This window comes from Collinsella aerofaciens, assembly GCF_015556945.1.
GTDB lineage: Bacteria > Actinomycetota > Coriobacteriia > Coriobacteriales > Coriobacteriaceae > Collinsella > Collinsella aerofaciens_AO.
Genome location: NZ_JADNNH010000003.1, coordinates 1 through 57,671, shown reverse-complemented (window position 1 = coordinate 57,671; position 57,671 = coordinate 1). Strand labels below are relative to the sequence as shown.

48 protein-coding genes are annotated in these 57,671 nt (G+C 60.7%); 27 read left to right on the top strand and 21 right to left on the bottom strand.

All coding sequences use genetic code 11. The features are described 5' to 3' along the window. Positions 1–382: 382 nt before the first annotated feature. Positions 383–2,599 (bottom strand): acyltransferase family protein, encoded by a 2,217-nt coding sequence (locus tag I2F59_RS01640; protein ID WP_195503033.1) that lies wholly within the window; start codon positions 2,597–2,599, stop codon positions 383–385. A 187-nt stretch (positions 2,600–2,786) separates the two neighbouring features. Here I2F59_RS01640 and I2F59_RS01635 point away from each other — a divergent pair, with 187 nt between their 5' ends. The 7 genes from I2F59_RS01635 to I2F59_RS01605 all read left to right on the top strand — a co-directional run bounded on the left by I2F59_RS01635 (position 2,787) and on the right by I2F59_RS01605 (position 10,300). After that, positions 2,787–3,749 carry a ribokinase gene (locus tag I2F59_RS01635; protein ID WP_195503031.1) on the top strand — a complete coding sequence of 321 codons (963 nt, stop codon included), beginning with the start codon at positions 2,787–2,789 and terminating at the stop codon, positions 3,747–3,749. 30 nt (positions 3,750–3,779) lie between these two features. After that, a complete protein-coding gene (locus I2F59_RS01630) occupies positions 3,780–4,754 on the top strand; it encodes a nucleoside hydrolase (RefSeq protein ID WP_138374336.1) in 975 nt (324 codons plus the stop codon). Positions 4,755–4,856: 102 nt separating this feature from the next. Further along, entirely contained in the window at positions 4,857–5,345 is a 489-nt protein-coding gene (locus I2F59_RS01625; RefSeq protein ID WP_195503029.1) for an S-ribosylhomocysteine lyase, read from the top strand. 144 nt (positions 5,346–5,489) lie between these two features. After that, complete coding sequence (locus I2F59_RS01620) at positions 5,490–6,134, top strand: DUF4867 family protein (protein WP_195503027.1); 645 nt, start codon at positions 5,490–5,492, stop codon at positions 6,132–6,134. 253 nt (positions 6,135–6,387) lie between these two features. Further along, positions 6,388–8,187 carry a histidine kinase N-terminal 7TM domain-containing protein gene (locus I2F59_RS01615; RefSeq protein WP_195503025.1) on the top strand — a complete coding sequence of 600 codons (1,800 nt, stop codon included), beginning with the start codon at positions 6,388–6,390 and terminating at the stop codon, positions 8,185–8,187. Further along, complete coding sequence (locus I2F59_RS01610; protein WP_195503023.1) at positions 8,184–9,683, top strand: sensor histidine kinase; 1,500 nt, start codon at positions 8,184–8,186, stop codon at positions 9,681–9,683. The genes I2F59_RS01615 and I2F59_RS01610 overlap by 4 nt, the downstream gene beginning before the upstream one ends. Next, complete coding sequence (locus tag I2F59_RS01605; RefSeq protein WP_006236292.1) at positions 9,680–10,300, top strand: response regulator transcription factor; 621 nt, start codon at positions 9,680–9,682, stop codon at positions 10,298–10,300. Before I2F59_RS01610 ends, I2F59_RS01605 begins: the two co-directional genes overlap by 4 nt. A gap of 110 nt (positions 10,301–10,410) precedes the next feature. On the opposite strand, the gene I2F59_RS01600 is transcribed toward I2F59_RS01605, so the two are convergent. The 4 genes from I2F59_RS01600 to I2F59_RS01585 all read right to left on the bottom strand — a co-directional run bounded on the left by I2F59_RS01600 (position 10,411) and on the right by I2F59_RS01585 (position 14,708). After that, on the bottom strand, positions 10,411–11,253 hold the full coding sequence (locus I2F59_RS01600; RefSeq protein WP_195503022.1) for a hypothetical protein: 843 nt from the start codon (positions 11,251–11,253) through the stop codon (positions 10,411–10,413). A gap of 80 nt (positions 11,254–11,333) precedes the next feature. Next, complete coding sequence (locus I2F59_RS01595) at positions 11,334–12,575, bottom strand: SPFH domain-containing protein (RefSeq protein WP_117763324.1); 1,242 nt, start codon at positions 12,573–12,575, stop codon at positions 11,334–11,336. A 48-nt stretch (positions 12,576–12,623) separates the two neighbouring features. Continuing rightward, positions 12,624–13,946 (bottom strand): hypothetical protein, encoded by a 1,323-nt coding sequence (locus I2F59_RS01590; RefSeq protein ID WP_195503021.1) that lies wholly within the window; start codon positions 13,944–13,946, stop codon positions 12,624–12,626. Between the two features lie 24 nt (positions 13,947–13,970). Beyond that, positions 13,971–14,708 carry a DUF4428 domain-containing protein gene (locus tag I2F59_RS01585; protein WP_055310636.1) on the bottom strand — a complete coding sequence of 246 codons (738 nt, stop codon included), beginning with the start codon at positions 14,706–14,708 and terminating at the stop codon, positions 13,971–13,973. Between the two features lie 398 nt (positions 14,709–15,106). On the opposite strand from I2F59_RS01585, the gene I2F59_RS01580 reads away from it, so the two are divergent. Continuing rightward, on the top strand, positions 15,107–16,099 hold the full coding sequence (locus I2F59_RS01580; RefSeq protein ID WP_195503020.1) for a hypothetical protein: 993 nt from the start codon (positions 15,107–15,109) through the stop codon (positions 16,097–16,099). Between the two features lie 48 nt (positions 16,100–16,147). Then, complete coding sequence (locus tag I2F59_RS01575) at positions 16,148–16,642, top strand: helix-turn-helix transcriptional regulator (protein WP_195503019.1); 495 nt, start codon at positions 16,148–16,150, stop codon at positions 16,640–16,642. Between the two features lie 181 nt (positions 16,643–16,823). On the opposite strand, the gene mgtA is transcribed toward I2F59_RS01575, so the two are convergent. Further along, positions 16,824–19,592, bottom strand: coding sequence for a magnesium-translocating P-type ATPase (gene mgtA, locus I2F59_RS01570; RefSeq protein WP_195503018.1), 2,769 nt, complete (start codon positions 19,590–19,592; stop codon positions 16,824–16,826). Between the two features lie 437 nt (positions 19,593–20,029). Here mgtA and pyrE point away from each other — a divergent pair, with 437 nt between their 5' ends. Further along, positions 20,030–20,713: an orotate phosphoribosyltransferase gene (pyrE, locus tag I2F59_RS01565; RefSeq protein ID WP_195503017.1), complete on the top strand. Its 684-nt coding sequence runs from the start codon at positions 20,030–20,032 to the stop codon at positions 20,711–20,713. Positions 20,714–21,050: 337 nt separating this feature from the next. Here pyrE and I2F59_RS01560 read toward each other — a convergent pair whose 3' ends face one another. After that, a complete protein-coding gene (locus I2F59_RS01560; RefSeq protein ID WP_035136612.1) occupies positions 21,051–22,223 on the bottom strand; it encodes a Fic family protein in 1,173 nt (390 codons plus the stop codon). A 586-nt stretch (positions 22,224–22,809) separates the two neighbouring features. On the opposite strand from I2F59_RS01560, the gene I2F59_RS01555 reads away from it, so the two are divergent. Continuing rightward, a complete protein-coding gene (locus I2F59_RS01555) occupies positions 22,810–23,346 on the top strand; it encodes a PTS sugar transporter subunit IIA (RefSeq protein ID WP_022093778.1) in 537 nt (178 codons plus the stop codon). A gap of 236 nt (positions 23,347–23,582) precedes the next feature. Further along, positions 23,583–24,140: a hypothetical protein gene (locus tag I2F59_RS01550; RefSeq protein WP_035136614.1), complete on the top strand. Its 558-nt coding sequence runs from the start codon at positions 23,583–23,585 to the stop codon at positions 24,138–24,140. Positions 24,141–24,618: 478 nt separating this feature from the next. Here I2F59_RS01550 and I2F59_RS01545 read toward each other — a convergent pair whose 3' ends face one another. The 8 genes from I2F59_RS01545 to trxA form a co-directional block, all read right to left on the bottom strand. Beyond that, positions 24,619–25,287, bottom strand: coding sequence for an HAD family hydrolase (locus tag I2F59_RS01545; RefSeq protein WP_195503016.1), 669 nt, complete (start codon positions 25,285–25,287; stop codon positions 24,619–24,621). A gap of 105 nt (positions 25,288–25,392) precedes the next feature. Continuing rightward, the gene (gene hypE / locus I2F59_RS01540) at positions 25,393–26,427 is read right to left on the bottom strand and encodes a hydrogenase expression/formation protein HypE (RefSeq protein ID WP_195503015.1); all 1,035 of its coding nucleotides are present in this window, start codon (positions 26,425–26,427) and stop codon (positions 25,393–25,395) included. A gap of 84 nt (positions 26,428–26,511) precedes the next feature. Further along, positions 26,512–27,624, bottom strand: coding sequence for a hydrogenase formation protein HypD (gene hypD, locus I2F59_RS01535; RefSeq protein WP_271755731.1), 1,113 nt, complete (start codon positions 27,622–27,624; stop codon positions 26,512–26,514). Further along, the gene (locus I2F59_RS01530) at positions 27,624–27,884 is read right to left on the bottom strand and encodes a HypC/HybG/HupF family hydrogenase formation chaperone (RefSeq protein ID WP_055310039.1); all 261 of its coding nucleotides are present in this window, start codon (positions 27,882–27,884) and stop codon (positions 27,624–27,626) included. The genes hypD and I2F59_RS01530 overlap by 1 nt, the downstream gene beginning before the upstream one ends. Positions 27,885–28,015: 131 nt before the next feature. Further along, the gene (hypF, locus tag I2F59_RS01525; protein ID WP_195503014.1) at positions 28,016–30,700 is read right to left on the bottom strand and encodes a carbamoyltransferase HypF; all 2,685 of its coding nucleotides are present in this window, start codon (positions 30,698–30,700) and stop codon (positions 28,016–28,018) included. Between the two features lie 117 nt (positions 30,701–30,817). Further along, complete coding sequence (nikR, locus tag I2F59_RS01520; RefSeq protein WP_195503013.1) at positions 30,818–31,327, bottom strand: nickel-responsive transcriptional regulator NikR; 510 nt, start codon at positions 31,325–31,327, stop codon at positions 30,818–30,820. Position 31,328: 1 nt separating this feature from the next. Continuing rightward, positions 31,329–31,577 carry a hypothetical protein gene (locus I2F59_RS01515; RefSeq protein ID WP_195503012.1) on the bottom strand — a complete coding sequence of 83 codons (249 nt, stop codon included), beginning with the start codon at positions 31,575–31,577 and terminating at the stop codon, positions 31,329–31,331. A 231-nt stretch (positions 31,578–31,808) separates the two neighbouring features. Beyond that, complete coding sequence (trxA, locus tag I2F59_RS01510; protein ID WP_195503011.1) at positions 31,809–32,129, bottom strand: thioredoxin; 321 nt, start codon at positions 32,127–32,129, stop codon at positions 31,809–31,811. Between the two features lie 136 nt (positions 32,130–32,265). Here trxA and I2F59_RS01505 point away from each other — a divergent pair, with 136 nt between their 5' ends. Continuing rightward, the gene (locus I2F59_RS01505) at positions 32,266–32,841 is read left to right on the top strand and encodes a hypothetical protein (RefSeq protein WP_195503010.1); all 576 of its coding nucleotides are present in this window, start codon (positions 32,266–32,268) and stop codon (positions 32,839–32,841) included. Positions 32,842–32,905: 64 nt separating this feature from the next. Here I2F59_RS01505 and I2F59_RS01500 read toward each other — a convergent pair whose 3' ends face one another. Beyond that, positions 32,906–34,183 (bottom strand): sensor histidine kinase, encoded by a 1,278-nt coding sequence (locus I2F59_RS01500; RefSeq protein WP_195503009.1) that lies wholly within the window; start codon positions 34,181–34,183, stop codon positions 32,906–32,908. After that, positions 34,183–34,905: a LytR/AlgR family response regulator transcription factor gene (locus I2F59_RS01495; protein WP_195503008.1), complete on the bottom strand. Its 723-nt coding sequence runs from the start codon at positions 34,903–34,905 to the stop codon at positions 34,183–34,185. The genes I2F59_RS01500 and I2F59_RS01495 overlap by 1 nt, the downstream gene beginning before the upstream one ends. Before the next feature lie 292 nt (positions 34,906–35,197). Here I2F59_RS01495 and nadA point away from each other — a divergent pair, with 292 nt between their 5' ends. The 4 genes from nadA to I2F59_RS01475 are packed head-to-tail and all read left to right on the top strand — an operon-like array spanning position 35,198 to position 39,065. Then, positions 35,198–36,223: a quinolinate synthase NadA gene (nadA, locus tag I2F59_RS01490; protein ID WP_117583639.1), complete on the top strand. Its 1,026-nt coding sequence runs from the start codon at positions 35,198–35,200 to the stop codon at positions 36,221–36,223. Positions 36,224–36,279: 56 nt separating this feature from the next. Then, positions 36,280–37,656 (top strand): L-aspartate oxidase, encoded by a 1,377-nt coding sequence (locus I2F59_RS01485; protein ID WP_271755728.1) that lies wholly within the window; start codon positions 36,280–36,282, stop codon positions 37,654–37,656. A gap of 3 nt (positions 37,657–37,659) precedes the next feature. After that, positions 37,660–38,520, top strand: coding sequence for a carboxylating nicotinate-nucleotide diphosphorylase (gene nadC / locus I2F59_RS01480; protein ID WP_195503007.1), 861 nt, complete (start codon positions 37,660–37,662; stop codon positions 38,518–38,520). Further along, complete coding sequence (locus tag I2F59_RS01475; protein ID WP_195503005.1) at positions 38,520–39,065, top strand: transcription repressor NadR; 546 nt, start codon at positions 38,520–38,522, stop codon at positions 39,063–39,065. The genes nadC and I2F59_RS01475 overlap by 1 nt, the downstream gene beginning before the upstream one ends. A gap of 175 nt (positions 39,066–39,240) precedes the next feature. Here the strand turns inward: I2F59_RS01475 and I2F59_RS01470 are convergent, their stop codons facing one another. After that, entirely contained in the window at positions 39,241–39,492 is a 252-nt protein-coding gene (locus I2F59_RS01470; RefSeq protein WP_158564522.1) for an indolepyruvate ferredoxin oxidoreductase subunit alpha, read from the bottom strand. Positions 39,493–40,084: 592 nt separating this feature from the next. On the opposite strand from I2F59_RS01470, the gene dnaK reads away from it, so the two are divergent. From dnaK to I2F59_RS01440, 6 genes are all read left to right on the top strand, one after another. After that, positions 40,085–41,977 (top strand): molecular chaperone DnaK, encoded by a 1,893-nt coding sequence (gene dnaK / locus I2F59_RS01465; protein ID WP_195503003.1) that lies wholly within the window; start codon positions 40,085–40,087, stop codon positions 41,975–41,977. Between the two features lie 2 nt (positions 41,978–41,979). Further along, positions 41,980–42,822: a nucleotide exchange factor GrpE gene (locus I2F59_RS01460; RefSeq protein ID WP_152067935.1), complete on the top strand. Its 843-nt coding sequence runs from the start codon at positions 41,980–41,982 to the stop codon at positions 42,820–42,822. Between the two features lie 107 nt (positions 42,823–42,929). Next, the gene (locus I2F59_RS01455) at positions 42,930–43,895 is read left to right on the top strand and encodes a DnaJ C-terminal domain-containing protein (protein WP_195503000.1); all 966 of its coding nucleotides are present in this window, start codon (positions 42,930–42,932) and stop codon (positions 43,893–43,895) included. 72 nt (positions 43,896–43,967) lie between these two features. Next, positions 43,968–44,384 (top strand): heat shock protein transcriptional repressor HspR, encoded by a 417-nt coding sequence (locus I2F59_RS01450; RefSeq protein WP_006235210.1) that lies wholly within the window; start codon positions 43,968–43,970, stop codon positions 44,382–44,384. 430 nt (positions 44,385–44,814) lie between these two features. Beyond that, positions 44,815–47,115, top strand: coding sequence for a hydratase (locus tag I2F59_RS01445; RefSeq protein ID WP_195502998.1), 2,301 nt, complete (start codon positions 44,815–44,817; stop codon positions 47,113–47,115). A gap of 249 nt (positions 47,116–47,364) precedes the next feature. After that, positions 47,365–48,054, top strand: a complete 690-nt coding sequence (locus I2F59_RS01440; protein ID WP_195502996.1) for a hypothetical protein — start codon at positions 47,365–47,367, stop codon at positions 48,052–48,054. 375 nt (positions 48,055–48,429) lie between these two features. Here I2F59_RS01440 and I2F59_RS01435 read toward each other — a convergent pair whose 3' ends face one another. Then, a complete protein-coding gene (locus tag I2F59_RS01435) occupies positions 48,430–49,098 on the bottom strand; it encodes a hypothetical protein (RefSeq protein ID WP_195502995.1) in 669 nt (222 codons plus the stop codon). Positions 49,099–49,317: 219 nt separating this feature from the next. Between I2F59_RS01435 and I2F59_RS01430 the strand changes: the two genes are divergently transcribed. From I2F59_RS01430 to I2F59_RS01415, 4 genes are all read left to right on the top strand, one after another. Further along, positions 49,318–50,004, top strand: a complete 687-nt coding sequence (locus I2F59_RS01430; RefSeq protein WP_195502994.1) for a hypothetical protein — start codon at positions 49,318–49,320, stop codon at positions 50,002–50,004. Between the two features lie 446 nt (positions 50,005–50,450). Continuing rightward, positions 50,451–53,078 carry an ATP-dependent chaperone ClpB gene (gene clpB / locus I2F59_RS01425; protein ID WP_195502993.1) on the top strand — a complete coding sequence of 876 codons (2,628 nt, stop codon included), beginning with the start codon at positions 50,451–50,453 and terminating at the stop codon, positions 53,076–53,078. Positions 53,079–53,213: 135 nt separating this feature from the next. Beyond that, the gene (locus I2F59_RS01420; RefSeq protein WP_229065270.1) at positions 53,214–53,396 is read left to right on the top strand and encodes a hypothetical protein; all 183 of its coding nucleotides are present in this window, start codon (positions 53,214–53,216) and stop codon (positions 53,394–53,396) included. Between the two features lie 199 nt (positions 53,397–53,595). Continuing rightward, positions 53,596–54,948, top strand: coding sequence for an ATP-binding protein (locus tag I2F59_RS01415; protein WP_195502991.1), 1,353 nt, complete (start codon positions 53,596–53,598; stop codon positions 54,946–54,948). A 51-nt stretch (positions 54,949–54,999) separates the two neighbouring features. Here the strand turns inward: I2F59_RS01415 and I2F59_RS01410 are convergent, their stop codons facing one another. After that, the gene (locus tag I2F59_RS01410; RefSeq protein WP_195502990.1) at positions 55,000–56,499 is read right to left on the bottom strand and encodes a hypothetical protein; all 1,500 of its coding nucleotides are present in this window, start codon (positions 56,497–56,499) and stop codon (positions 55,000–55,002) included. A gap of 227 nt (positions 56,500–56,726) precedes the next feature. Next, positions 56,727–57,590 carry a DUF5692 family protein gene (locus tag I2F59_RS01405; RefSeq protein WP_229065269.1) on the bottom strand — a complete coding sequence of 288 codons (864 nt, stop codon included), beginning with the start codon at positions 57,588–57,590 and terminating at the stop codon, positions 56,727–56,729. Between the last annotated feature and the right edge of the window lie 81 nt (positions 57,591–57,671).

Here is a 57,671-nt window from a genome sequence, read left to right as displayed (position 1 = left end):
TCCTAAAAGATAATGAACATAGCCTTTAGTATGTTCATTAAAATTGGCTCCAATACGCCTTAAACCAGTCAGGTTGGCTGCTTTAGGGGGTTGTAGGGGTCGCTCGGACGTCATTTTGGGTGGTTTTGCCTGCTACTAAAATGGTAACAGTACTCATATTTGCCCTTTTTTGCCCACAGACCTTTGAGGGTGCGGCGAAAAGGGCTTGTTTTGATTGTTTGGGGCAGGCACGAGGCGCGGAAACGATGTCTGGAGCGACGGAGCGGCCTGGAATCCATCCGTAGAGGTCTTCATTGGCTGCGCCAGGAGTGTCCCTAACTGCCGGAGGGGGTGTCTGCCGTGGCAGACACCCCCTCCGGATGTGGGAAGTTTGCGCTGCAGGTTACTTGTCGGTGCCCAGCTTGTGCGGCTTGAGAGCGAGCGCATTGACGAGTGCGTCGGTGGCAGACTTGACGGCTGCCGGCTGCGGATCGTTGACGTGATCCTCGGGATGCACGGGCAGGTCCTTCTTGACGGCATCGTGGATCAAGTTGAGGTACTCAGTCACGCCAGTGGTCGATAGATGCGTGCCATCGCCATCGAACAGGTCGTTGCGGTTGGCACTGTATCCGTACCAGTCGATAACGCGCAAGTTCTTGTAGCGCGTAGCGGCGTTGGCGATGGCCTGGTTGGTAGAGCCAACCCACGGCTGCGGGCTGCGCGTGTTCACAAACACCACAATACGCTTATCTCCTGCATCGGCCATGATGGCGTCGATTTGGTCGTCGGTTACCAAGCCGTTGGTGCCCAGCGCAAAGACCACGATCTTGCCGGCAAGGTTCTGCTGGATATAGCCCTCAAATGTCGCGCGCCCCGCATCAAACTGGCGGCCCTTTTCGGCATCGATATGGCTGTGCGGGAACACGCCGTCAAAGGTGTCTACGGCACGCAGCGACACGGAGTCGCCGATCATAAGCAGATCGTAGGAGCCATCGGGGAAGCCGTCGTTGTCCTTGTCGGTGTCGTCGGCCGCCTGCTGGTCGGTGGGCGCGGTGTTCTTGGCTTCCTTGTTCAGAACTTCGGCGCCCTCGCCGCTCAGCGCAGACGTCTCGGGCACAAAGATCAGGCCGCCCAGTGCAACGACCAACACGACAGCGCAGGCTGCGCAGACAGGGACGCGCGCGCGTACCCAGTTAGCGGGCGTGGTGGTGCCGTCGCGGAACTCGGACACGGTGCGCTCAAAGGCGCCCTTCCTAAACGGAGTCTCGATAAAGCGATAGCAGCACTCTGCCACGGCGACCACCAACAACACCTGCAAAATGTACTGCCACCACGGCGTATCGTTGATGTTGGCGACCGGGTTCATGAGCAACAGCAGCGGATAGTGCCACAGGTAGATGCTGTACGAGCGCTTGCCAACCCACACGAGCGGCTCGGCGGACAGCGCGCGGGCAACCATTCCCTGGGGCTGCACGCAGGCCGCGATGACCATGAGCGTGAGGATCGAGCACAGCAGCGTGCCTCCGCGATACTGGAACGCGGTGTAGCCGTTGGTGAGCGCGACCATGGCGGCAAGGCCAACCAGACCCACGAGGCCCAACACATCGATGGATGCGGGCGAGGACCAAAAGCGCACGAGGGCGCTCGGCTGTGCCGGGGCGGTCTCGGCTGCTTCGTCGGCCTTCTCGCCAGGCTTGCCCTCGGCGTTCTTGCCGTGCTTGGCGGCGCCAGCTAGGCGATTGAGCCCCAAACGACGAGCGAGACGCACCGGCGCCAGGTCGCGATCGGGGATAAAGGCCATCCAGGCACCCAGCAGCAGCGAGAACACACGGGTGTCGGTGCCGTAGTACACGCGGCTGGGGTCGGCGGCAGGGTTATAGAGCACCATCATGGCGATGGCGGAGACAGCAGCTAGGCCCAGAACCACGCGGCGCGTGTTGGGCTTGCTCACATGCATGGATACCATGGCAAACAGCAGTGGCGGCCAAATCAGGTAGAACTGTTCCTCGATGGCAAGCGACCAAAAGTGCGTGAGTGGCGAGGGGTCGCCCAGAGCATTGAAGTACGAGACGTTTTGGGCAATCTGCCACCAGTTGTTGAAGAACAGCAGCGACGGCAGGATGTCGGGGCGCATCTTGGTGAGCATCACGTGGTTAAAGATGGTGCACAGCGCGCAGGTCACCACCACGACGGTCACCACGGCGGGGACCAGGCGACGGATGCGGCGAATCCAGAAGCTCTTGAGGTCGATGCGTCCGGTCTTAGCGACTTCGTTGAGCAGCAGGCGCGTGATCAGATAGCCCGAAAGCACAAAGAAAATCGTGACACCGAGCAGACCGCCCTGCGCCCACGTGAGGTTGAGGTGATAGAGCACCACCGCGACGACGGCAAGCGTGCGCAGGCCGTCAAGGGCAGGGATGTAGCGGGACTTGGGGCGAGCAGGCGTCTGCTCCGCGGCGGGAGTGTTGGCGCGGCCCGCGTTGTTGGCAGAAGTGCGATGGGGGCTCGCGGTGCGTCGCGGCTCGTTGGCACGGCGTTCGCTCTTCACGCGTTCGTGCGGCGCCGGCTCGTTGCCCGTGCGGCGTCGACCGCGCGAGCCCGATTGCGAGAATTGTTCCATAAAACATCATCCAATGACGAGAATAATCAGCACGCCTTCATTGTAGCTGCCTGCTCCTGTGAATGCTTGCTGCTGGCGCAAGCTCAAGCGCGCGTCCACATCAAAGTGAACTAAAGTTATAGGGGGTGCGAGAGTGCACGATCGACGACTGGCGGTGGGTATAAGGCCCGCAGATGAGGAGGTTTCCATGGCAGATCGCGGCATCGTTGCGGTGTTCGGCAGCATGAACATGGACCTTTCGGTGGCGTGCGAGCGCATGCCGCGCGCGGGCGAGACCGTCGGCGGTAGCGGCTTTATCACCAACGCCGGCGGTAAGGGTGCCAACCAGGCCGTCGCCGCTGCGCGCATGGGTGCGCGCACGTGCATGATCGGCGCTGTTGGGCGCGATACCTTTGGCGATGCGCTTGTGGCAGGGCTCCAGGATGCTGGCGTGGGCGTTGAGTTCGTGGCGCTTCGCGATGACGTGGAGACCGGTACCGCGACCATCATTCGCTGCGAGGGCGACAACCGCATCATACTGTCACCGGGCGCCAACCATGCGCTTGCGGGCGCGGACGTTGCCTGCGCGCTGAGGCGTCTGGTGGCCCATGAGCTCGACGGCGACGCCAGCGAGATTGCCCCGGCTGCCGGAAGCGTCTTTATCGCCCAGGGTGAATGTGACCTTGCAGCGACGGCCGAGGCGCTTGTTTGCGCTCATGGGCTGGGGTTCTATACGGTCTTTAATCCGGCGCCTGCCTGCGAGCTGCCTGCGGAGGTCTGGCCTGCGGTCGACCTGGTCTGTCCCAACGAGACCGAGTGCCAGGTTCTGACGGGCATTCTGCCCACGGATGATGCGAGTTGCGTCGCCGCGCTCAATGCGCTGCTCGACAAGGGCGCCGGCGCTGCGGTCATCACGTTGGGCGGTGCCGGCTCGGTTACGCTCGGCGATGGCGGTGAGCTGCTGCGCATGCCGGCACTTTCGAGTACGGTAGTCGATACCACGGCCGCCGGCGATACGTTTATCGGCGCGTTGGCGGCGGCTCGCCTAGAGGGCTTGCCGCTCTTTGAGTGCATGGCCGCGGGTGCTCGCGCCTCGGCAGTGACGGTGTCGCGCCTGGGCGCTCAGCAATCGATTCCCACGCGCGCCGAAGTTGAACATTGGTTTGGTTAAACGATAAAGACGGAGAAGCGGAGTAGAACAATGGCAATCAAGAAGCTGATCCTTGATCTGGATATGGGTGTTGACGATGCGATGGCGCTGGCCTATGCCATCGCGAGCCCCGAGGTGGAGCTCGTGGGCATCACCACGTGCTTTGGTAACGTGCGCGTCGAGCAATCGGCGCACAATTGCCTGGCGGTGCTCGATCTGCTGGGTCGCCCCGAGGTTCCGGTGTACCTGGGTGCCGACCGTCCTCTGCAAGCGACTGAGCCCTATACGCCGCCGGCGTCCACCGCGCTCATTCACGGCAAGAACGGCATCGGCGGCGCGAGCGTGCCCGCGTCGCCCTACGAGCCGGTGGGGGCGACCTCGGCCGACGGCAACGCTGCGGTCGATTATCTGATCGATGCCGCGCGCACCTATGGTCCCGATCTGGTCTACGTAGCGACTGGCCCGCTCTCCAACCTGGCGCTCGCCCTGGAGCGCGATGCGGCGGCGATGATGTCCATCGGCCGCGTGGTCGTGATGGGCGGCGCCCTTACCGTGCCCGGCAACGTGAGCGCGGGCGCCGAGGCCAATATGGCGAGCGACCCCGAGGCAGCCGACGCGGTGCTGCGCTCGGGCCGTAAGCTCACCATGGTGGGTCTGGACGTGACGCATCGCGTGGTGCTCACACGCCGCGACATTGCCGGCTGGACGGGCTCGGGCACCATGGCGGGCTGCGCATTTGCGAGCATGGTCGAGCACTACATTGGCTCGTACGAGATGAACGCACCCTACCTGGGTGGTTGCGCGCTGCACGATCCGCTGGCCGTTGCCGTGGCGATCGACCCCACGCTCGTAGGTGCGCTCGGCTGCAACCTGCGTGTTGATCTGCTGGGCGAGTACCGCGGTCGCACCATCTGCGATGAGCGTCGCCTGTCCGATCCGGACAAGAGCGCGCTTGTGGCACTGACCGTGGATGCTCCGCGCTTCCTGTCCGAGTTCAAGACGCGTATGGCCCGTGTCCTTGGCTAAGTTGTCTTTTTGGGACGGGGCTTTTTTACTGGTATGATTGGTGCGACCAATCGAACCAGCTAAAAGAGCCCCGTCCCAATTTGACTATCGAGAGGATCTGCCATGGAGCGCATCGCCAGCTTTTCCGTTGATCATCTGCTGCTTGAGCCCGGCGTGTATGTGAGCCGCATCGACCGCGATCCGGCGACCGGTGCCGCCGTTACCACGTTTGACCTGCGCCTGACCACGCCCAACAAGGAGCCGGTCATGAACACGGCCGAGTGCCACACCATCGAGCACCTGGGCGCGACGTTCCTTCGCAATCATGCCGAGTGGTCGAGCCGCATTGTCTACTTTGGCCCCATGGGCTGCCGCACGGGCTTTTACCTGGTTGTCTTTGGCGAGCTGACGAGCGAGAAGGTCTTGCCGCTCGTCCGCGAGCTGTTTGAGTTTGTCGCCGGCTTCGAGGGCGATGTCCCCGGTGCCGCTCCCGGGGAATGCGGTAACTACCTGGACCAGAACCTCCCCATGGCCAACTGGCTTGCGCGCCGCTACCTCGACCGCGACCTGGCCGATATCGACGAGAAGCATCTGCACTATCAGCAGGCGTAAGAGCTTTATCGCCCAAAACGCGCGCATTGGGCGTCTTCGCTTATGCGGGGGTGCCTTTTTGCTGAGTGGTCGGGACGAGTGTTTAAAATCGCTTATGTTTGTTCTAGAATGTTCATACTGTCACATAAACGAACAGGAGCGAACATGCATATCTACTCTGTCAACGATCCCGAGTTCAAGTCCTATGGCAACGTTTGGGATAACGTTCCGTCCGAGCTTACGTCGCCCGTGCTCGAGGCGCTCTCTGCCACGCCCATTCCCGAGGGCAGCAAGTACGTTGCAAGTGCGCCGGAGCTCGAGGACGTCAAGGATGCCGACAAGCTTGGCTTTCTCATGTTTGGTGGCCGTCCCTTCCAGCTCGGCTGGTGCAACGGCCACAATACGCGTCTCAACTGCCTGGAGTATCACCGCGCGAGCGAATTCAACCTGGGCGCTCGCGACTTTATCCTGCTCGTGGCGCATCGCTGGGAGATCGAGGACGGCAAGCTCGACACCGCGTGCGTCAAGGCGTTTCGCGTGCCGGCGGGTACGGTCGTCGAAGTCTTCAACACCACGCTCCACTACACGCCGTGCATGGTCGACGACGGTGGCTTCCAGGTGATGGTGGCGCTGCCCGCCGGCACCAACGGCCCGCGCCCCGAGGTCGCGGCCGACATGCCTGCGGCCGGCGACAGCTACTGCTACTGGAAGACCGACAAGTGGGTCCTCTGCCATGCCGACAGCCCCAAGGCAGCCGAAGGCGGCTACGTAGGCCTCATCGGCAAAAATCTCGACATCACCGTGGACTAGCGCATCGCCCCAAACCACCACAAAGGTGCCTGTCTCCTTTGCGGTGGTTTGGGGCGGGCGGATATCGGGAAGTGCCAGACGGGGGAGGCTGCCGGGCGCCTTGCCGTCTGCGGATTTTGGGACATGCGGCCCGCTTTTTCGACCCATCTGTCGGTACACTAAAAGCACTATGGGTACCCGCGAGCGACATATCGGCCACGCGGCCGCCCGGACCGCACCGGCTGCGGATCCCAGGGGCGGCAGGCTCTTCGCCATGCCGAGATTCCTTGTTGGCATAACACATCAGGTGTACCGCCACCGCGTCTTTGCTATCGCCGGCGCCATCACCGCGCTGTTCCTCATGCTTTTGGCAGTCTTGCCGGCGCTGTTCGCCTTCGACCCCAAACTTTCTAACGCCGTGCCCGCCTATAGCGAGGTGTCCGAAGAGGTCGTGGATGCGCTCGTCCATTCGAGCTCTCTGCCGTTGCTTGTTGCCGCAATTGCATTTTCGATCTGGGGCGTATCGGTCTATCTGCGCTGTTTGGACTATGTGTTGCGCCGCCGCCTTGTTGCCATCGCCACCATCTGCGCCCTGTGGATGATCGAAGTCATTCTCAAGTACAAGTCGTTCACGCCGTTCTATGCCACCGTGCTGTGGTACCTGTACTACGTGCCCATGACGCTCATTCCGCTGCTCTACCAGTTGTGTGGTCTGCGCCTTGCGGGCCTGGAGCAACACCGCCTGGGTCGCCGCTACTGCGCTGCACTGTGGATTGTGGCCATCCTGCTTATCGGATTTGTGCTCACCAACGATTTTCACCAGCAGGTCTTCCGCTTTGACCGTACAAGCGACACCTGGAGCAACGATTACACGTACGGCTGGGGTTATTTCGCCGTCTTAGTGTGGACGGCCTTTAACTTCGTGGCCTTTTTTATCCTGGTTGGTCGGTCCTCGTCCTTTCGCATCCAGCGTTTCTCGGGTACGGCGGCGCTCGTACTGCTGGGCGGCGCATTCTTTGCCATCTCCTATGCGTTGCGCGTGCCCTGGGCATGGAGGCTCAACTTCTCGCTCATCTATTGCGTCTTGTGCGTGGTGGCGATGGAAATCTGTCTCGATTGCGGTGTCATTCCGTCGTATCACGACATCGCCGGCATCTTCGACACCTTGCCGCTTGACCTCAAAGTTCTAACGCGCGACCTGCAGGAGGTCTATGCCACGCCGGTGTCAAAGCCAGTGCCGGTAGGCGTGCGCGAGGAGTTGCGGACCCAGGAGCACGGCCGCGCCCATGCCTTTGCCGTGGCGTCCGATCCCGATGTGATGTACCGTGCCTTTCCACTGCTGGGCGGATCGGCCCTGCTTGCCCAAGACGTGTCGGAGCTCAACGAGCTTAACCGTGAACTGGCACATCGTCGCATGGAGCTGCAGCGTCAAAACGAGCTGCTCGCCGCCGACCACGACCTTAAGACGCACCTGGCAGATCAAGAGGCCGAGACCTTGCTGGTCCAAGACGTGGACCAGGCGCTTGCCCGCGCGCTCAAAGGGATGTACGACCTGCTGAGCTCGCTGCCGCCGTTGACCGACGAAACGTCTTCACACGAGCGTTACCGTATGTTGCAGCGCGCCAAGATGCTTGTCGCCTATTGCAAGCGCAAGGGATCGCTCACGTTGGCGCAGCACGGGGAGAGCGGTTTTGATCGCGACCGCATTCAGCTCATCGCCAACGAGCTCGCAAGCGACCTGCGCACCATCGATATCGATTGCGCCTCGATTATCGCCATACGGCTCCCGTTGCACGCCAGTACGGTAAGCGCCCTGTACGACTGCGTGTATGACTTTGCGTTTTTTGCCTACACCACCGACCATCCGGCGCTTATGTATCACTTGGGCGACCATGACCGATGCAGTGTCGAGCTGCGCGCCACGCTTTTTTCCAACGATGATGCAGATCTTTCGCAGACGCCCGCTGCGCAAGAGCTCGAAAGCGCTCTGCAAGGGCGCAACGTGGCATACCGCCTTGAGGGCGAGCCCGGCCAGCTGCGCATGATCGTCTTGATGCCGAGGGCGGGTGAGTGACGATGCAGATTTCGCTCATCCTTCCCCAAATCGTTGCGCTCGATGTTGTCTTTGCCCTGGCTGCGTGTCTGCAGACGATCCACGTCCCGCTCATCGCATCGCGCCGTTCGTCCTATAACCGTAAGGTGATTTGCGCCTACGAGGCGAGCCTTGTGCTTCACCTGATGATTTCGGCGCTCATCTTATTCGCGTCGTCTGGCTCGTATCTGGTGGCGCCGCTTGACGTTTGCGCCAGGGCAATGGGCGGAGCGCTGTGGCTCAATGCCGTGATCTTTGCCTACGGCGTGGTGCTTATGGTGCACTATCGTCGCCTCGTCATGCTGGCCGAACTGTTGCTCGTTGTCGCCGTGACGCCGCCGGTGGTTTTTGCCATGGGCTCGGCGTGGACCGTTGTCCTTATCGCAGAGGGAGCGTTTTTCCTGTTTCGTTCCATCGCGGCGCTCTTGATGGACGTCCGTAACCGCCAGGAGGATATCACCGCGTTCTCGACGATCGAGACCATCAACGTGATTCCCGTGGGCATCCTGTATCTGGACCCGAGGGGCCGTCCGCTGCTCATGAACCGCTGCATGCGCAAAAACCTAGTGGAACTTCATATGCCCACCGATCTAGGTGACATGAGCGGCACATGGAACGACCTGCGCAAACTCAGCATGCAAATGCCCGAAAGCAGTAGGAACCGTGTGCGGATTAACTTGGATCGTTTTGGTGATGCTCGCGCGGTGATCGAGATTTCTCCCGCCGAGATTCGCCTATTTGTGCACGACGAGGTTATGGTTTCGGGCCGTCTCTTTGAGCGCATTATCGGACTGGACGTGACGGAATACGCACACGCCTACGACCGCTTGGCGCAAGCAAACCACCTACTTGAGCTTGCGGGCCAAGAGCTCCAGTCCCAGATCGAAGAAGTTAAAAAGGTTGCCGACAATGCGGCCTACCTACGTATGCGCGCCCGCGTTCACGATGTGATCGGGCAGCGCCTGTCCATTCTCCATCGCTATTTGGAGGAGGGGCGCCTGGACGACGAGTCGCTCGAGCAGATTGACCCGTTGCTGCGCTCAATTGCCGCCGATTTGCGCAGTGGCGGTGCCAGCGAGCCTGCAGGGCAGCTGGGTGATATCGTCCATGCTTTTGGCTTGGTGAGTGTGCAGATCGATGTCGAGGGTGCGCTGCCTGAGGACGCGCGTGTCGCCGCCGCATTTTTGCAGATTATTCGCGAGGCCTCGACCAATGCCACCAAGCATGCGCAGGCGCATCGGGTCCATGTGCGCCTGTGGCGGGAGACGTCGGAAGACAGCGCTGTTGCGCGGATGACCGTTTCTAACGACGGCGCGCCTGCACCCGTATCGTATCGCGAGGGAACGGGTATCCCAGGCATGAGGCATGTCGCGCAAGATCTGGGCGGCTGCCTGGAAATCCATGCCGCCCCGCCCTTTACGCTTGCGGTGTCCATCCCGCTCAACGCCAGCGCCACAGCTCAAAGGAGAAGCTCATGATCCGCGTCCTTATAGTCGAAGACCAGGCCATCCTGCGCGAGAGCCTGGCGCGTTCCGTTGGCGACCAGCCCGATATGACCGTTGTTTCCGCCATTGCCGATGCTTCCGAGGCCTTGGGTGTCGCGCTCAAGGAGCGCCCGGACATGATACTGATGGACGTATGCACCGAGCATGATTCCAACGGCATCGTGGCGGCGGCGCGCATCAAAGAACAACTGCCCGAGTGCCGCGTCATTATCATGACCGGCATGCCCGAGATCACCTTTGTCGATCAGGCGCGCGAGGCGGGCGTCGACAGCTTTGTGTACAAGAACGTCGGTATCGACGAGCTTTTCGCCGTGATGCGCTCCACGTTGGCGGGTTACTGCACGTTTCCCAAGCCGCCCGAGAGCATCTTCTCGGGCACGGCGGCCCTCGACGATGTCGAGCTGTCGATCTTGCGCCTTGCCTGCGAGGGTAAAAGCCGCCGCGAGATCGCGGCCGAGCTGTTTATGAGTGAGGGCACCATCAAGCGCCGCATCTCGGAGATTCTCAATAAGACCGGCTACGACAACATCATGCGCTTGGCCGTGCGCGCAGTAACGGAGGGCAGCATCGTTCCCAACATGGAGCGCTAGCGCTCGTTACGCATCGGCATAAAGCGGCGGGGCCGCAGGATCAACTCCTGCGGCCCCGCCTGGCAAGTGCGCGGATGTGTCCGCCAATCCGCGGCTGATGTTACGTGCCGCTACGCGATGGTCGCGGTGTAGGAGGCGACGTCCTCATAGGAATCGGTCAGGTAGGCGTCGATGCCGATGGTCGTATTGACGAGGTCGTCAAGGCTGTCAAGCTCGCCGCTCGAGAACGTGAATTCCTCGGTGGCGTTGGTGCCGGGCATCAGGTGAGCCGAGAACCAGGGTTCCTTCATGGTGCCGTTGACGTTGGTCTTGCCGGAAGGAGCGTAGAAGGTCAGGTCCTTGTCGCTCTTGTTGGTGATGTTGACGACAAAGCCGATGTCGCCCCAGTCGTCCTTGAACTTCTCGGTGATGGTGATGGTGCACAGATCGTCATCGGCGACGGTGACGGCGGGGGAGATTTCGACGCTCTGGACATCTTCGTCTTCGACGGCCTCATCGATCTCTTCTTCCTTCTCGGCGTTCTCGCGATCCTTCTTCACCGTACCGGACAGATCCTTGTCGGACTTCGTAAAGATAAGCTTGTCGCCTTCCACCTCGAGGACGAGCTTGTCGTCCTTGAGCTTCAGGTCGTGCGACTCATCTTCGGCGGTAATCGTTACGGTGGTGGCGTCCTTGGCCTCCCATTTCAGGTCGGCGACCTCAAGGAACATGTCGAGGACGCCCGTGCCGTCTTCGTCGAGGATCAGGATACAGTTGAGGCCCCACTCCTTGAGCATATCCATGTACTCATCGGTGAGCTCTTCGCCGTCCAAGGTTCCACCCGAGTACTGCCAGCTGCCGACGAAGTTGGCCTTGGGGTCTTTGCCGCCGCCGCTGCAGCCCGTCAGGGCAAAGGCGAGCGCCAGGACGCATGTCAGAAATGCGAGTACGGACTTTTTGAACGTTGTCTTCATGGTGTCCTCCTTCATCGAACGAAACCCATAGAAGCAAATGCGGGGGCGGCGGATCCCCCGCTCATTACCAGTTAGGGGCGCTAGGGCCTGGGCGTTCCGCAGTTGCTGCAGAACTTGCCACCGTTTTCGCTACCGCAGTTGGGGCAGAACCACTTGGCCGGTGCCGGGGCGGGTGCGGGACTGCCGCACTCGGAGCAGAACTTGCCGGTGTTGGTGGCGCCGCAGCTGCAGGTCCATGCGCCGGCCGCAGGTGCGGCAGCGGGTGCCGGTGCGGGGGCGGGAGCCGGAGCCGGCTGCGGGGCGGCCTGCTGCTGTGCCTGACCGGCGGCGAACAGCTGGCTAGCGTTCATGCCGCCCATGCCACCTGCCATGCCCATGCCCATAAAGCCTGCCATCGCGCCGTTGGGGTTGGCCGCTGCCGCGCGCATCGCGTCGCTCTGGGCGCTGGCGATGTTGGCGGCCGCCATGGTGGGATCGCGCATGACTGCGGCCTTCTGTAGGTCCTTGATCATCTGCTCGTCTTCTTGCGAGGCGGCGATGGAGTTGACGCCAAAACTCACGATCTCGACGCCGCGCAGGTCGCGCCAGTCGGCAGAGAGGACCTCGTTGAGCGCGCGGGCGAGCTCGGTGGTGTGGCCGGGGATGGCGCTGTAGCGGATGCCCATCTCCGAGATCTTGGCAAAGGCGGGCTGCAGGGCGGTGAGCAGCTCGGACTTAAGCTGACTGTCGATCTTGTCGCGCGTGTAGCTATCGGTCACGTTGCCGCATACGTTGGTGTAGAACAGCAGCGGGTTGGTGATGCGGTACGAATACTCGCCGTTGCAGCGCACGGAGATGTCGACGTCCAGACCAATGTTGTTGTCGACCACGCGGAAGGGCACGGGTGAGGCGGTGCCGTACTTGTTGCCGATGATCTCCTTGGTGTTGATAAAGTAGACGCGCTGGTCCTTGCCCGCGTCGCCGCCAAAGGTAAAACGGCTGCCGATATTGGCGAAGGTCTCCTTGATGGAGTCGCCCAGGTTACCGCTAAAGACGCTCGGCTCGCTGCCGGTATCGAAGACGAACTCACCGGGCTCCAGCGCGACTTCGATGATCTTGCCGTTTTGCACCACGAGCATGCCCTGGCCGTCGTTGACGGCGATGACCGAGCCGTTGGAGATGACGTTGTCCTCGCCGCGCGTGTTGGAGCTGCGGCCACCGGTGCGCTTGCTGCCCTTGCAGGCCAAGACGTCAGCAGGCATCGATTCGCAGTAGATAAATTCCTTCCACTGGTCGGCCATGACGCCGCCGGCAGCTCCCAATCCAGCTTTCAAGAGTCCCATGGTGATCTTCCTTTCTCGTCAAAGGCCGGGTGGTATTGGTTGGATTGCTTAGTCGTCCTTGTCGTCTTTCATGACAACGGTGGTCTCGGTGTGGCTGAAGGTGTCGTGCTTCTCGGTCAGGTCGAGCTCGCCACAATACTCATCGGCATGGGTTGCTTCGTTGGCCGTCTTGAGCTGGCCTACCAGTAACACGTCTCCGATAATCACGATGATCAGCGGCGCGATGACGTTGATGAGGATGCCCTCGATATCAAAGGTGAGGTAATCCGGATCGAAGGCGTATTCCCCCATAAAGAGAATCTGGGAGAGGATAAATCCGATCACGAAGAACAGCACCGAGGCGATGGCGAGCTTGGGCTTGGAGCAGGGGAGCTCGCCGACCAAGCGGCCGGTCTGGCCGTTCATGGCAAACAGGTAGCTCTTGCCGTTCCACGAGGTGGAGAGCATCCAGACGGGGAACAGGGCGTAGTCGCTGTCTTCCCAGGCGTAGTCGAGCTGCTTGCTTTCGACCGTGGCATCATCGTATTCGTCGACGACGGTCTCGCGCAGGGCCGAGATCGTGCTTTCTTCCATGCGGCGCTCGGCGCGCGCCTTGCAAGTCTCGCAGTCCTCGTCGTAACGGTTGGCGATGTAGCCGGGCATATATGCGACCGAGAACGGACGCAGTGCGTCGTAGTCAAACGGCTCGATGGCGTCCATATGGCCGTCGGGCATCTTGGATGATCCGTCGACGGGCACGCGCTTAAACGAGATATTGCCCTTGCGATAGGCATCGTAGTGGTCGGTGGTCGTGACGGTGCGGTCGGATTCCTCGGTCACGGTCTCGTTGGTCGCGTCAAAGTACACTTCGCCGTCAACGCGGGCGCCGTAGAGCCAAAACGGCACGTAGACACCTTGGACCTCGTCGATATGGTTGCCGGTGACAAAGCTCTTGGGCAGCAAGATCTTGCCCTTGTAGTGTTCCTTGAGTGCGCCCGTGACGTCATCGCGCCCGAGCTTAAACGGAATCACCAGGTCGGGCGAGAAGTCGCCAGAGAGCTGGCCGGGCGCCACGGCGGAGTTGCCGCAGTACGGGCAGGTGGTGACGGCGACGGTGCCGTCGGACACGAGCTCGGCGCCGCACGACGAGCAGATGTAGCCGGCGTTTTGGGCGAGCTCCTGCACGGCATCGTCGACAGCAGGCTTGGGCGTTGCGGCTGCCGCATCGGCTTTGGCATCTGCCTTGTCCTGGCGCTCGCGATAGAGGGCCTCGACTTCTTCGACTTCAAAACGAGAATCGCAGTAGTCGCAGACGAGCTTTTGCTCGGCACTGGCAAAGTGAAGGGGGCCGCCACACGCGGGGCATTGATAGTTGACGCTCTCGAAGGCCATGATCGGTCCTTTCGCTGCCGGAGGCTATGCGCCGATGGCGCCGCCGCAGTATTCGCAGCGCCCACTGGCATCGGGAATGGTGGTGGCTCCGCAGAAGGGGCAGGTCACCGCGGTCTTGGGGGCCTTGGCGGCCACGACGCTGTCGCGCGTCTCCTGGCGCAGCTGCACCAGCGCATCGCGGACTTCGGTTGCCTGGCGCTTGGCCTCGCGATATTCGATGGAGCCGCGCTGATCGATGGTGGAGTCGTTCACGCGCAGGTTGATCTCGGTAAAGTACGGCGTGTTGACGTGGATGGTCAGATTAAAGTCGTAATCCAGGTCGTAGCGCGGCGGGTTGTAGCTCTCGCGCTCGCCGTCCTTGGTCTCGCGATAGATCTCGGTGCGCTGCTCGTCGATATCCATATCGCAGCCGAGTACCTGCGAGAACTCGATGATGTCGGGATTGGCGTCGCGCCAGCGGCTCTGCGAAGTGATGATCAGCAGGCCCGCGTCCTCATCGAGCATAATATTGGTGCGCCCGGCAGAAAGCGTGCGCGTGGGGTTGAACGAAGACAGGCGCTCGGCGTTGGCCTCGCGGTAGGCGAGTTGCTCACGGATATCGTCCGCGGTGCTGGAGCGATAGCCGTGAAAGTAGGGGGAGAGCTTGCCGGCGCACTCTTTGCACAGGTAGCCTTCATTGATTTTTGTCTTACCTAGAAGTCCCAGCTCGGTACCGCAAATCGCGCACTCTTTCTTCTCGAACATCTTGTCAAAGAAGCCCATGGCTGCCTCCCATCAACTGGTAGCGTGTGTCACTTTTGATGATGGGGGAGTGCGCGATCCTTCGCGATACCCAGACGGCTCAAGGAGTCTCCACAACTGGGACACATGGCCCATTTTTTGACTAGTCGTTGGGGACGTTCTCAAACGACTAGTCGCGGGGGGACACTCTTCGGTCACTCATTGGGGACGTACTTAAATGAGTGGTAGTTGGAGACACTCCTGGCCGAGCTAGAGGTCGCGCGCGTCCCTTCTGGTCCATGCGGCTCAAAATCGCGGCGTGATGTGGACGGCTGGGGTCAAATTTGCAGCATTTCGAGCTCGGCTTCGATATTGAGACTGGTTCTTTATTAAAATAGATTTCCAGACAATTGAGTGGCTGGGGGTTAACCATGAGGGGCATGGGAGACACAACCGCATATTTGCGTCGGGGCATTCGGGAGATTATATGCCTGGCGCTGTTCTTCTTCACGTTTTTGGCGTGCGAGTATCTTTTTGATGTGCGCATGGCCGAGTTCGTGTCTCCGAACGAGGTCGTTATTTATGAGAGCCTTGTCATCGGCGCGAGCGTGATTGGCTTTTTTGTGCGTCCCATTCTGTACTATCGCCGTCCCCATGCTATCGACGCAACGAGTGACGTCACGGGCGTTTTGCTGGTGGCGGCATTGCTGCTGTTGATTATGGCGGTTCAGGTTGAGGTGGTAATTGCCGGCGGTTTGGTGGCGTGCTGCGCGCTGGGCTACTGCGGATCGACTGCTCATGCAAATTTTGCGAGGCGCTTTGCGCGAACGCCCTGCTTGGCGCGCGCCGCCGCACTTTCTTACGCCATGGGCGTTCTGGTGCAGGTTCTCAACCACATGGTGATGCCTGTCGGCATTCCTCAGCAGGCTGTTCTGGTCGTCTGTGCGATCGCGCAGGTGGCGTTGCTCCACGGTGCCCGACGCGCCAAGCTGCGCGACGAGACCGATCCCAACTTTGAACCCAGTGCTGCCGGGCTTTCGGTAGATGCTTTGGAATATGGCGCCAAGTGGTATGACGATCCCGAGGCAAAGGCGGCATTCCGTCGCGCCGTAGTTCGCCTGACCGTGGCGACGGCGTATCTTTCCAGCGTATTCGCCGCTCTCAACGCGGGCTTCACGACCCTGCATGCTGTCGGAGCCGTCGATTTGGGCGATTGGCCGCGCCTGCTGCTTGTCGTGAGCTCGTTGGTCGCTGGCGCACTATTTGACCTGCACGGCCGCTCGTATATGAATATCGGCATGACGTGTGCCGCCATACTGTCCACGCTTTCGTTCTTTGTGCTCGTCGTCGATGGCAATGGCGGCAACGAGCTTGCTGCCACGATCATCTTTTATCTGGGCTCGGGCTTTTTCGTGGTGTTCTTTACCACATAATATGCCGCCGTCTCGCTCTATGCGCGCTGGTCATATTTTTGGCCGTGCATGGGTCGCGTCGTCAACAACGTGTGCTCGATGTTCGTGATGGCGCCGGCAGTGGCGATTATCTCGAGTCAAAATGTGCTGGCTGCGGTCGGTGCAGCGCTCGTGATGTTTGTGGGCATTGTGATTACGCTGCTGGGGCAGTTGGGGCAACGAGCCGATGATGCCGTGATGCAGGATGGCCTGCCGCTTGCCACCGACGATCTTGGTGGGGATCTTGCGCCCACATGCTCCGACCCCGAGCCCGTGGAGGCAGCGGAGCTCACGTCCGATGAACGCCTCGATGCCTTCGTCGCCACCTTTGGGCTTACAGAGCGCGAGCGCGATATTCTTGAGGCCTTGGTCGTTTCGGACCAGAGCGTTCAGGACATCGCCACGACGCTCTTCCTCTCGCGCTCCACGCTCTACCGTCACATTTCCTCAATCAACAAAAAGACCGGCACCGCCTCGCGCGTGGCCCTTATCAACTTCTACTGGTCCTGGACGCCTCAAGACTAGCTAATCCCCCAATAAGTTGCGGTGGAATAGTCCCTAAATTAAAGTCACGGGGCTTTAAACAGGAACTATTTCACCGCAACTGCTGAGGGGATAGACTGCGGCGGCGGCAGAGGCAACGGCAGCGGCGTTGGCAGCTGTGGTAGTGGCAACGGCAGCTGGCAGGGTGTTTTCCGTCTACTTGCTACAGCAGCTCGCCGTGGCGGGCAATGTAGCGGCGCTTTGCCAGCTGGGTGAGCGCGATATAGGCGGTAACGATGCCAATGAGCAGCCCAAAAAAGCTCGTGGGCAGCGGCATGAGGCCGAGCGCATCGGCGATGGGGCTTGCCGGCAGCCAGGTGACGAGCGCCAGGCCCAGCACGGTAAGAACGCACAATGCGGGCGCGGCGTGGTCGCGCGGGCTCGGCAGATGCGGGGAGCGCAACATGTGGACCACGAGTGTCTGCGACCACATGGACTCGACAAACCAGCCGCTCTGGAAGAGCGCAGCAAAGGTCGCCATACCCGCGACGTCGCCCGCGGCGGCAAGCTCGGGCCAGCTTGCGTCCACGGCGGCGGGGCACACGACAAAGAAGAGCGCGGCGAATGTCACGATGTCAAACAGCGAGCTTACGGGGCCCAGCTCGAGCATAAAGCCCTTGATGGACGCGGCGTCCCAGGCACGCGGGCGGGCAGTCCAGGCGTCATCGACGGTGTCCCACGGCAGTGCGATGCACACGATCTCGTAGACCAGCGACAGCAGTACCAGCTGCAGGGCGCTCATGGGCAAAAACGGCAAGAACAGGCTCGCGACGGTCACGGACAGCACATTGCCAAAGTTGGAGCTCACCGTGGTCTTGAGGTACTTGAGCAGGTTGCCGTAAGTGCGGCGGCCTTCGATGATGCCGCGCTCGAGCACGCCCAGGTCCTTCTGAAGCAAGATGATATCGGCGGATTCCTTGGCAATATCGACGGCCGAATCGACCGAGATGCCGCAATCGCTCGCACGCATGGCGGCGGCGTCGTTGATGCCGTCGCCCATAAAGCCCACGGTGTGGCCGAGCATCTCGCGCATGACACGTACCAGGCGCGCCTTCTGCAGCGGCGAGAGCTTGGCGAAGAGGTGGGTTTTCTCGGCGCGCTCGGCAAGTTCGGCGTCATCGAGCGTATCGATCTCGGAGCCGAGCAAGACGTTGCTCGCATCGATACCAATCTGCTTGCAGACGGTGGCGGCGACGCGGTCGTTGTCGCCGGTTAGGACCTTGACCGCCACGCCCTTGGCCTCGAGGGTGGCGACGGCGCCCGCGGCACTTGCTTTGGGCGGATCGAGGAAGGCCAAAAAGCCCATCAGCACCATGTCGCACTCGTCGGCGATGCCAAACTCGCCCACGCAGCGCGGATCGGTCTTCTGCGCCACGGCAATTACGCGTAGGCCCTCGGCGTTAAGTCCGGCGATCTGCTTGCGAATCTGGGCGAGCTTCTCGTCGGTGAGCGGCTGAGCGATGCCATCGATCTCGACAAAGGAGCAGATCTCGAGCATTTCCTCGGCAGCGCCCTTGGTAACCATCTGGGTTTTGCCTTGGGCGTCGGCGACAACTACGCTCAGGCGACGGCGCGAGAAATCGAAGGGAACCTCGTCGACCTTGGTATAGCGGTCGCGCAGACTCTGGCCCAGCATGGAATCGGGTGCGACGGTCGAGGGTGTCACATCGGCACGGTCGATTACGGCCAGGTCGATAAGATTTTTGAGGCCGGTCTGGAAGAAGCTATTCAAAAACGCATGGCGCAGCACGCGCGCGTCCTCGTTGCCATCGATGTTGAGGTAGCGCTCGAGCACGATGCGGTCTTCGGTGAGGGTGCCGGTCTTGTCGCAGCACAGGACGTCCATCGCTCCGAGGTTTTGAATCGCCGGCAGCTCCTTGACGATAACCTGGCGACGGGCGAGGTCCTTGGCGCCCTGCGACAGGCTCGTGGTCACGATGACGGGAAGCATCTGCGGCGTGATGCCCACGGCCACGCTCGTGGCGAACAGCAGCGCGTCGATGACGTTGCCCTTGGTGGCGGCGTTGATGGCAAAGACGGCCGGCGCCATAACGAGCATCAGGCGCACCAGCAGCATGGAGACGCTCGAGACGCCGCGGTCAAACGCGCTTTTTTCGCCGCGCCCGTTGAGCATCTTGGCGATGCCGCCCAGGTAGGTGTCCGAGCCGGTGGCAACGACAAGCGCCATGGCGGCGCCGTTTTGCACGGAGGTGCCGGTAAAGACGATGTTCTTGCAGGCAGAGAGTGGCAGTGCGGAGCCGTCGGCGCCCTCGACGACGGTGACGGCCGTGGTCTTCTCGACGGCCTCGCTCTCGCCGGTGAGTGCGGACTCGATCACAAACAGGTCGCGCGCGGTGATGATGCGGGCGTCTGCTGGCACCATATCGCCGGCAGAGAGGCGGATTACATCGCCGGGGACGAGCTCGTCGAAGGGGATCTCGATGCGCCCGCCGTCGCGCAGGGCGGTGCAAGTGTTGGAGACCAGGTCCTTGAGGGCCTCTGCCGCATTGCCGCTGCGGGCTTCCTGGATAAACTTCATGCCGCCCGATACCAGCAGCATGGTGCCGATGACGATGACCGTGGAGGGGTCGCGCTGCGGTTCGGGCACGGCGAGCACGTCGATGTAGAGCGAGACCAGTGCGAGCGCGGCGAGGATGCCGGCGAAGGGATCGATGAACGCGTCGGCGATGCGGCGGGCGAGCGTTTTGGTCGTTGCCTCGATGGTGTTGGGGCCGACGGCGTTCAGGCGCTCAGTTGCCTGCTCGACGGTGAGGCCGTTTGCCGTGGCGTCAAGCAGTACGAGGGCGTCCTCGGCACTATGGGTGGCGGCGAATATGGTGTTCTTGGACAGGCCGGTATGAGCGGCAGGGCGCGCCGTGCGGCGGCGCTTGGAGATGGCTTCGAGTACCGTGACGGTTTTGAGCATCAGCATAGGGTCCTCCTTGTTGAGGGGAGTTAGCGTACGTGTCGTATTTGCTTCAAAAAACCTAGATGTCGCTCACGTCAAGCTCTTGAGCCCACAAAGGGTGCAGCGCGCCTTTGCGGTGGTTTTGGAGATCTGCCGGTGGCGTTTATGCGTGTGCGGAGTCCTCGCGGCGTGCCGAGGGTGACATACAGGTTTTTCGACTAGGACTGCCTTCCATGGCACACCTCCTAAAGGCTGAGCGCAGCGCGCTTTGGGTATCTCGTACCCCTTTTTAATCCGCCCGTATTCTTGATGAGGGAGTTTGACATGTCAACCCCATTGTTCGGAAAACCATTCCCCCTGACAAAGCCTTTACAGAATGCCGTGGCCCCAAAGCGCGCCCGCATCTACGCTTCGCCTGCGCTAAACTGGAAGGCACGTACGCGATTACGAGAGGAGCCCGCATGGAGGCTTACAAGCAAGAGTTCATCAAGTTTATGGTCGAGTCCGACGTCCTTAAGTTCGGCAGCTTTACGCTCAAGAGCGGCCGTCAGTCCCCGTTCTTTATGAACGCCGGCGCTTACGTGACGGGCTATCAGCTCAAGAAGCTGGGCGAGTATTACGCCCAGGCCATCCACGATAACTTTGGCGACGACTTTGATGTGCTGTTTGGACCGGCCTACAAGGGTATTCCGCTGGCCGTCGTGACCGCAATTGCCTACCACGAGCTGTACGGCAAGGAGGTCAAGTACTGCTGCGACCGCAAGGAGGCCAAGGACCACGGTGCCGATAAGGGCAACCTGCTGGGTTATGAGCCCAAGGACGGCGACCGTGTGGTCATGGTCGAGGACGTTACCACCAGCGGCAAGTCCATCGACGAGACCTATCCCAAGGTCAAGGCTGCTGCCGATGTCGAGATCAAGGGCCTGATCGTGTCCCTCAACCGCATGGAGGTCGGCAAGGGCGGTGTGACCACCGCGCAGAAGGAGATCGAGGCCAAGTACGGTTTCCCCGTCGCGAGCATCGTCTCCATGGCCGAGGTCGTCGAGACCCTCTACAACCACGAGATCGACGGCAAGGTCGTCATTGATGACGAACTCAAGGCTGCCATCGACGCCTACTACGAGAAGTACGGAGCTCAGGAGTAGTTACGGCGTTTTACCAAACGCCGTAACCGGTCGACGCTGCGCGCCGCCCAGAGCGACAATTTGTCATTCAAAAGGCGAGGCATGACCAGAAGGTCAATGCCTCGCCTTTTTCATGCCAACTTGTTCGCTCTGGACGTCGCTCGCTGTCCGTCCTCTACTTGCGGCGTTGTTTTGCTCCGAATTGGTGGGCATTGGGGACGTTCTTAGAGTAGTCATTGGGGACGTTCATAAATGACTACTCAGGAATGAGCGTGGATAATCTCCCGTTTTTGGCCTGTGTGCAGGCTCAAAGTGGGAGATTATCCACGCTCGCTTTAATTTGCCTGGGTTGCGATGCCTATCTAATCGGCTCGGCGTCTTCCCTGAGAATCGAAAGATACTCTTCATACCCGTACTGCCGGTATCTCTGTCTTGACTCGTCGAGCGGACGGAGGATACCCAATTCTTCAAATGATTTGACGAGCGAGCTCGCGGTACTCCTGCCGATATCGAGTTGGGCAGCGATGAATGCGGTGTCGACGATGGGGTGCTCTTCAAGAATGCCCAACAGCCTTTGCCCGTTTGCAGCAGTCCTTCCGAGATTTTCGGTAATGGTTGCTGTGGAACGGTTATGGAGGTCAACAAGGTTTTTTAAAGACCCTACCGAGTCCTTCGCACTTTCGAGAAGACTGTTGCAGAAAAACTCTATCCATTCCTCGTAAGTGCCTCTCTCCCTTACGGATGTGAGTTGCCGGTAGTACTCGCTTCGATTTTTCTTGAACTGGAACGATGGATAGAACAAGCAAGAATGAAGAACGCCATCATTGATGAGCATAAGTGTAATGAGAAGCCTGCCCAGGCGACCGTTTCCGTCTAGGAATGGATGGGCAGTTTCAAATTGGTAATGGACGAGCGCCGCCCGCACAATCGGATCCATTTCGACTTGAGGCTCATTGATAAAGCGTTCGAGGTCCTGGAGCGTGTTACTCAAATCTTCAATGTTTGGAGGGACAAACGATGCGGTTGCAATGGTGCAGCCTGAGGGGCCAATCCAGTTTTGTGAGGAGCGCAGCTCGCCTGGATTCTTCTCCGTTCCGCGCACTCCGTCCAGCAGGACCGCATGAACTTGCCTAAGAAGTCTCGTGCACAAGGGCATCTTTTTGAGCAGTTCTACGCCGCGGTCGACAGCACGGACGTAATTCACGACGTCTGCGACATCTTTATGATGGAGTTGTGTTTGCGATGGACTAAGTAGGTCGTCAAACGTGCACTGGGTTCCCTCAATTTGCGAAGAAAGGAGTGCTTCTTTGCGCACGTACATTGTCAGATACATATCGGCGTTGGGAACAAAGTAGAGCATGCCTTCAAGCTCTCCAAGCTTTCGTGAGCATGCGGAAAGCGTGCGATAGGTTTCCTCGGTGAGGTTTAGCTGCCTCAATGATTGCAAGGGCGTTGGAAAAAACGAATAGTAAGCCAATTTCCCCGATAGATTATTGCGGAGCGTTCCCTGGCCGTTCTCCTCGATTTGCATCGCGCCCTCCATATCTTTAGTGCCGGAAACTCGTTATTAGGCTAATCATATCAATTCTAATAACGAGTTTAATGATTAAATAGTTATTAGAATTGATATAAACAATCTAATGATGAGAAGTCGTTATTACTTGACCATGGAGCTCGGCTTGGTACAGGGGGGGGGTCATCCAAAATGAACGTGGATAATCTCCCGTTTTTGGCTCGGTGACGGCCTCAAAGTCAAAGTGGGAGATTATCCACGCTCGTTAGTTAAGCGTCCGAAAATCCACACTCGCCAAACCTACCAAAAAGGGACGGTTTTATTTTGGCACGTTTCGGTCGGTATCAGGAAGTGTCAGGGACGGGGCGGCGACAGGACTCGAGAGCGAAAAGAAGTGCCGGGTTTGGCGCGCCCGCTTCTGCCCGTCCCGTGCGCGGGCGATACTCGGCTTATCGATCCGCGATGCAAAGGAGACGCTCCATTCCACGAGCGCTACCGGGATGGGCTCGCGATTCGAGTCCCCACCTTAGCATTTGAACCATTTGGCACTATAATTACCGTAGGCATGCGCATAACGTTGCGCTTAATCAAGAGGAGAAAACGTATGGGTCTGTTTGACATGTTCAAGAAGAAGGCTGAGCCCGCGGCTGCCGCTGCCCCGGCCTCCATCTCTGCTTCTGCCGGCGCCGACGTGCTGTGCTCGCCCGTCAAGGGCAAGGTCATCAAGATGGCCGACGTGCCCGATCCCGTCTTTGGTGGCGAGGTTCTGGGCAAGGGCTGTGCCGTGTGGCCCGAGGATGATCTGGTCTACGCTCCCTGCGACGGTAAGGTGACCGTCACCATGGGTCACGCCGTGGGCCTGCAGTCCGATAGCGGCATCGAGGTTCTGGTGCACGTTGGTGTCGATACCGTCAACATGAACGGTGACGGCTTCGAGGGCTTCGTCAAGGCTGACGACGTCGTGAAGGCCGGCCAGCCCATACTCAAGATCGACCGCGCCAAGATCGCTGCCGCCGGTTACAAGGACTGCGTCGTCGTGGCCGTGTCCAACACCGCCGAGTTTGCTGACGTCGAGCTCGCCGTCGAGGCCGAGTCTGCCGTCGCCGCCGGTGACGCCATCGTCAAGGTCGTCCGCAAGTAAACTGTGGCATCCAAAGGATGTGCAAGGGTGGTCGGGGTTTCCGGCCACCTTTTTTATTGCATCGCGGGGAAGCGTTTTATTGCACGTTGGGCGGGCTTGCAAACCGTTCGGACGCTAAAACGAACCGACCGCGCCTTCGCGTTGCCGAGGGTGTTCATAAGTGGATAGTATGGGCTTACTTATTACAACGTGTGCCGCGTCCGGGAAGCGCGGTGCCGCTCATTGGGAGGAACAACATGAAAAAGAAGCTGCTGCTTGCGCCCCTCATGGCCGTCTTGGTTGCATGTGTGGTCGTGCTTTCCGGTTGCGGAGGCCCTTCGGTTGAGGAACTCATCACCGAGGATCTTACGACGCAGTTTGACGAGGTCAAGAACGGTGGCGACGACTTCCTCTCTGGTCTGGAGGAGGCTTCGGGCGACGAGTTCGAGCAGCTGGGTATCGATCCCAAGGAGTACGCCAAGACCTATCTCGAGGGCTTTGACTACAAGATCGGCGACGTGACGGTCGACGAGGACAAGGGTGTCGCGACCGCCGAGGTCTCTATCACCTGCAAGTCTATGAACAAGATCGTCGAGGACTTCTCCACCCAGTATCAGGAGAAGGTCGCTGCGCTTGACACGGTTCCTTCCGATGACGAGCTGTACAAGATGGCCGGTCAGGTTATGGTCGATGTGACCAAGGCCACCGAGCCCAGGAAGACCACGGTTATCTTCAAGTACACCTGCAACGACGACGGCGAGTGGTCTGCCGACGACTCCGTCAACTCCGAGATGATGGATGCAATGCTGAGCTAGGGGGTTACGCGGTTCTACGAACCGCGTAACCAGTTGACGCTGCGCGCCGCCCAGGACGACAATTTGTCATTCAAAAGGCGAGGCATGACCAGAAGGTCTATGCCTCGCCTTTTTCATGCCAACTTGTTCGTCCTGGACGTCGCTCGCTGTCCATCCTCTACCTGCGTCGTTGCCATGGTGCGGCACTTGTAGTCATTGGGGACGTTCTTAAATGACCAGGCGGCAGTTGGGGACACTCCTTGTGCCAGCGTTGCATCGATTGCTTGGGAAACCGTGACCCGGTTTTTGGCCGAATAGTGGGTCGCATTTTCCGGATGGGGTGGGTTACGGAAAGTGCGACCCGGAATATTACTCTGAAACGGGATGCGGTTTCCCTGATGCGCCTCAAACGGAAAGCGCATCCCATTCCGGAGCTCCAAAACGGGATGCGCTTTCCGCGCGGAAGAATTGCCGCAGCTGCGTTAAGCAGTGTCGCTCGTTACTCGCCCAGCACCAGCGCCGCGAGCTCTGCCTGGGTGTCCACCACGTAGTCGGCACCGGTGGCTTCCAGCTCTGCGCGGCCGCGGAAACCCCAGCTGACGCCCGCACTCTTAAGGCCGGCGTTGTGGCCGGTCAGGATATCGACATTGGAATCGCCTACGTAGAGCGTGGTCGCCGGGTCGGCGCCTAGCTCTTCCATCACATGCAGCGTGACGGGTGCTTCGGGCTTGGGCGGAAACGCATCGACACGGCCCTGCACCAGCGCAAAGCGCTCGGAACCAAAATACTTTTCGATAAGCGGAGCCGCCGAGACGTGGTCCTTGTTAGTGAGCACGGCAAGCTGAACGCCCGCGGCGCGCAAGCGGTCGAGCATCTCGATCGTGCCGGCATAGGGAGCGGTGTGGTCTTCCTTGTGCTCGCCGTAGTAAGCCCTAAACTCGGCAAGTGTCTGCTCAAACATGCGGCCGTCGCCTGCGTACTCGGCGGGCATAAAGCGCTCAACCAGCTTGAGCATGCCGTTTCCCACCTTGTAGCGGTACTCGTCAACGGCAAACGTGGGCCAGCCATGCGCCTCGCAGGTATGGTTGCCGGCGGCCGCCAGGTCCTCGAGCGTGTTGAGAATGGTGCCGTCCAGGTCAAAGATCACATGGGAAAAAGCTGCTGCCATGGGTGCTCCTGCCGCTTGAGTTGTAAAACGCACCCCATGATACTGGGCATGCGTGCCGGGCATGTTTGGAATCTGAATATCTTTAATAGCCCTGAGCCTTTGTCGTTAGCAAATTCTCGGCAGCTGCTCTCCTACGAGCATGTCGAGGATGCGGGTCGAGCCCCAGCCGGTACGTACGCGCACGGCGGGTCGAGCGTCCGATCCAAGTGGCAGCACGCGGCCGATAATCGCGGCGTTCTCGCCGTAGCGGGCGGCGCGCATGGCGGCCAGCGCCGCATCGGCTTGTTCGGCCGGCACGACGGCAACCATCTTGCCCTCGTTTGCCACCTGCAGCACATCGTAGCCGAGCATCTCGCAGGCGGCCTGCACGTCGGGACGCACGGGCACGGCATCCTCGTCGACCTCCATGGCAACGCCGCTGGCCTGTGCAAACTCGTTGAGTGTGGACGCCAGGCCACCGCGCGTGGGGTCGCGGAAGCAACGTGTGTCGGGTGCTGCGGAAAGCACATCGGCAATCAGGTGGTTGAGCGGCGCGGCGTCGCTTTCGATGGTGCTCGAAAACGCCAGACCCTCGCGCTGACTCATGATGGCGATGCCGTGGTCACCCAGTGTGCCCGACACCAGGATGACGTCGCCGGGCCGGCAGTTTGCGCCGCTGAGCGCCACGCCCGCGGGTACCTCGCCCACGCCGGCGGTATTGATATAGACGCCGTCGGCCCCGCCGCGCTCGACCACCTTAGTGTCGCCCGTGATTATGGACACGCCCGCTTCGTGCGCCGTTTCGGCCATCGTCTGCACAATCTGGTGGAGCTTATCCATGGGATAGCCCTCTTCGAGGATAAAGCCGCACGATAGGTAGCGCACGTTGGCGCCCGAGGTCGCGACGTCGTTGACGGTTCCGCACACGGCGAGGCGGCCGATGTTGCCACCGGGGAAGAACTGCGGCGAGACTACAAAGCTGTCGGTCGACATGGCGATGCGCCCGCTCGCGGGCAGCGCGGCGACGCCGGCGTCGTTGCCTTCGAGCAGCTCGGGCGACCCAAAGGCATCCAAAAAGACCTCATCGATGATGCGCTTCATCATCTGTCCGCCGGAGCCGTGGCCCAGCAGGACGGTGCTATCGGTAACGCTATGGGACATATCGAAAACTCCAATCGTGGGTGGAATTATATGGGTGAGGCGCAGCGTCGACTGGTCCGCCGTTCGTTAGAACGGCGGAACCTATTAGCCTCGGTAGCGGAAATATGCTGCGCAGCTGCCCTCGGAGCTCACCATGCAGGGGCCGACGGGATGCTCGGGCGTACAAGCGTGGCCGAACAGGGGGCAGTCGCTCGGCGTAATGGCCCCGCGCAGCACGTCGCCGCAGCGGCACCCGCGTGGCTCGACCGTCGGCTCGATGGACACGTCAAAGCGCATGCTGGCATCAAAGTGCGAAAACTCGGGACGAATGGCGAGTCCCGAAGCCGCAATCGATCCCAGCCCGCGCCACGTGGTATCGCACGGCTCAAATACCTGCTCGACCAGCTGGCGCGCCACAGGATTGCCGTCGGCATTGACGCCGCGACGGTAGGCGTTGTCGATCGCGGGTTGCCCCTCAACAACCATCTGGACCAGCATGCAGATACCCTGCAAGATGTCGACCGGCTCAAATCCCGTTACCACGCCTGGAGTCTTAAACTCGTCGACCAAAAAGCCAAAGGGGGCCAAGCCCGTGATGGTGGCGACGTGGCCCGGCAGGATAAAGCCGTCGATGGCGGTCTCGGGGTCGTTGGCGATGGCGCGCAACGCCGGCGGCGTGGTCTTGTGGGCGCAATAGACCGAGAAGTTCAAAAGCCCGCGCGCCTCGGCCTCCAAGATGGCGGCGGCGATGGTGGGCGTCGTAGTCTCAAAGCCCACGCCCATAAAAATGACCGGGCGATCAGGGTTTTGCTCGGCAATGTCGAGCGCGTCGAGCGGGGAGTAGACGATGCGAATGTCACGCCCTGCCGCTTTTTGCGCAGCGAGCGAGGTGGATGATCCGGGCACGCGCATCATGTCGCCAAAGGTGGTGATGATGGCGCCGTCTATGTTGGCGAGCGCGATTGCGTGGTCGATGTCGCGGTTGGCGGTGACGCAGACGGGGCAGCCCGGGCCGCTCAGCAGCTTGAGCCCGGCCGGCATAATGGAGCGAAAACCATAGCGCCCGATGCTCACGGTATGCGTGCCGCAGACTTCCATAAGGTTGATGGTGCGGTCGCCGACAAGCTCATGAATGCGTTCGATGAGCTCGCGAGCCAGCTTGGGATCGCGGAATGCCGAGAAATCGATACCGGAGCGCGCCGGCTGCTCGGGCGCCACTAGTAAGCCTCCGCCGGGTTGGTGGTCAGCTGGTCTTCTTCGACCAGCTCGGACATGGCATTAACAAGCTCGAGCGTTTCCTGTGCTTCCTGCTCGTCGACAATCTGGATGCCAAAGCCGGCGTGTACGAGAATATAGTCGCCAACCTGCGCCGTCGGCACGAGTCGTAGCGACACAGGGCGCTCGATGCCCATCATGTCGACGGTGGCCTTGAGGTCGTCGTCGCGTTTGACTACTTTACCGGGAACGGCAAGGCACATATTGTTCCCCTTTTATACGCTTTGCGCTGGACGGGCGCTCAATAATCCATCAGTTGATGGTAGCGCTCGCGGGGTTCGCGGGCAAACGCGTTACGCCTGTGAGACGGCGGCTTGCGGGCTGGCCGAACAGCCTATTGTGGCGCGACCTGTGCGAGGCGAGTGCGTGCGACTGCTGCCTGACCGTAGGCGATGCAGCCGTCATTGACGGGTACGGTGTGGGGGACAAGGACAGTAAAGCCTGTGCTTTTGAGCTCGCGGGTGAGAAGCTGAAGCAGAAGTCGGTTCATGAACACGCCGCCCGAGAGCGCGACGGTATCGATGCCTTCGCGCGTGCAGATTTCGCGTGCGATTCGTGCCGAAGAGCGCGTAACGGCGACATGGAAGCCGAGTGCGAGCTTGTCGGCGGGCACGCCGGCCCTGATTCCCTCCAAAAGCGCCTTAAAAAGTGAGCTGGGGTCCAGGACGAGAGGCCTGCTCGAGGTTGCTTGGACAGTTAGTTCAGATTTGTACTTTTTAGAGCAGCAATGGGTGGCATAGATTGTCTGCGAGGTCCCCGAATGGGTTGATTTGTGGTATCCGACGGGCAAATTAGACGCAAATGAGGCGCCTGGAGAGCCCTCTTCGGGGTAATCTGAGCCAAAACCGTTGGTTAGAGGGTCTGTATTTAATACAAATCTGAACAAACTGTCCAGCCGCAATGGGTCAGATGCGGAACGGCCGTCTTTATCGTCGGGAACATGGGCGATTTCGCCGTCGAGCGCGCGCCAGGCGGCGGCTTCGAGTTCTATGGCGGGTTCGCCCTCGTAGGTTGCCTTGCCGCAGATACCCAGAATCGCTGTCGCGGCATCAAAGAGACGCCCCATGCTGCTGGTACGCGGGCTGTTGATGCCGCGCTCGATCATGGTGGCTGTCACGCTGCGTGTTTGCTCGTCGAGGCTGTCCAAAAGCCGAGCGGCACCTGGGTGCTCGAGCAGGCCGAGCTCACTGAGCAGGGCGAAGGCGTTGCGGCGGGCGTCGCGCACGGAGGCCGCCCCACCGGGGAGCGCCCAGGTGCGCAAATGCGCGGCGCGCTCAAAGCCGCCAAGGCTGGCAACAAGAAACTCGCCGCCCCAAATGGTCCCATTGGTGCCGGCGCCGGTGCCGTCAAAGGCGATGCCAAGGACGCGCGCGTCGGTTGTAAGCTGGCTCGCGGCGATGGCCTCGGCCATTACGCTCGCGATATGCGCATGATGGTGCTGCACCTCGACGAGCGGCAGATTGCATTTTCGCGCCTGCTCGCGCGCCCACTGGCCCGATAGATAGCTGGGGTGTAAATCGCAGGCCAAGGCGGCGGGCGCCAAGTCAAAGAGATCTTCCAAGCGCGTGCGCGCGGCGTTCCAGGCATCGAAGGTCCCGCCGTTTTCAACATCGCCGATATGCTGCGACACAAAACAGGTCGCCTCGCCGTTCGTCCCTTCACGCGTGAGCGTAATCGTGGCCTTTTGTTGCGGCCCGCAGGCGAGTACGCAGGACGGAGCGCCGTCGAGCGCCGGCAACGGCAGCGGCTGGGGTGCATATCCACGAGCGCGGCGAACGGGCATAACGGCGCCGTCGACCACGCGCACCACGGAATCGTCATAGCGCGAGAGAATCGCTCGATCGTTGCCGAGCAGCGCGTCGGCAATGCCGGCGGCAACGAGGCGCTCCCAGGCAAGATCGTCATCGGTCTCGATGGGCTCTTCGCTCAGGTTGCCGCTGGTCATGACGAGCGCGTGCATACCGTGTGACGCGGCAGCTGCAAGCAGAAGATGCTGAAGCGGGGTGTAGGGGAGCATAACGCCAAGCTCGGGCAGGTCGCGCGCGACGGACGGTGCGAGTACGAGGGCGTCGGAAGAATCGCCGTCGTTCCCGCAAACAGCCCGCCGGCGCAGCAGCACAATGGGGCGGATGCTGCCGGCGAGCAGATCGCGTTCAGCATCGTCGATATGGCACAGGCGCCCGGCATCGGCAAGACTGCGCACCATGACGGCAAGCGGCTTATTGCTGCGACGCTTGCGACGGCGCAGCTCGGCCACCGCCTGCTCGTTGGCAGCGTCACAGGCTAGATGGAATCCGCCCAAGCCCTTGATGGCGACGATGCCACCGCTGGCCAGTAGCTCAACGCAGCGCTCGATGATAGCGTCGCTGGCCTCGCGTGTGGTGCCGACGGTCGGTGTCGCGGACGAATTCCCGCACGCATCGCCGTTCACAGCCTCGCGCCACGTAATATGCGGCCCGCAATCAAAGCAGGCATCGGGCTGCGCGTGAAAACGCCGGTCGAGTGGGTCGGCATACTCCGCGGCGCACTTGGGACACATGGGGAAACGGTCCATCGATGTGGCCGCTCGGTCATAAGGCAGCGATCGGATGATGGTAAAGCGTGGGCCGCAGTTAGTGCAGTTGATAAAGGGGTAGTGATAGCGTCGGTCGGCGGGATCGAACAACTCGCGCAGGCAATCGTCACAGGTGGCGATATCGGGCGAGACGAGCGTCGTGTGCGCGGTCTGGTCCTGCGATGCTACGATGCGAAAACCCTGTTCACTGGCGGCACCCCAACCGTTGGCTGCCAGGTCCATAGTCTCGACATGCTCTACGCGGGCTGCCGCAGGCGCATGCTCAGAAAGCGCGGCAACAAAAGCATCGAGCGCACCGGCCGGAGCATGCGCCTCGATGTGCACGCCGTCGCCCGCATTGAGCACCCAGCCGCAAATGTCATGCGCCGTGGCCTCGCGATACACAAACGGTCGCATGCCAACGCCCTGCACAATGCCCGTCACATGAATATGCACATGCCGCATGCGACACCCCTCATCAAAACCGACCAAAAAGGGACAGGTTTATTTTGGTAGGTAAAACTTCTAAACCTGCCAAAACAAACCTGTCCCTTTTTGGCAGGTGCGCTGCGGGAAATCCCGCTATAGCCCCAGACTTTGCCTGGTGGCGGCGCAGGTGAGCTCGCCGTGCTTAACGCCGCGCAGGCCCAGCAGGCGGTCGGCTAGTTCGTAGACGCGCTCGCCGCGACCCTTGAGCGCCAAGATCTCCAGACAGTTGTGGTGATCAAGATGCACGTGCATGGTCGATACGATCTCGTCGGTGTAGTCGTGCTGCACCTCGTCCAGGCGACGCGTCAGATCGCCGGTGTGATGGTCGTAGATCATGGTGAGCGACCCGATAACGTGCTCATCGGGCGTGCGCATCTGCTCTTTGGCGATCGAGGCGCGAATCAAATCGCGCACTGCCTCGGAGCGGTTGGCCACGTCGCCGCGGCGTGCGATCTGCTCGTCAAAGCGGCGCAGTAGGTCATCGGGCGCGGTGACCGAAAAACGGACCAGCTCGGAGCCGCCGCCGCAACGGCAGCTCGCCTCGTCGCCTGTGTCGTTGCGGTGGTCGTGCCCGCAGCCGTGCTCGTGTTCGTGTTCGGACACCCTACACCAGCTTTACGGAGCCGACGGAGTTGTGGTCAGCCTCGATGGCTTCCTCGTAGCCCTCGAGCGCGTCATGCGCCTCGTGCAGTGCGGCCGTGGCAGCTTCGAGCTTGGCGCCAATGCGCTCCATGTCAAAATTCTCGGTCGCATGCAGCAGCTGATGGCTCCACTCGTGGGCGAGCTCGATGGTGTCGTCGACCTGCTTGACGCTCATGGCAAGCTGGCTCATGTTCATTCCGACGTCATGCATGGGAAATCTCCTTATGCTCGGGGCAATCCAGTGGTTCAGATTCTACTACGCCCGCGCGGGGCGCTGCCGCATAAGAAAACGGGTGCGAGTCTGTGTGACCCGCACCCGTTCACTGGGGGCTGTTTGTATTTACCATACTATCCGTGGTCGCACGCGGTGCATCCAGAAGTCCGGCGAGCGGTGCAAAAGCGTTCATGGACGGCGGCAGGACGCCAAAATGTAACCAGCGTATTACAGGTGCTTCTCCAGCAATACCTGCAGCCTTGCCTTGGGCAGCGCGCCGACCGAGCGGTCGACCTCCTCACCGTTCTTAAAGACAATCAGCGTGGGGATGCTCATGACGCCAAACTTCATGGCCAGGTCCTGATTGTCATCGACGTTGCACTTGGCAACGGCAAGCTTGCCGGCCAGCTCGTCGGCTACCTCGTCCACGATGGGCGAGAGCGATCGGCAGGGCCCGCACCAGGGCGCCCAAAAATCAACCAGTACGGGAAGGTTGTCGCTAACGACGGAATCGAAGTTCTCGGGGGTAATCTGCTTAATGTCAGCCATGGTGACCTCCATAATGCGACGCGGCTCGGCCGCGTAAAACTCAGTACGACCGTGCTTATACCCAACAGCCCGCAAAGCAACCACTCACGGGCGGCTCTTTTATATAATGGTGGGCACGCAAACGATTGGAGAGCACATGTCCACGTCACAAAGCCAGAAAAAAGAAGCTATCGCTCAGGCCGCCGAGCAGGAGCTCGCATCGCTTGTGGGCCGTGGCGTGCGCATCGCGGGCAACGCGTGCTCGCGGATCGTGCTGGTCAAAGGTGATTTGGATGATGCCGAGCGCTCGGGCGGCGAACTTGCCGCCGGCGCGGATGGCGCCGCATTGCGCAAGGCGCTCGGGGCAATCGGTTACGCGCCCGAAGAGTTTTGTGTGCTGGCGAGTGTTGCCGGCGCGGGCGACGGAGCTGTGACGGTGGGCCATGCCCTGCCGTGCGACCTGTTCCGCGAGGCGCTTGAGGCTCTGGATCCCGAGGCGGTGCTGCTGCTCGATAACAGCGCGGCCGATGTCATGCGCGAAACCTACGCCGATATGCTCGTGGCGATTGATGACTTCGACACCGCCATGCTCAAGCCCGGCCTGGTCGCCCATGTGCAGGGCCGCCGCGTGCTCGCGCTCGATGGCTTTGAGGCGGCGCTGACCGACAAGGCGGCCAAGCAGCGCATGTGGGCCTACATCAAGCAGCTGACCCCGCCGGCCGCTCCGCTGTAGCGGATTGGCGTCGGCGAGCGATTGCCTGGCGGGCAAACCACGCCGCAAGATCGGCGCCGCACTTCTACACCACAGCGCGCAGCTCAAACCGATCGCCGTTAATGCGGAACTGGCAGTTGCCGTTCATGCGCTCCACGGCAAGTTTGATGCTCTTGGTGCCAAAGCCGTGGCCCGCATGCTGGGTTATAGGAATGCCGTCGACCATGCGCGGCGCGCGGTCAAACGTGTTGGAAACTAACAGCAGCAGCTGACCGTCCTCCAATCGCAGGTCAAAGTCGACGAATCGCTTTCCTTGGGGCGCGGCGCTTGCGGCGGTGATAGCGTTTTCCAAGGCATTTGAGAGCACGCTAAACAGGTCGGCGTCACCTACATGGATGGTTTCGGGTACGGCGGCGCGCAGGTTGGCGGTAATGCCGTTTCTATTAATTTCCGAGTTAAATGACGAAAGCGCAATGTTTACGGTCTCGTTGGCGCAGAAGCGGCGTACGGCGGTGCGGTCGCCGGCTTCGCAGAGTTCGTCGATGCGTTTGAGCGCCTCGTCGGTGTGGCCCTCCTCAATCAAAGCGGCCAGACCGCGTAGGAAGTGGCGCATATCGTGGCGAAGAATCGACAGCTCGCGCCCAGATTGACGCCAGGCCTCGAGCTCTTTGATGGCGGCGCTGTCGCGGGTTTCGAGCATCCAGCGCTCTCGCTCGGCGGTTTCCTTTTCTTCGTATTCGCGCAGGTAAACGGCAAGAAACATAAGATAGAAGGCACAGAACGCAAATGCCAAAAACTCAACCGTTACCACCGAGCCCGAGTGGAACAGCGTGGTGTAGACGTTGGTGGCATAGTCAAAGACGTAATAGACGAGCGGCAGGATTAAAAGGATGCCCAGCTCGGTGGTGCTTTTAATCGCCAAGCGCGGACCGATGTCGCCGGCCCAATGCAACAGGACGGCAAAGACGGCGAGTGTGGTCGCGATACGCGCCAGATAGTACGCGATCTGCGAATCGGTTGCGGCAAAGGCGGCGATGCCCATCCAGTTGCTGAACTGACAGCTCAGATAGGCGCTGGTAATGCCGAGCACGGCAAGCAGCGGGCTCAGGCGGTAGCGCGCGCACAAATAGATGACGAGCGGCAGATGTACGACGAGCGGATATACCTGGCGGGCGAAAAGCTCGCCGCCGACGGCATTGGCGAGGCCAAATGCGCATCCAGTTACGGCACCGACCAGCACCAGTTCAAGCGCATGACGCCGGTTGATCTCGATACCGCACAGCGCCGCCGAGGCAAAGACGCCAAAGAGCAGCGTCGTGGCGTGGTGGATTGCCCAAAGGATCATTTCGACCGAGGAGACCATCAGTGTCTCCCACCCTCAAAGCGCGCCGCAAAGTAGGCGTCTTGGAATCCCTGCTTGCAGCTGCGCGAAAGCGGGATGCACGCGCCCGAGCGCATGACGATGTCCGTGCGGTCAAAGTGATCGATATTGCGCAGGTTGACCTGGTAGCTGCGGTGGCATTTAAAGAAGACCGCGTTTTGCTCCAAGCGGTCCTCGACGCTGCGGAACGACTCGAGTGCCTCGATATCGCGTCCGTCGCGCAGGTGGAAGACCACGTGCTTGTTGCGCGCCTCGGCATATTCGATGTCGGACAGGCGCAAGGCGTGGTAGCCAAAGGAAGTTTTGATCACGAGCTCGTCGGTTGCCGCCGGGCGCATGCTCGAAAGCTCGTCGAGTAATCGCGCCAGGCGTTCGTAAGTCACGGGCTTGAGCAGATAGTCGAAGGCGCGGACCTCGTAGGATTCCAGCGCGAACTCGGGCGACGAGGTGAGGAACACCAGGCGCACGGCGGTGTCGGCCTGGCGCAGTTCGCGTGCGGTGTCCATGCCGTTGACGAGCGGCATGATCATATCGAGCAAGATGATGTCGGCGCGCGATGCGGCATGGCGGGCCAGCAGGTCCTCGCCGCGCGTGACGAGCGCAACATCGACCGCCGTGCCCGTCTCGGTCGACCAACGGTCGATCATCCGGTGCAGTCTATCTAGAAAAGCGACATCATCGTCGCAGGCAATAATCTTGAGCATTCGGCCCCCTTAAGTAGTTCGATTTTGCCACATCGGGCACGCGCCGCTTGCGGGGGTGCGGACCGTTTGCGCCCCACGGCGTGCAGCTCGCGCCAAGCGGTGTTGCGGTGGCGAAAGATGCCTCCTGCGCTATCGAAAGCCCGGCTATCCTCAGCTTGCCAGTTCGAAAATGGACTTGCCGCATGATTGAATTTTTATTTCAACTTTACACCTAGGTTTACAGCTGTCTTGTCAGCTGTAAACCTAGGTGTCATACTAAAGCCCCAAGATTCGCCAAAAGAGAGGGGCCTTGATGGCACAGAGCGCGAACATGGATGCGTCGGAGCTTGCACGCGATATCGCGGCCGGCCTGGCATCGGCAACGACGGCAACGGAGCGCGCGGCACTGGTGCCCGCAGAGCTCGTCGAGGCCATTCAGCAGCTAAAAACCCAACGTGACGCGGTGATCCTGGCGCACTATTACGTGGCGCCCGAGGTGCAGGCCGTGGCTGATTACGTCGGCGACAGCTTCTACCTGGCAAAGCTCGCCAAGAGCCTGCCGCAGCAGACTATCGTGCTGTGCGGCGTGGAGTTTATGGGCGAGAGCGCCAAACTGCTCAATCCCACTAAGACCGTGCTGCTGCCCGAGCCGGGCGCGGACTGCCCCATGGCGCACATGGTCAAGCGCGAGACAGTCGATGCAGCGCGCGCCGAGTACGGTGACGACCTTGCCGTGGTCTGCTACGTCAACTCCACGGTCGAGATCAAGAGCTGGAGCGACGTGTGCGTCACCAGCTCCAACGCCGTTAAGATCGTGTCCGAGCTGCCGCAGCAGCATATCCTGTTCATTCCCGACCAAAACTTGGGCCGCTTCGTAGCCGAGCAGGTGCCGCAAAAGCACGTCATCCTCAACAACGGCTACTGCCCGCGCCATCACATCATCACCGTCGAGCAGATCGTCGACGCGACGGAGGCCCACCCCGACGCGCTCGTGCTGGCGCACCCCGAGTGCAAGGCCGACGTCCTGGCCGAGGCCGACTACATCGGCTCCACCGCCGGCATCATCAAGTATGCCGAGGAGTCCGACGCGAGCGAGTTCATTATCGTGACGGTTCGCGGCGTGCTCTACGAGCTCGAGCGCCGCTGCCAGGGCACCGGCAAGAAGTTCTACTTCCCCGCGGTGCAGCCCACCTGCGTCAACATGGACCTCATCACGCTCGAAAAGCTCGTGCGCTGCCTGGAGACGGGCGAGGGCGAGGTGCAGATCGGCGTCTCGGACGAGGCGGCAGACCAGGCCAAGCTCACGCTCGACCGTATGCTCGAGTACGCAGCGCGCTAGAACAATGTGACATGAGGGGCAGTCCCTTATGCCACATTACAAGGGAGAGGATTCCTGTGGAAACCAAGCAATACCCCGATATGGAGTGCGATGTCGTCATTGCCGGCTGCGGCGTGGCGGGCCTGTACGCGGCCCTCAATCTGCCGACGAGCACGCGCGTGATCATGCTTTCCAAGGGCGCGGTCGACGAGTGCGATTCGATGCTCGCGCAGGGCGGCATCTGCGTGCTGCCCGAGGGCTCGGACTACGATGCCTTCTTTGAGGACACCATGCACGCCGGCCACTACGAGAACCGCCGCGAGAGCGTCGACATCATGATCCGCTCGAGCCGCTCGGTCATCAACGACCTGCTGGCCATGGGCGTGGACTTTGAGCGCAAGGCCGACGGTAGCCTCGACTTTACCCGCGAGGGCGCGCACAGCCGTCCGCGAATTGCCTTCCATGCCGACATTACGGGCAAGGAGATCACGACCAAGCTGCTCCAGGCCGTTCGCAAGCTGGATAACGTGCAGATTTTGGAGCACGTGGCCATGACCGACATTCTAACGGGCGAGCGTGACGGCGCCACGGTGTGCACCGGCGTCGTCGCCGTTCCCGTGGACGAGGACAACTCGCTTCGTCCCGCCGACGAGCTGGCAAATGTCGCCGAGGGCGTGCATGCCGGCGAGCTGTTTAAGATCCATGCCCGCCATACGCTGTGGGCGACGGGCGGCATCGGCGGCGTATACGACCATTCGACCAACTACCCGCAGCTCACCGGCGACGCCTGCTACATCGCGCAGGAGCACGGCATTACAATGGAGCATCTGGACTACGTGCAGATTCACCCTACGGGACTGTTCTCGCCGCAGCCGGGCCGCACCTTCCTGATCAGCGAGAGCTGCCGCGGCGAGGGCGCGATTCTGCTCAACGCTGCCGGCGAGCGCTTTACCGACGAGCTGCAGCCGCGCGACGTGGTCGCCGCCGCTATTCGCGAGCAGATGAAGCAGGACGGCACCGAGCACGAGTGGCTGAGCTTTGCCCCCGTCGAGCGCGACGTGGTGACCGGGCACTTCGCCAACATCCGCGCGCGCTGCTTGGAGGACGGTCGCGACATCCTGGATGAGCCCATCCCCGTCACGCCCACGCAGCACTACTTTATGGGCGGCGTGTGGGTTGACAAGGACGGCCGCACCTCGATGCCCGAGCTCTACGCCGCCGGCGAGACGGCCTGCAACGGCGTTCACGGCAAGAATCGCCTAGCTTCCAACAGCCTGCTCGAGTCCCTAGTCTGGGGTCGTCGCGCTGCTTGGCGTATGCGCACTGGCGAGTCGCTGGCCGTGGAGGAGGCCGGCGAGCCCGCGCTCGATGGCCGTCATCGCGCCCTGAGCGCCGATACCCTGGCAATCGATGATCTGGCCCGTGCCGCCGGCACGCAGGCCGTGGAGGAGTAGACCATGAATCCCATTACTATGAAACTCGTCGTCGATGATCTGATCCTGCAGGCCCTGCGCGAGGACATTACGTTTGAGGACGTGAGCACGGCGAGCGTGTGCCCCACGGCGCGCCCCGCCACGGTGGAGCTTATCGCCAAGGCCGATGGCATCATCGCGGGCTTGGACGTGTTCGCTCGCACCTTTGAGCTGCTGGATCCGCAGAGCTCGGTGCTGTTTGATGTCGTCGATGGCGATGAGGTGCACGCCGGCGACCACGTGGGCCAGGTGCGCGGCGACGCGCGAGTGCTGCTTTCGGGCGAGCGCGTGGCGCTCAACTATCTGCAGCGTATGAGCGGTATCGCCACCTACACGCACAACATGGCAGCGGCGCTCGAGGGTACCAAGACCGTGCTTGTCGACACACGCAAGACCACACCGGGCATGCGCGTCTTCGAGAAGGCCGCGGTCGAGATCGGTGGCGGCAGCAACCACCGCTACAACCTGTCGACGGCTGTCATGCTCAAGGACAACCATATCGACGCCGCCGGTGGTGTGACGCGTGCGATCGAGATGGCACGCGCCCACGCATCGTTTACCACGACGGTCGAGATCGAGTGCGAGAACCTGAGCATGGTGCGCGAGGCCGTGGAGGCCGGTGCCGACATCATCATGCTCGACAACATGACCCACGATGACATGGCTGCCGCGATTGAGCTTATCGCCGGTCGCGCCAAGACCGAGTGCTCGGGCAACGTGGACGCCAACAATATCCGCGCCCTGGCCGATCTGGGCGTTGACTTTATCAGCTCGGGGGCGTTGACGCACTCTGCGCCGATTCTCGACCTCTCGCTTAAGCATCTGCGTCTGCTGGACGGTAAATAATGAACGCCCGCGAGCGCCGCCGTGCCATCATGGGCGTGCTCGAGGAAGCCAGGGAGCCCGTTTCGGGCAGCGCACTTGCCCGCGAGGTTGGCGTGAGCCGTCAGGTCGTGGTTCAGGATATTGCCCTGTTGCGTGCCGATGGGCACGATGTCGTGGCAACCAACCGTGGTTATGTGCTGCAGGAGGCCCCCAGCAGCCCCGCCGTGCCCACGCGCTTGGTCAAGGTTCGCCATAGCGTGGAGCAGGCAGGCGATGAGCTCACGAGTATCGTCGACGTCGGCGGCGCCGTGCTCAACGTGATCGTCAATCACCGCGTGTACGGTAAGATCACGGCCGACCTGGACATCCGCAATCGTCGCGATGTTGAGCGCTACCTGCACGATATCGAGAGCGGCAAGAGCTTTCCACTACTAACGGTGACGAGCGGCTATCACTTCCATCGCATTGCGGCGGAGGACGAACAGACCCTCGACGAGATCGAGGCGATGCTCAAGGAGAAGGGCTACCTTGCCGATTTAATGCCCTACGAGGATGATTTGTCCTAGCCCGACACCGTCTTTATAAGTTGCGGTGAAATAGTTCCTACAATCGGCACCTAAGCAATGAGCCAGGAACTATTCCACCGCAACTGCCCACATATGCAAAAGGAGGCCTCCGCGGCGATGCGGAGGCCTCCTTTTTGTGCACGGTGTACTTGTGAGTGCGCAAGTGGGGGAGTTGTTACTCCTCGACGATCTCGGTGATCGCGCCAGCGGGGCAAGCGTCCTGGCAAGCGCCACAGGCGACGCAGGAGTCCTCGTCAGCGACGGTAGCGACGTCCTGGAGCTCCAGAACGCCAGCGGGGCAGGAGTCGACGCAAACGCCACAAGCGATGCACTCGTCGGCATCAATTACGGGATGAGCCATGGTAGTTTCCTCTCTGTTGACCGACGCTACAGGCGATGCGCGTCGGTTTGATTCGGGCAAAAACATACCACGGGAGCGACCGTTTGCAATACCCTCTGACCGGCATCTTCATACCGTTCGCCGAGTATGCCAAGGTTTACTAAAAAATGCGCAGGTGGGGCCGTTGAGCTGCGCAAATGTTAGCTAAAGGTGACTTGAAATATAGGGCGATTGAGCGTGCTTGCGGAAACCGCATCCCATTATTTTGTCGAAAAACGGGTTGCAGTTTCCGGTTAGGCCCGCTAGCGGAAAATGCGAGCCGGTATCAGCTCTCAAAACGGGATACGGTTTCCAGTTGAGCCTTCAGACGGAAACTGCGACCCGGAATCCACGCTCAAACCGGGATGAGCTTTCCGCAAGACGGCCCCCAGGCACCCCCGGACGCAAACCTCAGCCATCTCTACATAGATCTCGATAGATCTGCCCAGAACTCAAACAGCGCGTCTACCTGCATATTTGCGAACCTAAACTCTTGGCAATAAGAAATCTTATATGAATTGACTTAGATTTTGTATATTCCGGCCCATAAGGGGATACACTACATCCTGAAAGACAAGCCGAAACACCGCTTGGCAGACCGCCGAGTCGGTGCAAACGCACAAGAGAGAGGGAATTTCTAATGAGTAAGATTCTTGGTATCGACCTTGGTACTACCAACTCCGCCATGGCCGTCCTTGAGGGCGGTTCTCCGACCATCATCGTAAACGCTGAAGGCGACCGCACCACCCCGTCCGTCGTGGGCTTCCGTGCCGACGGTGACCGCGTTGTGGGTAAGGCCGCTAAGAACCAGGCGGTCACCAACCCCAAGAACACCGTGTTCTCTATCAAGCGCTTCATGGGCCGCAAGTACTCCGAGTGCACCTCCGAGATCAAGACCGTGCCGTATGAGGTCAAGGAGGGCCAGGGTGGCCGTGCCGTCGTCGACATCGAGGGCAAGGACTACACCGCCGAGCAGGTGAGCGCCATGGTGCTCGCCAAGATGAAGGCCGACGCCGAGAAGTATCTGGGCGAGACCGTCACCGACGCCGTCATCACCGTCCCGGCCTACTTCAACGACGCCCAGCGTCAGGCCACCAAGGATGCCGGTAAGATCGCCGGCCTCAACGTCAAGCGTATCGTCAACGAGCCGACCGCTGCTGCCCTGGCCTATGGTCTGGACAAGCAGGGCACCGACCAGCGCATCTTGGTCTTCGACCTGGGCGGCGGCACCTTCGACGTCTCCATCCTCGACCTCGCAGACGGCGTGTTTGAGGTTCTGTCCACCTCGGGCGACAACCACCTGGGCGGCGACGACTGGGATCAGCGCGTCATCGACTGGATGGCCGACAAGTTCCAGCAGGAGAACGGCGTCGATCTGCGTCAGGACCCCATGGCCCTGCAGCGTCTGAAGGAGGCCGCCGAGAACGCCAAGAAGGAGCTCTCCGCCGCCCAGCAGACCACCATCAACCTGCCGTTCATTACCATGAACCAGTCCGGCCCGCTGCACCTCAACTACACGCTGACCCGCGCCGAGTTCGAGAAGATCACCCGCGACCTGCTCGAGCGCTGCAAGCAGCCTGTCACCAATGCCCTGCGCGACGCCAAGCTTAAGCTCTCCGATCTGACCGAGGTCATCCTCGTCGGCGGCTCCACCCGTATGCCCGCCGTTCAGGAGCTCGTCAAGACCATGACCGGCAAGCAGCCCAACATGTCCGTGAACCCCGACGAGGTCGTTGCTGACGGCGCTGCCGTCCAGGGCGGCGTGCTCACCGGCGACGTCGAGGGCATCCTGCTGCTCGACGTTACCCCGCTGTCGCTGGGCGTCGAGACCATGGGCGGCATCATGACCAAGATGATCGACCGCAACACCACGATCCCGACCTCCAAGACCGAGGTCTACTCCACCGCTGCCGACAACCAGACCAGCGTCGAGATCAACGTGCTCCAGGGCGAGCGCGAGCTTGCCCGCGACAACAAGTCGCTCGGTAAGTTCCAGCTGACCGGTATCCCGGCTGCCCGTCGCGGCGTGCCGCAGATCGAGGTTACCTTCGACATCGACGCCAACGGCATCGTCAAGGTCTCCGCTAAGGACAAGGGCACCGGCAAGGAGCAGCAGATCACCATTTCCGGCTCCACCGCTCTGTCCGACGACGAAGTCGATCGTATGGTCAAGGACGCCGAGGCTCATGCCGAGGAGGACAAGAAGCAGAAGGAAGAGGTCGAGGTCCGCAACCAGACCGACAGCCTGTGCTACTCCACCGAGCAGACCCTCAACGAGCTGGGCGACAAGGTTTCCGCCGACGTGAAGTCCAAGGCCGAGGCCGCTATCGCCGACGCCAAGAAGGCGCTCGAGGGCTCTGACGTCGAGGCCATCAAGGCCGCCGGCGAGTCCCTGCAGTCCGTGGCCTACGAGCTGGCCCAGGTTGTCTACGCCGACGCTCAGCAGCAGACCGACGGTGCCGCCGACGCCCAGCCTGCCGACGATGACGTCGTCGACGCCGACTACGAGGTTGTGGACGACGAGGACAAATAATCATGTCCGCCCGTAAAGCTCGCACGGAGGCGGCCGCCGCTGGCGCCGCCCCCGTTGACTCTGAGGAGAAGGACGTGAAGATTCCCGTAGAGGCCGCAGACGTTACCGAGGCCAACGAGGCCCCGGCCGCCGAGGCTGCCGAGAACCAAGTAGAGGATTCCAACAAGGAGGCGACGATGACCGAGGACGAGATGGTGGAAGCCGCTATCCGCGCCGGTGAAGAAGCCGCCGACAACGACTTTAAGCTCAAGTTCGAGCAGGCTCAGAAAGAGCTTGCCGACGTGCGCAATGAGCTCGATGCTGCGGCAGAGGCTCAGAAGGCCGCCGAGGACAAGGCAAAGGACGCCACCGAGCGCACCGCCCGTCTGCAGGCCGACTGGGAGAACTTCCGTCGCCGCACCGCCAACGAGCGCATCGCCGAGCGCGAGCGCGCGACCGAGAAGCTTGTCACCGCGCTGTTGCCGGTGATCGACGATATCGAGCGCGCGATCGACCATGCCCGCAGCCAAGAGCTTTCTGACGACTTTAAGCAGTTCGTCGATGGCGTTGACGCGGTACATGCCAAGCTGCTCGACGTGTTTGCGCATGAGGGCGTTGAGCCCATCGACCCCAAGGGCGAGGCGTTCGATCCGCTCGAGCACCAGGCTGTGGGTCGCGTCGAGGACGCGTCGCAGTACGATGAGACCGTCAACGACGTGTACCAGAAGGGCTACCGCATGGCGGATCGCATCCTGCGTTCCGCGATGGTGACGGTGACCTACGGCGGCGAGAAACGCCCCGCACCGGAGCCCGAAGCGGCGCCCGAGGATGCTGCGGCCGATACGGCCGAGAGCACCGAGGAGTAATTGAGAAGGGCCCCGGGGCAACACCCGGGGCCCTTTCTGGCCTAGTGCCATATGAAAGCATGAGCCGCCGCCCGCTGGGCGGCGGATGAAACAGGAGAGGAGCTACGATGGCTGCAGGCAAAACCTTCTATGACATCCTGGGCGTATCCAAGAGCGCCTCCGACAAAGAGATCAAGAGCGCGTTTCGCAAGCTCGCGCAAAAATATCACCCCGATGCCGGCGGCGACGAGGCCAAGTTCAAGGAGATCAGCGAGGCCTACGAGACGCTTTCGGACGAGAAGAAGCGCAAAGAGTACGACCAGATGCTCATGTTTGGCGGCATGCCGGGCGCGGGCGGCGCGTATGGCGGCGGCTACGGTGCCGGCGCGGGTGCCAGCGGCTGGGGCGACATCTTCGACAGCATCTTTAGCGGCAACGGCGCCTGGGGCAGCGATTGGGGCTCGGGCTTTGCCGGGGCTGCGGGCGCTGCCGGTGCCGGCGCGGGTCGCAGCCGTGCTCGCAAGGGCGGCGACCTGTCGCTGACCGTCGATGTGACGGCCGAGGACGCGTTTCGCGGCGTGACGCACAAGGTCACCTATCGCATTCCCTCGACAGGCGAGCAGCAGACCATTACGGTCTCGGTGCCCGCGGGCGCGGTCGACGGCGGCAAGCTACGCTACAAGCGTCGCGGCGAGTATGGCGTTGCCGGCGGCGAGCGCGGCGACCTGGTCGTGACCACGCACGTGGAGGAGCATCCGCTGTTTAAGCGTAAAGGTGCCGACGTGACCATGGAGGTACCGGTCTCGGTCTATGAGGCGGCGCTCGGCTGCACGGTGGACGTGCCGACGCCCGGCGGCGCGACGGTTCGTCTGAAGGTGCCCGCTGGCACCCAGACGGGCAAGAAGTTCCGCTTTAAGGAGATGGGTGCGCCCGACGTTAAGCATCGCGGGCGTACCGGTGCACTGCTTGTCGAGATTAAGGTGCAGGTTCCCACGAACCTGTCTGATGACGAGCGCGATGCCATGACCAAGCTGCGCGAGGCCGACGCGCGCGACTATCGCGAGAAGGTCAACCGTTACAAGGCGACGTACTAGGGCGGTCGTGGCGCACGCCCGCGCCCGCGGGCTTATGATGGACGATAACGAGACGGAAAGGGGTCAGGTAGCATGGCCGAGGACAATAGGAACAAACCGCTGTACATGATCAGCGTGGCGGCCGAGCTGACCGGCATGCACCCGCAGACTCTGCGCGTCTACGAGTCCAAAGGCTTGGTGAATCCCCAGCGCTCGGGCGGCAACACGCGCCTGTATTCGCGTGCCGATATCGAGCGCTTGGAGCTCATCAACCAGCTGACCGACGAGGGTATCAACCTTGCCGGCGTGGTGCGCATCCTCGATATGAAGGAGCGTGCTGAGGAGCGCGAGCGCGAGAACGAAAAGCTTCGTGCCCGCGTGCGCCAGCTCGAGGACGAGCTGCACGAGTACAAGATGCAGAAGAAGATCACCGCCCTGGCCCCGCGCGACGGCTCGGTCAACCCCGAACAGGTCATGCGCAAACTTTTGGGCGCAGGCGGGGATTTGTAGTTACGCGGTTTTACCAACCCGCGTAACGGGCCGACGCTGCGCGACGTCCAGAGCGACAATTTGTCATTCAAAAGGCAAGGCATGACCAGAAGGTCTATGCCTTGCCTTTTTCATGCCAACTTGTTCGCTCTGGACGTCGCTCGCTGTCCGTCCTCTACCTGCGGCGTTGCCTTGCTCGCTCTGGTGGGCTTTCGCTGTCCGCGCCAAAACATCGGCGTTGTTATGGGTAGTCATTGGGGACGTTCTTAAATGACTAGTTGAAAGGGACACACTTGCACCAAATCCGCCGGTCCTGCACCGGGCTCGTCCTATGCTTTACCGAGATAAAGTGAACGTGTAGATTCGTAACCCGCTCGCAACCGTTCTATGGCACGATATTGAACGAATGTATGCTATGCGCCCAAATCTTTTGGGCAGAGTGGGAGACAGTATGGTCAAGCTGTACGAGGACGGCATCTACCTGCGTAACGGCAGCGAGGTTGTGCCTGAGGCCGAGGCCGCTGAGCGCGGCATTACGCAGACACCCGAGGATGCCAAGCGCGGCACCATCGCGTATTCGATCCTTCAGGCACACAATACGTCCGGCGACCCCGAGGCGCTCAAGATTCGCTTCGACGCCATGGCGAGCCACGACATCACCTTTGTCGGCATTATCCAGACGGCGCGTGCCTCGGGCATGGAGCAGTTCCCGCTGCCCTACGTGCTCACCAACTGCCATAACTCGCTGTGCGCCGTGGGAGGTACCATCAACGAGGACGACCATGTCTTTGGCCTCTCGGCTGCCAAGAAGCACGGCGGCATCTTCGTTCCGCCGCACATCGCCGTCATCCACTCCTTTATGCGTGAGAACTTCGCCGGTTGCGGCAAGATGATCCTGGGTTCCGACTCGCACACCCGCTACGGCGCCCTGGGCACCATGGCCGTGGGTGAGGGCGGCGGCGAGCTGGCAAAGCAGCTGCTGCGCGACACCTACGATGTCGCCTATCCCGGCGTCGTGGCCATCTACCTCACGGGTGCCCCGCGCCCCGGCGTCGGCCCGCACGATGTGGCGCTCGCCATCATCCGCGCTGTCTTTGCCAAGGGTTACGTTAAGAACAAGGTCATGGAGTTTGTGGGCCCGGGCATCGCGAACATGACGACCGATTACCGCAACGGCGTCGATGTCATGACCACCGAGACCACCTGCCTGTCGAGCATCTGGGCCACCGACGAGGACACGCACGCGTTTTTGACCATGCACGGCCGCGGCGAGGACTACCGCGAGCTCAAGCCCGCCGATGTTGCCTACTACGACGGCTGCGTCGAAGTCGATCTGTCGAGCATCAAGCCCATGATCGCGCTGCCGTTCCATCCTTCTAACGGCTTTGAGATCGACGAGCTCAACGAGAACCTCGAGGACATCCTGCATGAGGTGGAGCTCGAGGCCGCCAAGATCGGCGAGGGCAAGACGCACTTTAGCCTGCTCGACAAGATCGTCGACGGCAAGCTGCATGTGCAGCAGGGCGTTATCGCCGGCTGCTCGGGCGGCAACTACGACTCCGTGGTCCAGGCTGCCCGCGTGCTCAAGGGCGCCAACACCGGCTGCGGCGAGTTCTCGCTGTCGGTCTATCCCACAAGCCAGCCCGTGGCACTCGAGCTTACACGCCGCGGCTACATCTACGACCTTATGGAGGCCGGTGCGATCGTTCGCACGGCATTCTGCGGCCCGTGCTTCGGTGCCGGCGACACGCCCGCCAACAACGGCCTGTCCATCCGCCACACCACGCGCAATTTCCCCAACCGCGAGGGTTCCAAGCCGGGTAATGGCCAGCTGAGCGCCGTGGCCCTGATGGACGCCCGTTCCATTGCGGCGACGGCTGCCAACGGCGGCGTCCTGACGCCGGCGACCGACCTGCCCGAGGAGACTTGGGACGAGGCCTGCGAGTATACTTTTGACGACGCGCCGTACAAAAAGCGCGTGTACTGGGGCTTTGGCAAGGCGGAGCCTGCCGACGAGCTGGTCGAGGGTCCCAACATCAAGCCGTGGCCCGCGATGGAGCCGCTCGGCGACGATATCCTGCTCAAGGTGTGCTCCAAGATTATGGACCCGGTCACCACGACTGACGAGCTCATTCCCTCGGGCGAGACGAGCTCCTTCCGCTCCAACCCGCTGGGCCTGGCCGAGTTTACGCTGAGCCGCCGCGACCCTGCCTACGTGGGCCGCTCCAAGGAGGTCGACGCCGTGGAGAAGCGCCGCGTGGCTGGCGAGGCCGCGGGCGACCTGGCGGTGCTCGATGCCGAGCTCGCGGGCGTGTTTGAGGCGCTGGCCGGCGCGGGTGTCGCGGCAGATGCCAAGGCGACCGAGTACGGCTCCATGCTCTATGCCAAGAAGCCCGGTGACGGTTCCGCCCGCGAGCAAGCCGCGAGCTGTCAGCGCGTGATCGGCGGTCTGGCCAACATCGTCCACGAATACGCCACCAAGCGTTATCGCTCCAACGTGATGAACTGGGGCATGGTGCCCTTCCAGATGGAGGCCGAGCCCAACTTTGAGGTGGGCGACTACGTCTTTGTGCCGGGTATCCGTGCCGCACTCGATGGCGATCTAAAGAACATCGCTGCCTACGTTGTGCGCGCCGACGGCACGGCCGAGCAGATTGAGCTCTACATCGCCGATATGACGGCAGAGGAGCGCGCCGTCGTCAAGGCCGGCTGCCTGATCAACTACAACAAGTTCAAGGCCGCTGCCGAGTAACGCACATACTTGTCCGCCCCGGTTATACCTTTCCCTGCCGCTCACGCGCTTCGCGAGGGTCGCGTCAGAGAAAGGTATAACCGGGGCTACTTGTTAAGTGCTGCTCGTTGGGTCTTGAGGGCGCTAAAATCGAGGTTGCAACTCTCCTCTATGGGGGAGTGCGCCTTTGTTCATATGCTATCTAGAATTGACAGTATGAAGTTGGCGCTTTAAAGTGAGCTCAAAACACTCTCGTTTGTGGAGTTGAAGATGAAGCGTTGCACTTCTGTTTTGTTGCTGTTGGTGGCTTGCGTCGTCGCTGCTGCGGGCGTGGTCCTATTTGGCTCGCTTATCTTCTATGGGCCGAGTGGGGTTGAGCAGACGGTTGAGATGGCGTCCCTTGTTGCATCGATGCCCGGGCAAATGATTTCGGACGTTACAAAGCCCGATGAGATAACGCTCGATATCGAGGAAACGCCGGGCATTCTAAGCATAAGCAACTACCCCATGATTGAACTTGGCTCGTCTCGCTATACCAAGGACGAGAAGTTGTCCCGACAGGCGCTGGACTTGCTAAACGGGCGTTCGTTCAAACGCTGGGACGGTTGGGATGCCTATGAGCGCCGACGTGGTTCTGTGAACGGTGGCTACTATACAACGCTGAAGTTGTATTCATCTGATGGCAAACTGATGCGCACCGTTAACTACAATCCGGAATACGCAAAAGCCGGAGGTGGGGACGGCGTCTATATCCAAGATGGCGGCGTGACCTACATTCTTGAAGGCGACCAGCAGCAGGTGATCGATTTTTTGGATCGTTGCGTGATGGACGCGTACGACCAGACCTGCCTGCCCGACCCGCAGACTGCACGCGATGGTGGATCTGCTCGTACATGGCTATTCGAGGATGAGATGCCCTGGACCGCCGAATCGGGAAGCACGGGCTCGGCAAAAGAGTAGAGAACGCGACCACCACAAAGGTGCCCCTTTGCGGTGGTTTTCAGTCTGTCTCGATCTGTAACATCTGGGCCGTTAAAAGTGGGCTTGGTGTTGCAGATTTAGATTATCGATTCGGGTGTCTTCTGTTTATCTCGATCTGTAACAGGTGGACCCTTATTTGCCGAGTAGTTGTTACAGATTTAGATAAACGGGCGCCGCTGAGCATTTCATCTCAATCTGTAACATCTGGGGTCAAAAACGGCCGCTAGATGTTACAGATCGAGACAGATGAGCGCCGGAGTCGAAAATCACCACAAAGGTGCCTGTCCCCTTTGTGGTGGTGGGGGGCGGGCTCGATGTTATTGTGATCGCTGGGCAGCATTTTAATGAATGTCTCTACAGGATTTCATCTGGGGTGGCGGGTTTGGTTGTTTTGGGGATGCCGAGTTTGGATGACGCGAAATCGTCAACATTGTCCTTAATTCCGTCTTTGGTGTAGACAGTGACCGTATAGGTGCTGTGCCCGAATTCGCTCTTGTCGCGTGTCGCCCAGGCCTGCCAGTAGGCAGCCCCGCTTCGCCCTTGGATTTTTCCGACACGGCGGAGTTCTGTTCGCTTTAATTTCCGGTTGCTATAGATGGTTCGACCGGCTTCCGCGGTGAGCCCGCACTGTCCAAGCAGCTTGTCGAGGACTTGGTTCATGTGGCGCTCATCGGTGTTTGGTGCGTAGTCGTAGGCGAGGGTGATGGAGTCGAGTGGCTGGTCGTCGATCAGATAGTTTAGCGCCTGAGGGTCAAGGCAGAAATAAGGAGAGCATCCGTCGACCTGGCCGAGCAACGGTAACTTGGACTGCCAAAGTCCGGTGGGAATTCTATCTTCGTAGAAAACACCGCGGCAGATAAAGGAGAGCGAGGTGGCACGCGAGCCAGCGTCGACCATTCCGCATAAATCGAAGGGCGAGGCGATACCAAGGGAAAAGGGCGTGACGACGATAAAGAAGAACATCGCGATGGGTATGGCGAGAATGGCGATGACGTTGCGACCGGTGGAATGAGACGGCTTCATATGCGCTCCTCGAGACAAAGATCTGTTGAGGATAGGCAGAAATGGATATGTTCAGAGAACAATTCAAGTTTAATCTCATGGCGCGAGATGGTCGACCGTTAGCGTCGAAAACCGCCACAAAGGTGCCTGTCCCCTTTGTGGTGGTGAGGAGCGCGCGGCTTCTTTTGGTAATAGTGTTAGCTGGCGGTATCATTGGTGCAGGTGGCGAAGGTTTGCATTGTGGGGTGTTTTGCCGTGAGCCGTTTTGCCCGTATTGGATTGATTGTCTTGGCGCTTGCGATCGCTGTGGTTGGCGCGGGCGCTGTCGGTATGGCATTTCTACCTGCTGCGGTGACGGAGCCGGTGGTCAAGCCTGTGACTCAATCTGTCGAACTTCTGACCGGCGACGACAAGCCTGAGACCATTACCGTTGATTTTGATGAGCAACCGGCTGCGCTGGGCATTAGTAATTATCCACTTATTCAGCTTGGGGCTATGCGCTATACCACGGATTCTAGTCTGATCGACAGGGCGTCCGAGCTGCTCAAGGGCAAAACCTTTAAGCGCTGGTATGGATATGCATCCTATCGGGCAAAAGCGAACGACATGGTTGGCGGATGCCGCTCGTCCATCGAGTTGGACACCGCGAATGGCACTAAGTTATGTGATGTTTCGTACGATCCTGGCTACGAGGGCAATGAGGGGCCGGGTATCTACATCTTGGACGGCGATGTCGCCTATGTCATGGAGGGCAACCAGACCGAGCTCAACGATTTTATGGGTCAGTGCATTCAGGATGCCTATGAACAGACCTGCTTGCCCGACCCGCAGGCTGCACGCGATAGTGGGTCTGCCCGTACATGGTTGTTCGAGGATGAGATGTCCTGGAACGCCGAATCGGGAAGCACGGGTTCGGCGAAGGAGTAGAGACCGCGACCACCACAAAGGTGCCTGTCCTCTTTGTGGTGGTTTTCGGTCTGTCTCGATCTGTAACATCTTGGCCGCTAAAAGTGGGCCTGGTGTTACAGATTTAGATTTTCGATTCAGGTGTCTTCGTTCGTCTCGATTTGTAACAGTTAGACCCTAATTTGCCGAGTAGATGTTACAGATTGAGACAAACGGGCGCCGCTGGTCATTTCATCTTGATTTGTAACATCTGGAGCCATAAACAGCCGCTAGATGTTACAGATTGAGATAGTAAGGGGACGAGGCCGTAGCGGGTGAGCGCGCCTGCTCCCTATCTCTCAATCACTCAGAAAATCTTATATATAGAGACTTAGATTTATGTATAAGATCGTGCAAAGCTGGCAACAATACTTCTCGAACAACGTGAAGCCGCCCCGTAGGGCGGCCACCCCAAGAGAGGTGATTCCATGAGAATCGATAAGCTAGCAATGACGTCGCGCGAGGCGCTGCAAACCGCCATGAGCACGGCTGCCGACGCGCAGGCCGGCGCGGTGGAGCCGATTCACCTGCTGTCCGCCTTGCTCGGTGCCGGTGAGCGCAATATCTCTGTGATTATCGAGCGCATCGGTGCCGACCCGGCCCAGCTCGCACGCTCCACACAAGATGCCATCGACCACGCGCCTAAGGTTTCGGGCGAGGGTCAGCAGATGGGCTTGTCCAACGAGCTCGTTCGCGTCATCGAAAAGGCCGAGAAGAAGGCCACCAAGATGGGCGACAGCTTTGTGGTGACCGAGCATCTGCTGATGGCACTTGCCGAGGACAAGGGCGAGGCCGGCCGCGTTCTGCGCGACGCCGGCGTGACCAAGGAGCGCATCGAGCAGGTCTATGAGGAGCTGCGCGGCGATGACCGCGTGACGTCTGCCGAGGACAAGACTCAGTTTGAGGCGTTGGAGCAGTACGGTCGCAACATCTGCGATCTGGCCCGCGCCGGCAAGCTCGACCCGGTCATCGGCCGTACCGACGAGATCCGTCGTACTATTCAGGTCCTGTCCCGCCGCACCAAGAACAACCCCGTGCTCATAGGCGAGCCAGGCGTCGGCAAGACGGCCATCGTCGAGGGTATCGCCCAGCGTATCGTGGCCGGCGACGTGCCGAGCACCCTGCGCGACCGCGACCTTATCGAGCTCGACATGAGCGCGCTGGTCGCTGGCGCCAAGTACCGCGGCGAGTTCGAGGACCGCTTGAAGGCCGTGCTCAAAGAAGTGCAAAAATCCGAGGGCAAGGTCATCCTGTTCATCGATGAGCTCCACACCATCGTGGGCGCGGGTGCCACCGAGGGCTCTATGGACGCCGGCAACATCCTGAAGCCGGCGCTTGCCCGTGGCGACTTGCACGCGATCGGCGCGACCACGCTCGACGAGTACCGCAAGTACATTGAGAAGGACGCGGCGCTCGCCCGTCGTTTCCAGACCGTGATGGTGAGCGAGCCTACCGTCGAGGACACCATCTCGATTCTGCGTGGCCTCAAGGAGAAGTACGAGATCTTCCACGGCGTGCACATCACCGATAGCGCGCTCGTGGCCGCCGCCGATCTCTCCGATCGCTACATCGCCGACCGCTTTCTGCCCGACAAGGCCATCGACCTGGTCGACGAGGCCGCAAGCCGTCTGCGCATGGAGCTCGACAGCATGCCGGTCGAGATCGACGCCACCACGCGTCAGCTCACCCAGCTGCAGATCGAGGAACAGGCGCTCATGAAGGAGACCGATGATGCCTCCAAGGAGCGTCTGGAGGCCCTGCGCCAAGAGATTGCCGAGGTCCAAGAAAAGCTCAACGTGCAAAAGGCCGGTTGGCTCAACCAAAAGAACGCCATCGACCACGTGCAGGAGCTCAAGGGGCAGCTCGACGAGGCCAAGAGCGAAGAGGAGCGCGCGACGCGTAACGGCGACCTGGGCCGTGCGTCCGAGCTGCGCTACTCCGTGATTCCGGGCCTGCAGCAGCAGATTCAGGATTCCGAGGCTGCGCTCGAGGCACAAAAGCAGCAGGACGGCGAGGGCCTCAACGAGCAGGTGACCTCCGATGAGATCGCCGAGGTCGTGAGCGCCTGGACCGGCGTGCCCGTCTCCAAGATGATGCAGGGCGAGCTCGACAAGCTGAAGGGCTTGGAGGGCGAGCTGCATAAGCGCGTCATCGGCCAGGACGAGGCCGTCTCCGCCGTCGCCGCGGCCGTGCGCCGCAGCCGTGCGGGCCTCTCCGATCCGGACAAACCCATCGGCAGCTTCTTCTTCCTGGGCCCCACCGGCGTGGGCAAGACCGAGCTCGCCAAGGCGCTGGCCGAGTGCCTGTTCGACGACGAGCGCGCGCTCGTGCGTATCGACATGTCCGAGTACATGGAGAAGTTCAGCGTTCAGCGTCTGATTGGTGCGCCTCCGGGATACGTGGGCTACGACGAGGGCGGTCAGCTCACCGAGGCCGTGCGCCGCAGGCCCTACTCCGTGATCTTGCTCGACGAGATGGAGAAGGCTCACCCGGATGTATTCAACGTGCTGTTGCAGGTGCTCGATGACGGCCGTCTGACCGACGGTCAGGGTCGCCAGGTGTCCTTCAAGAACACGATCATCATCATGACGAGCAACGTGGGCTCTAAGGCTATCGCCGAGCTTTCGGGCAAGGACGAGGAGGAGATGCGCCATCAGGTCGACGCGGCCATGGCTCAGACCTTCCGCCCCGAGTTCCTCAACCGTATCGACGATATCGTGGTGTTCCATCCGCTCGGCATGGCGCAGATCGAGAAGATCGTCGACATCCAGCTCGCCGACGTCCGCGCACGTCTGGCAAAGGAGCGCATGACGCTTGCCATCACCCCAGCGGCCAAGCAGATGCTCGCCGTGGGCGGCCTGGACCCGGTCTTTGGCGCCCGTCCGCTCAAGCGCCTGGTGCAGCGCGAGGTCGTGGACGCCATCGCCGCCGCCATCATCGATGGTACGGTGCGCGAGGGCGATCAGGTGACGGTCGATGTCGACAAGGACGGCGGCTTTACCGTCGTGTGCGACAACACGCCGTCGGCCACCTACGAGGTCCCCGACGCCGAGTAGATTTTTGGGACATGCCTTAAAATCTACCAGCTCGTCTCTAAACGCCAAGGGCGACGGATCCAATTGGGTCCGTCGCCCTTTTTCGTGCGACAATCGATGATGTTGAACGTGAGTACATGGCAAGGAGATATGCAGATGAAAGACGAGAACAAGACGAACGCGCCGGCCCCCAAGCCTGCACCCGCCGTGCCTAAGCCGGCGCCCAAACCGCGCGACCCCTTCATTCGTGCCGAGAACGAGGACGACGACGGCTACGATCCCTACAGCGATCGCCGCCCCGAGCGCGAGCCCCTGTTCGAAGCCGATCCGTGGAACTAGGAAATGTCCTCTAGCTGACGGAACCGCGCGTTTCTGTCGGCTCGAGGCGTTCGTGTTAGGTCCCCTCAACTGTTCGGCATCCTTCGGGACAATGATAGAAAACTTGCTTAAGCATTAATCAAGTTAAACGAAATCTTGCTCTCTAGCTAATCAAGAAACAGTATAATCTTGATTAGCTAGAGAGCAAGATTGGAGAATCATGGCATTCAACGACTTGGTAGCCCAGAAAATAAAGGATTTTGAGCAGCAGGGGGTTCCTCAGGTCTTTGAGCGAGACCTTGATTTGGGAAACCCACAGAAGCCAAAGCGCGACAACATCGTAAATGTGATTGTGGGTGCCCGCCGTTGTGGAAAGACGTATCGCCTGTATCAGGAGATGCGACGGCTTCAGGGTCAAGGCGTCGAGCTTGACCGAATGCTTTACTTCAATTTTGAGGATGAGCGCTTGCGTCCGTATGAGCCATCGCTACTAGCGGACGTGCTCGATACATTCTATGCGCTGTATCCCGCTGCTCGAACCGAGGGCGCTTACATTTTCTTTGACGAGATTCAGGAAATTCCTGAATGGGGTGCGTTTCTGCGGCGTGTGGTCGATACGGAGAAAGCGACCGTCTATGTGACGGGATCTTCTTCTAAGATGCTGTCCTCGGAACTTAAGAGCGAGTTCAGGGGTCGTTCTCTTGTTCGAGAGCTTTTTCCGTTGAGTTTTTCGGAATACGTTCGATATAAGACGGGAAACGTTCCTGAGCAGGATGTGCCCTTTTCTCCGAGTGATGCAGCATTGCTTCGGCATCATCTGGCTGGATATCTTGAACGGGGTGGATTCATCGCGACGCTTGAGCAGACGCCTGCGGACGCGATTCAGCTGCTGCAGGAATATGCGTCGCGAACGGTCGCCATGGACATCGTTGAACGCTATGACGTCAAGAATCCTCGTTTGGCCTCGCTGTTCCTGACGCGATGTATGGCGTCTTCGGGACGAGAGCTGTCAGTGAACAAAGTGTACAACGAGTTCAAGAGTAGGCAGATACCCGTCAGCCGTAATTCGCTCAGTGCCCTACTTGAGTACTACGAGGACGCCTATCTGATGTTTTCTGTGCCAGAGTTCACGCGTTCACTTGCAAATAATATGCGGTCTACGTCTAAAGTCTACGCTGTCGATCCTGCGATGTTTGGAGCATTCTCTCCCGCATCGGCATTGGACCAGGGCCAGAGGCTTGAGACTGCAGTGTTCAATGCGCTCAGAAGAAGGACTCCCGCGGTGCGGACCGGTTCGGTCTGTCGCCTGCTGATCAAAGAGAAGAATAAAAGCCACGAGGTGGACTTTGTGGCTGGGGATGCACTTCTCATGCAGGCTTATAGCCTGATTCAGGTGAGCGCGGATATGGCAAGCGAGAAAACGCGCGCACGCGAAATAGCCGCCCTCGATGTCTCGATGGCCCAGTTCGATCTTGGCGAGTCGGCAATCGTTACCATGGATGAGCAGGCCGATATTCCATGCGAACACGGGGTAGTGCACGCTGTGCCCGCATGGAAGTGGCTCCTTACCTAATCATCTATAGATCCGTGGAGGCCAGGACCTCTTGGCCCCGCAGTGGGGCGGCTAGTCCTGGGCCTTGATGCTCGGCAGCATGATCTGGGCCAGGTAATCGGTCTCGAGCTTGGTCGCGGCATCTGCCTTGCCGTCTTTGCCGACCAGGTCGTTCTTGATCTGGCTGTACGTGTAGCGGTTGCCGGTCGTGAGCTCGACGAGCTCGATGGCCGTGTCCATGGGGTATTTGGAGACGGGGTCGCTCGTTTTGCCGTTAATGGTCTGCGCCACCACATACGGATAGACGGGCCCGCTGGCATAGACCGTGTAGCCGTTGCCCAGACTGACCGTGCCCAAAACCGTATCGCCGTCATCGGGCGTAAAAGTCTCGCCATCGCGCACGGCGACAAGGGTCACGAGCGGCGTGTTGACGTCGCCGTCCAGATAAATGCACAGTGTGCTGCCGTTTTGCCAGGTTGCGACCTTGCCATACCACTCAACCGGAATATCGAGCTGATACAGATTCGTCGCCTTGTGTCGAGCATCGGCATCGCGGGCAGACTGCGCCTCGCTTGCGCTCACGGCGTTGGCGGCAGCGTCGCGGCGGGCAATTGCGGCCTGCTGAAGTATCTTGGCGGCAGCGGCGGAGCTCGCGCCGCCCTCCTCGGCATACTTGGCGGCGGCGTCGATCTGGTCGTCGGTCACCGTATCCGCCGAAGGCACCTTGAGCTTAAAGGTGGCCTGGTCGCGCAAATCCTGGCCGTCGGCTTTCACCGTGACCTGCGCCTTGGTGGTCGGGACGGTGTAGATGGTTCCGTCCGCCGCGATGGGGGAGGCGGCGATGGAGAGCGTATAGTCGCCGGGCAGCAGCTTAATGCCGCGACCGCGCTCATCGACGTAGAGCGTCTCGCTCACGGAAGAACCGTCAGAATCCTGTCCACTCACCTGCACGGGAATCTTGGAGCCGGTAGAGCAGTCGAGCCCCGCGGCATGCACGCCAATCTGCACCGACATCATGGTGTGCGCATTGGCGGCGACAACGGCAGCCTGCTCTTGCTGATATCCGTTCCAGGCGGCATAGCCCGCGCCCCCGGCAACGAGCGCGACGGCTACAACGCCGGCCACCATCAGATTGCGGCGCTTGGGCGTCATCTTGCGATGGCGGTCTTCGGCTTCGCGCGCCGAGGGAACAGACGGAAGGGGAATATCACCCATGGCGATGGTCTCGTCTACGGCTGGCGCAGAGCCTAGGCCGGGGAGTTCGCGGGTGAGCGAGTCGTCGACAGGCAAGCTATCGAGCAGGACGGTTTCCTCGCTTGCGCCGGATTCGGGCTGGTCGTCCGCCTCGCCTTCGGAGCTCACGTGGTCGGCCTCGTCTTCGGCTGCCACAACGCTATCGTCTGCGTCCCGATCATCGGGTTGCGTCTCGTCGTCCGCCTTATCCTGCGCGTCGGCCCCCGCATCGTCAAACGCAATCTCGCCCAGCGCGATCCGGTCGAGGCTCTCCAGGGCCTCGGCACACGCTTCTGCATCTTGGGCCGCATCCTCGCGGCCCATCGTCTCATCGCTCATATATCCCCCAATGCAATATCGGCTCAACACTGTACCCAAAATCGATGCCATATAGAGCCGCCGCGCAATTAGAAACCCAATTTAATTTGAGAGCAAGCCCGGTCCAAAATTGTGGCAACAAAAAGCCCCCGGAACGCGAGCGAATCGCGTTCCGGGGGCTGCGTGAGGCATTGGATCGAAAGCCTGGCAAGTGGGACTATGCCCACGTGCCAACGACGACCAACGCGTTACTCGGCGTGTGCGTAATCAACCTTGGCGCGGCGAGCGGTGGCCTTCTCCCAATCGCTGGTGCCCTCAAAGACATCCTGCTTGTAGGGGTTGCGGCCGAGCTTCTTGGCGCGGTAGGCGATGTAGATGATCGCGGCGATGTTGGCGACCAGCGCGGCGATCGAGACCGCGGTAGCGGCGCCGGGGTCGAGCGTGGAGTGGGTCACAAAGATGGACTCCTCCTGGAAGTACGGGAACACCTGGGCAAACATGCACCAAATGGCCAGCGTAAAGGCGCGGTTCTGAATCCAGCCGCCCTTGTTCCAGATAAAGGCGGCGACGGTGGGCGCCAGCAGCAGCGCAAAGCCGCAGAACCAGGAGTGGGTGGGCAGGCAGTTGTAGGTGTAGCAGAAGTTCCAGATATCGTAGGCGATGATGTAGACCCAGGTCATGTCGGGCCACAGCATGTCGGTCTGATCCTCGGAGGCGTAGACGCTCCACCAACCGGTCATGCAGAAGATGTTGATGATACCTGCGATGCCGTTGAACACGTTGTTCCAGCCGGCCAGCTGCGTAGCACCTTCGGAAGTGACCCAGGTGGACTCGCCCAGGACAAAGAAGTGATAGGCGCTCTCAAAGTCGGACACGACGGCGATCATGATGTTGATGGCGACGATCACAAACGGCCATGCGCGGAACCAATGCGCCTTGCCGATCTTGCCCCACTGGTACTTAATGGCGATGAAGCCCCAGCAACCGGCCAGTGCCGCGTATACCTTGGCGTAATGGAACCAGCTGTTCTGATACACGTGGGTGGGGTTGGTGAGCGCCCACTCGGCGCCCTGTGAGACGCCCACGGCGATGGCGACGCAGTAGATGGTCATGGCCGATCGCGTCGGAAATGTTGGTGTAAGCGCGCCGACGGCTGACCGCCAAACGCAAGCGGCCCCTGTCCTAGAATCTGG

Coding starts and splice junctions, on each gene's coding strand:
- I2F59_RS01640 (WP_195503033.1), bottom strand. CDS start 2,599: ATGGAACAATTCTCGCAATCGGGCTCGCGCGGTCGACGCCGCACGGGC.
- I2F59_RS01635 (WP_195503031.1), top strand. CDS start 2,787: ATGGCAGATCGCGGCATCGTTGCGGTGTTCGGCAGCATGAACATGGAC.
- I2F59_RS01630 (WP_138374336.1), top strand. CDS start 3,780: ATGGCAATCAAGAAGCTGATCCTTGATCTGGATATGGGTGTTGACGAT.
- I2F59_RS01625 (WP_195503029.1), top strand. CDS start 4,857: ATGGAGCGCATCGCCAGCTTTTCCGTTGATCATCTGCTGCTTGAGCCC.
- I2F59_RS01620 (WP_195503027.1), top strand. CDS start 5,490: ATGCATATCTACTCTGTCAACGATCCCGAGTTCAAGTCCTATGGCAAC.
- I2F59_RS01615 (WP_195503025.1), top strand. CDS start 6,388: ATGCCGAGATTCCTTGTTGGCATAACACATCAGGTGTACCGCCACCGC.
- I2F59_RS01605 (WP_006236292.1), top strand. CDS start 9,680: ATGATCCGCGTCCTTATAGTCGAAGACCAGGCCATCCTGCGCGAGAGC.
- I2F59_RS01600 (WP_195503022.1), bottom strand. CDS start 11,253: ATGAAGACAACGTTCAAAAAGTCCGTACTCGCATTTCTGACATGCGTC.
- I2F59_RS01595 (WP_117763324.1), bottom strand. CDS start 12,575: ATGGGACTCTTGAAAGCTGGATTGGGAGCTGCCGGCGGCGTCATGGCC.
- I2F59_RS01590 (WP_195503021.1), bottom strand. CDS start 13,946: ATGGCCTTCGAGAGCGTCAACTATCAATGCCCCGCGTGTGGCGGCCCC.
- I2F59_RS01585 (WP_055310636.1), bottom strand. CDS start 14,708: ATGGGCTTCTTTGACAAGATGTTCGAGAAGAAAGAGTGCGCGATTTGC.
- I2F59_RS01580 (WP_195503020.1), top strand. CDS start 15,107: ATGGGAGACACAACCGCATATTTGCGTCGGGGCATTCGGGAGATTATA.
- I2F59_RS01575 (WP_195503019.1), top strand. CDS start 16,148: ATGGGTCGCGTCGTCAACAACGTGTGCTCGATGTTCGTGATGGCGCCG.
- mgtA (WP_195503018.1), bottom strand. CDS start 19,592: ATGCTGATGCTCAAAACCGTCACGGTACTCGAAGCCATCTCCAAGCGC.
- pyrE (WP_195503017.1), top strand. CDS start 20,030: ATGGAGGCTTACAAGCAAGAGTTCATCAAGTTTATGGTCGAGTCCGAC.
- I2F59_RS01560 (WP_035136612.1), bottom strand. CDS start 22,223: ATGCAAATCGAGGAGAACGGCCAGGGAACGCTCCGCAATAATCTATCG.
- I2F59_RS01555 (WP_022093778.1), top strand. CDS start 22,810: ATGGGTCTGTTTGACATGTTCAAGAAGAAGGCTGAGCCCGCGGCTGCC.
- I2F59_RS01550 (WP_035136614.1), top strand. CDS start 23,583: ATGAAAAAGAAGCTGCTGCTTGCGCCCCTCATGGCCGTCTTGGTTGCA.
- I2F59_RS01545 (WP_195503016.1), bottom strand. CDS start 25,287: ATGGCAGCAGCTTTTTCCCATGTGATCTTTGACCTGGACGGCACCATT.
- hypE (WP_195503015.1), bottom strand. CDS start 26,427: ATGTCCCATAGCGTTACCGATAGCACCGTCCTGCTGGGCCACGGCTCC.
- I2F59_RS01530 (WP_055310039.1), bottom strand. CDS start 27,884: ATGTGCCTTGCCGTTCCCGGTAAAGTAGTCAAACGCGACGACGACCTC.
- hypF (WP_195503014.1), bottom strand. CDS start 30,700: ATGCGGCATGTGCATATTCATGTGACGGGCATTGTGCAGGGCGTTGGC.
- I2F59_RS01515 (WP_195503012.1), bottom strand. CDS start 31,577: ATGCATGACGTCGGAATGAACATGAGCCAGCTTGCCATGAGCGTCAAG.
- trxA (WP_195503011.1), bottom strand. CDS start 32,129: ATGGCTGACATTAAGCAGATTACCCCCGAGAACTTCGATTCCGTCGTT.
- I2F59_RS01505 (WP_195503010.1), top strand. CDS start 32,266: ATGTCCACGTCACAAAGCCAGAAAAAAGAAGCTATCGCTCAGGCCGCC.
- I2F59_RS01500 (WP_195503009.1), bottom strand. CDS start 34,183: ATGGTCTCCTCGGTCGAAATGATCCTTTGGGCAATCCACCACGCCACG.
- I2F59_RS01495 (WP_195503008.1), bottom strand. CDS start 34,905: ATGCTCAAGATTATTGCCTGCGACGATGATGTCGCTTTTCTAGATAGA.
- nadA (WP_117583639.1), top strand. CDS start 35,198: ATGGCACAGAGCGCGAACATGGATGCGTCGGAGCTTGCACGCGATATC.
- nadC (WP_195503007.1), top strand. CDS start 37,660: ATGAATCCCATTACTATGAAACTCGTCGTCGATGATCTGATCCTGCAG.
- I2F59_RS01475 (WP_195503005.1), top strand. CDS start 38,520: ATGAACGCCCGCGAGCGCCGCCGTGCCATCATGGGCGTGCTCGAGGAA.
- I2F59_RS01470 (WP_158564522.1), bottom strand. CDS start 39,492: ATGTTTTTGCCCGAATCAAACCGACGCGCATCGCCTGTAGCGTCGGTC.
- dnaK (WP_195503003.1), top strand. CDS start 40,085: ATGAGTAAGATTCTTGGTATCGACCTTGGTACTACCAACTCCGCCATG.
- I2F59_RS01460 (WP_152067935.1), top strand. CDS start 41,980: ATGTCCGCCCGTAAAGCTCGCACGGAGGCGGCCGCCGCTGGCGCCGCC.
- I2F59_RS01455 (WP_195503000.1), top strand. CDS start 42,930: ATGGCTGCAGGCAAAACCTTCTATGACATCCTGGGCGTATCCAAGAGC.
- I2F59_RS01450 (WP_006235210.1), top strand. CDS start 43,968: ATGGCCGAGGACAATAGGAACAAACCGCTGTACATGATCAGCGTGGCG.
- I2F59_RS01445 (WP_195502998.1), top strand. CDS start 44,815: ATGGTCAAGCTGTACGAGGACGGCATCTACCTGCGTAACGGCAGCGAG.
- I2F59_RS01440 (WP_195502996.1), top strand. CDS start 47,365: ATGAAGCGTTGCACTTCTGTTTTGTTGCTGTTGGTGGCTTGCGTCGTC.
- I2F59_RS01435 (WP_195502995.1), bottom strand. CDS start 49,098: ATGAAGCCGTCTCATTCCACCGGTCGCAACGTCATCGCCATTCTCGCC.
- clpB (WP_195502993.1), top strand. CDS start 50,451: ATGAGAATCGATAAGCTAGCAATGACGTCGCGCGAGGCGCTGCAAACC.
- I2F59_RS01420 (WP_229065270.1), top strand. CDS start 53,214: ATGAAAGACGAGAACAAGACGAACGCGCCGGCCCCCAAGCCTGCACCC.
- I2F59_RS01415 (WP_195502991.1), top strand. CDS start 53,596: ATGGCATTCAACGACTTGGTAGCCCAGAAAATAAAGGATTTTGAGCAG.
- I2F59_RS01410 (WP_195502990.1), bottom strand. CDS start 56,499: ATGAGCGATGAGACGATGGGCCGCGAGGATGCGGCCCAAGATGCAGAA.
- I2F59_RS01405 (WP_229065269.1), bottom strand. CDS start 57,590: ATGACCATCTACTGCGTCGCCATCGCCGTGGGCGTCTCACAGGGCGCC.